The organism is Verrucomicrobiia bacterium, assembly GCA_019634625.1.
Lineage (GTDB): Bacteria > Verrucomicrobiota > Verrucomicrobiia > Limisphaerales > CAIMTB01 > CAIMTB01.
In genome coordinates, this window is the sequence record JAHCBA010000018.1 from 57672 (window position 1) to 115342 (window position 57671).

Consider the following 57671-nt stretch of genomic DNA (forward strand, 5'->3'; position numbering starts at 1 on the left):
GGAGAGTCCGGCGGCGGTCTTTTCGCGCGCCCAATCCCGCTGCCATTCGGAGGCCACCGCCAGCCATGTGATCGGCACCGCACCGGCCTGCACCATGCGACGCACCGCCATGTCGTGGGCCTCCTCGGTGACGCCACCCGACGCATCGGTGACGACGAAGACATCATACCCTTCACCGAGCGCCTGGATCGCCGGCATCGCGAGGCAGATCTCCGTCCAGAGCGCGGCGAGGATGAGCTGCCTGCGTCCGCTTCTCTTCACGACATCGGTGACCGCCGGATCCTCCCATGTGTTTATGAAGGTGCGGTCAATCGGCTTCTGGGCGGGGAAGACATCCTGGAGTCCCTTGATGAGGTGGCCGCCACGCTCTTCGATCACGGTGGTGAGAATCGTCGGGACATCGAAGACCTTCGCGGACTTGGCAAGGCCGATGACGTTGTTGAGGATGATTGTCGGCTCGTGACTGTTCAGGTTGGCGAACTGGAAGGGTTGATGGTCGATCAGCACGAGGATGCTGTCTTCGGGACGAAGCAGGGCTTTAAGCCCGGTCTTGTTGTCATTCATGATACGGTTTCTTGGCGGGGTTGTGTGTTCCGGAGGTGACCGGAGGCGGGGACTCCCGGACTCGCTGGAGGTTCGGGACCACGCAACGACGCTATGGCAGGCGCAGGAAGCGGCCCAATGCCTTGTTTCTTGGCTCGCTCAGCCTTTTGGGTTGGCCCGTGCCGTGAACTGTCAAGACGGGAGGGACGCCTGCCTGATCCTTGTGCGTGGAGCTTTGCCGTTCGGGCGGGGGGCGCATCCCCGCGGCTTTGGCTCAGCGGAGGGGCTTCATCCGCCGCGGAACCGGAAGGGCCGGCGAGGGGGGTGAACTGCCGGGATCACGCAGGAGGCGAAACCTCTCGATTCGCTGGCCACCCATCCGCGAAGTATGGGCGAGCCAGCCAACGAGGTATTGGACGTCCTGGCTCGACGGAAGCAGTCTGCAGGCATCACATTCTGTAGATAGAGACAACACCGGAACATCACGAATCCATACCATGAACTCCACACCGCGGAAGACAGCAGGGCTGCCATGAAAGCGATGATGATCAGATCATTCGGCGGCCCGGAATCATTCGAGCTTTGTGACGTTCCAAAGCCCGTTCCGAACGCGGGCCAGGTTCTGGTCCGGGTCCATGCAACCTCGATCAATCCTCTGGATTACCAGGTCCGGCGTGGCGATTATCCCGACCTTGTGCGCCTGCCGGCCATTACCGGACACGATGTATCGGGCGTGGTCGAAGACGTCGGGCCGGGTGTGACGACCTTCTCTCCAGGAGACGAAGTCTGGTACACCCCGCAGATATTTGGCGGACCGGGAAGTTATGCGGAGTATCACGTTGCTGCCGAGGGCATCATCGGAAGGAAGCCTGCCTCGTTGAGCCATCTTGAGGCGGCAAGCCTGACCCTGGTAGGCGGGACGGTGTGGGAGGCCCTGATTGTGCGTGGGGCACTACGGGTGGGGGAAAGCATTCTGGTGCATGGTGGAGCGGGAGGAGTGGGTCATGTGGCGATCCAGCTCGCACGAGCCATGGGAGCGAGGGTGTTTACGACCGTGCGCGAGGCAAACTTTGAGTTCGCAAAGAGGCGGGGTGCCGATGTGGTCATCGACTACACACGGGAGGACTATGTGGACGTCATCCTGCGGGAAACGGGCGGCCTCGGGGTCGATGTCGTGTTCGACACCATCGGCGGCAACACCTTGTCGCGCAGCCCCGACACGCTTGCCCAGCTGGGCCGCGTGGTCACGATCGTGGACATTGCAGCGCCGCAGAACCTCATTCAGGCGTGGGGCAGGAACGCCAGTTATCACTTCGTTTTCACAAGGCAGAACCGCGGCAAGCTGGATGAGTTGGGCGCCTTGGTTGAGCGCGGTCAGTTGCGGCCACACGTTGGTGCCGTTTATTCGCTTGCCGATATTCCGCGCGCCCATGCCCTGCTGGAGACTCCCAATAACGGTGTTCAGGGAAAGATCGCGATTGCGGTGCGCGGGAGTTCTTGACTCGATGACCCATCCGATCCAGGAGGACCCGATTTTTGCCTCGCCCATACTCCTGGTATGGACGATTGTCATTGGGTGGAACTTCGCCATCTGCGTTATTTCGCCGCCGTCGCCGCGCACGGATCGTTCAATCGTGCAGCCGAAGTCCTGCACCTCACCCAGCCGGCACTGAGCCGTCAGGTGAAGGATCTTGAGGGTGAACTGGGAGTGACCCTCCTCGTGCGGGGATCCAACTCGGTGACGCTTACGGGAAGCGGTGAGCTGTTTTATCAGGAAGCATGCGAAGTGCTTGCACGTGCGGACGACGCGGTGCGCCGGGTGCGTGGGGAAGCGGGGAAGGATGTCTTGCGGATGGGCTATACCTCGTCGATGACCAGCAGCATCATTTCCACGGTGCTGGCCAAATTCCAGGCAACCGCGCCCGGCGTGCGTATCGAGTTGGCGGATCTGGCACCCCGGGAGATCGGTGAAATGGCTGGCGAAGGGCGGCTGGACCTCCTGGTCGGTCCCGGACTTGCGGTTCCGAAGGGGATTCCGGGGTTTCAGTTGAGCGAACTGTGTCGCATGGAGTCTGTGCTGGTTCTACCGGCGAGGCACCCGTTGGCGAAGTTGAAGCGCATCCCCGTCCCGCGACTGGATGGTTTGCCACTGGTTGGTCTGGCGAAGGACAACTATCCCGAATATGTGCCCAGGGCGAGGGAGCTGCTCAAACCCTTTGGCATCTCGCCGAGTTTCATTTCGTTGGTAAACGATACCTTTGCGACCCTTTTTGTGGAACTGGAAGCTCAGAATGCCGCAGTCATGCTTGTCGAGGGGATCGTCGAGATGCTGCCGCAGACTCTGGTGGCCAGGCGGTTTGCGCCGAGGCTGGCCAGTGTGCCGGTAATGATGGGTCTCCCCGCCGTGCGCGCCAAGCCATGCGCGGCGGCCTTTGCGCGATTGCTGATCGATGCCGCGAGGCTCCGGTAGGACCCGCCGATGGAAGTCCCGGCATCAGCGGGTCACGGCGTTGTCCCTGGAGGGTCCGTTACCGCGGGACGGGCCACGTGCCCGCGAACCGGTCCGGAAGACTCCGTTCCGGCAGGCAGAGCGACCAGGCGGTCAGGATCATTGCCAATACGGTACCCACAAGCGCAGGCCACCCCGAGTTCAAGCCGAGCGCCAGGGCGGACAGGAGCACGGCGGAGAATGCCGGGCTCCATGCCAGGAGCGCGCGCCACAGCAATCGCGGCCGGGACGCCTGCGTACCATCGCGCCGCACATACGTGACGCCGGCGGCCAGCAACACCAGGCCGCCACGGAATGCGAGCGCGGCAATCACCGCGGGAATGCCCACGTAGATGGCCAGCGCCGACCAGATCATGAGCGGAATGAACAGCGGGCCGGGTGGCAGACTGGCCGTCCTGGACGTTTTCGTCAGGGGCGTGAGGACCTTCTCGGCCTCCGCCAGTTCCTCCGCCTGGGGCGACGCGTAGTCTTGCAGGCTGCGCCGGGCAAACTCGCGGGCATCGGGTGGGATGAAGATGCGCGCCATGGCGCCCGACCAGATGGGTTCATTGGTGATGATCGCGCCGTAGTGGGCGGCAACGTAGGTGCCGATCAGGCGGTCATCGGGAAGGGTGCCCCTTGGAATGAAGGGCGACTGTTTGGCACGCCAGAGGTTCAGAACCTGGCTCAACTCCACCAATCCGGGATTCTCCCGCTGCCACCGTTCCATCATGGCGACACCGGTGAATGCACCCAGTCCGGCCATCAAAGGGAACACGATGCAGGCCGAGACGACTGCCAGCCTGCGCAGTCGGGTCACCTCGGTGGCCCGCCGCAGCAGGGGTCGAAGGGCCAGCGCAATCGCCTGCGCCCCCTTCAGGCCCGGCAGACTTTCCAGGAGCCGTCGTGCGTGCAGCGGCATCCTTCCTGTCACTGCCGGCGGGCCGGGATTGCCCCGTCCCTGCAACGCCATCTTCGCGACGTTGCCAAGGAACGGCACTGCGGCGGGGGCGTTATCGGGGCTTGGCGGCGGTCCGGCATCGTCGCTTCCCGGCCCGGACAACCTTCCTGGCGTCGGAAGGTCGAGCAGTTTCGCCCGTCCTTCGCGGGTAATCCAAACCCGATCCAATCCGAGCACCGCCGGCGTGCTGCCATCCCGTTCCGCCGCGCTCAACTCCGCGGCGAGGTCATACAGCCAGAATCGGACCTGCCCCCACGGTTGTGGTTGCTCGAGCAGGCACGGCAAAGGCTGGCCTCCGACCCCTTCGAACGCATCCCAATTCCCGTCGGCGTCGCGGCGCCCGCTCAACCACCGCAACCGGCCCACCCGCGACACGCATTGGAGCGGCGTCGGGAGCGGAGGCGTGCCCGGGGGCACAATTCGGAGGAGCACCCGTCGCAGCAGTCTCAGATCATACCCCTCCATCCACTCGGCTTCCCCGGCCTTCCCGAGCGATTCGAGCACATGATACGGCCCGACGATGGGTCGCGTTTCCACGCCCGCAGGCGAAGGTTCGGTGAAGGGGAGCACGGGACGCCGTTCGAGCACCGCGCGCGACACCACCCGCGTTCCCGTCAACCAATCCTGCACCGCGGCGAATCCGTTCCGCCGTCGCGCGGTGGCGAACAGCAGACCCAGCACAGCGTAGTAGGACAGACTCAGGACATAGGTGCCGGGGGTGGGTCCGGCGTAGGACAGCGGATCGCGCGTCACCAGCATGACCGTCCAATAGGGGATTACCGGCACGGTCGTGTAGATCGCCGCGCGTGCGAGGGCCTGGGGCAGGCGTGGAAAGCTCCGGTCCAGCCGCAACACCCGAAGGCCGCACAGGGCCTTGCCCGGCGTCGCGCCCCGCTGCCACTCGCTGATACCGTACCAGGAAACCGCCATCGAGAACCAGAACACGATGAACCCCATCATCCACGTCGGGGACTCGATCATGCGTTCCAGCATTGAGAAGGGATCCCCGAAGATCCCCAACCCAAGGATCAATCCCAGCAGGGACAACGCTGCGAGATCCAGGATTCCAGCCAGGATCCGCAAGCCCAGCGTTGCCGGCGTCGGTGCCGTGGATGCGTAGGGTTCCAGTGCGCGACGCAGATCCGCATAGCTCCTGAACCGTTCCAGCGGTTGCTTGTTGAGGCAGCGCAGGATTTCCCGCGCCAGACCCGTGGGGATTTCCTTCCGATACACCTGCGGGGAGGGTGCGCGTTTCTCGATCGCCTGGGAGATGAGAAGCGGCAGGGTCTGGCCCTCGAACGGCAGCCGCCCGGTCAGCAAGTGAAACAGGGTCGCCCCCACCGCATACATGTCCGACCGGGCACTCAGTTCTTCGCCCCGAAGCTGTTCCGGCGAGCAGAACGCCGGCGTCCCCACCATCAGGCCGGCCTCCGTGACGTGGCCTGGGTCACGGGGCAGCGTGGAAATGGACAGCCCGAAGTCCCCGATCTTCACCAGGCCTTCGTCATTCTCGAAGCAGTTCGAAGGTTTGATGTCGCGATGCAGGATGCCCGCCTCCTGAGCCGCCTCGAGTCCTTCGATGATCTGCAACACCACGTCCACCGCGCGCGGCACCGTCAGCGGACCGTGCTTTGCGAGGCGATCCTGGAGCGTGCCGCCTGCCACGAACTCCATGCTGATCACCGGGGTTCCGTCGATTTCCTCGGTGCCGTACACATACACGCAGTTCGGATGATTCACGGAGGCCGCCAGGCGTCCTTCGCGAAGGAACCGGGCCCGGTCCGCGGGCGCTCCCAGCTTCTGATGGATCACCTTGAGTGCCACCCTCCGCCCGGAGTCGGTCTCTTCCGCCTCATAGACCACGCCCATGCCGCCCTGCCCCAACCGGCGCAGGATACGGTAGCGCCCGAACGCACGGCCTTCCTCGGGTCCGCCCTGCGGCGGTCCCTGCGGTGCCCCCAACACCACGGTTCCGCCGGGACCGACACACGTTTCCGGAGCAGAATCCGCCGCGAGGCCAACCTTCAGCATGCATTCCGGGCAAAGCCCCTTCAGCGTTCCCTCCGCCAGGGGCTTGCCGCATTCGGGACAGGTTTGATGGGTGCTCATAACGCTTCTTCCAACCCGTACAGAGGAAACGCCGCCGGAAGGTTACACGTACGGGTCCCGCCATCGCCCATTCGTAATGGTCACGGCCCGGCGAGCGCCCGCAGCAGATGGCGCAGCTCGTCTTCGACCTCGTCCGGGGTGGCCACCGTCTCGGCGACGAGTTCGCGCAGCACGGCGCGGTAACGTCGGCGCAGGCGATGCACGGCCACCTTCACAGCGCCCTCGGTCATGTCGAGTTCCCGGGCCAGTTCGGCATAGGGCAGGGCGCTGCGCTCTCCCGCCAGGGCGAATCTCAGGCGATCGAACTGTCCGACCTTCCCCTCGCGTTCCTGTTCCCGGCGCAACCGTTGGTGGGCCTCCTCGAGCACCGTGATGGCCCATCGCCGGTCATACAACGTTTCGGGCGTGACCGCATCCACGGGAGTCTGCGCGTAGGCCGCTTCGGCGGCGGCGCTGTCGAGGGAAATGACCTTGCCGCCGCCCCGCTTCCGGGCGCGCGCCTTGTCCCATTCGTCAGCCAGGAAGTGGTTGGTCGCCCCAAGAAGGTAGGAGCGGAACCGGCCCCGCTCCGGGCTCACGGCGGCAACATCATGGCGCCCGAGCAGCCGGGCAAAGAACGCCTGTGTGAGATCCTCGGCGTCGTGGGGCGAATAACCCCGCCGCCGGATGTAGGCATAGAGCGGACGCCAGTAGGTCTGGCAAAGATTGGCCAGCGCTTCGCGGGCCCGGGTCGAATCGCTTCGCCCGGCGGCCAGCACCACGGACCAGTGGGTGGTGACGAAGGCCGCGGCCGCCGCCGGAGGGGGAGCAGCGCGCCGGGGATCCGTCGCGGACGAAGCGGTGGGTGTGTCGAAGTTCATGGGCGCTACGGGTTCTTCGGCAGCCTGGTCATCTTGTGGCGGTCCTGGACGAGGCAGGAGATTGCCTTCGACGGACCGGTCCCGGAGTCGGTCGCCTCGCCGCCGCAGCAGGCCTCCACAGAGGAAATCCAACGGCCCATCGACGCATGAACCCGGAACCTTCGCTCTCTCAGTCCGCAATCGGGTTGATCCATTTGAGCCCGCGAAATCGGGCGAAGTCGGTGTCCGTGGAGGCCAGGGTGCAGTTGTGCTCGACGGCCAGCGCCGCGATGTGAGCGTCGGATACCAGATTCGCGGTCGCGTTGCCGGCCCTAAGCATCCGTTGGAGGACGACCCAATGCTGTGCCGAGGGAACGAGGATCCGCACGCAAGGTTGGTCCAGCCAGCTCTGCACCCGTTCGGTCGCCTCGCGCAGGGTGAGCGGACGCCGGTGCAACCGTGGATTGGTGCCTATTCGCACGAACGCCGTCAGCACCGGCCAGCAAAGGCAGACCGGGGCAATCCCGCTCAATTGCGCGTCCCACCAGGACCTGGCCGCCTCGTGATGGATGGAAAGACTGTCCTCCGCATAGAGGAGGAGATTCGCGTCCACGAGGATCAAGCGTGTTCCTCCCCTTCGCCACGATCCAGAAGGTCCTCGATGCTGTCGTAGGCGAAGCCTTCGCGCAGGCCAAGCGGGCGGGCCTGCGTCCGATAGGGCTTGGCGGCGGGAGGAGTGAGAACGGCATCCAACCCCACCCGTAGGGCCATGTTCACGACCTCCTTGAAAGGCTTGCCCAACCGGGACGCTCCCTCCCGCGCCCTGGCCGCCACATCGGGGTCCAACGTCAACGTGGTTCGCATCGGAGCATCGTGATGCCAGGCATTGCGGAGTCAAGGTGAACGAGGCCGATGGTCCCCCCAGGGGTCAGATCTCTGATTTTGACATTTGCGGCATGACCTGACAGCGACAGGGCAAAGATGGTCCCCCGGGGTCAGATCTCTGATTTTGACATTTGCGGCATGACCTGACAGCGACAGGGCAAATGTCAAAATCAGAGATCTGACCCCGGCCCTGCTACCAATGAGGTTGATTGTCCCGGTTCCAGCGGCGCAGGGATGCGTCATCGCGATCGAGGAAGAGGCGCCTGAACGAGATCGATTCAACGTGGCCGTCGCAGAAGGCGGCGTTGGCTCTGCCCTGGTGGCGCGCTCTGGCGCGCCTTACGGATTCGGCAGTGGTCTGACCACGGGACCGGAAGGTTTCCTGGCGTTGAATGCCCAGGAAGCTTTCCATGACGGAATCGACGTCGAAGTCTCCTCCGGATGCGGGCAGAAGCGCAAAATTATCGCCCAATGCCAGCATGTCACTTGGGCTCAAGACAGTATTCTCCGGTACACCCGAATCGGCCGCCGGCGTTCCGGGCACGGCGGCGTGGTTTGCGGGCCATGTCATGACAAGTCCGTACCGTTCGCCTTCGGGCCCCCGATCATTGATGTAGCCAAGGTGGTTGTAACCATAGGAAGTGAAGCCGCTGAAGGACAGCAAGCCGATGGCAGGACGGCTTGCGGCATAGGTCATGGAGGGACAGCGTCGCACTCCAATTTCGGGGTTCCCTGAAGGTCGCACGACACCGTTCAAATCAAACCCGTAGGCGCCCTGTCCCACGATGTTGCTGGCGACGTACGAGGAGCCTGGATAACGCCCGTGGTCTCCAACGTAGATCGCCAGGTGCAGGGCGGACTGACGGAGGTTGCTGCGGCACTTGATGGAGTGAGCCTGAGCCCTGGCGTTTGAAAGGGCTGGCAGAAGGAGCGAAGCCAGGACAGCGACAATCGCCATCACCACCAGGAGTTCCACCAGGGTGAATGCGGCCCTTGGAGCGCGGCGCGGAAGATCTGGCACTTCCCAGGTGATTGGCTGGGCCATGGCAGGAATTGACGGTCAATGACGCATGCCTGGCGCGGCATGTCACGCGATTTCATTGGCGCTTCATTCCTCGCGGTGCATCCCGGAGTTGTGGGTCGAGGCGCGAACGTCGCGAAGCATCGCCTCGGAGGGCCGAGTTCCACGAGGCCGCAACGGTGTGGTGCGTTGGGATGAGGACTCGCGGAGCTCGTCCCTCCGATCTGCTGCCTCCTCACCGACAACTCCGGGATGCACGGCCTCGCATCGTCCGGCCCTCTTGCTCCTTGAGTTTTCCAATCGGCCCCACCCACCATCCCCGAATCATGAAATCCGCGGACTTGTCCCCCCGGCGCCGCCGAGCGTTCAGCCATGGCATCGTGGGAGTCGTCGCCCTGATCTCCGCCTCGCCCCTCGCGGTAGCGCAGTTCGTCGAAGTGACCGCCGAGATCGAAGGGTTCCACTGGCCGGCCTCGTCAGCCGCCAGCCTCAGCACCTCCTGGACCGTCCGATGTGTCGTCGGGAGTGGTTCATGGCGGATGGACACCGCGGTCGGTTCCAGTTCGACGAACTCCGTTTGGTTTCTTGGCGACCATGTCATCCAGGTCAGCCAAGATCCCGGTATCCCCGGTGGCTTCGTCGCCCGCCGATGGAACTCCGCCGACGGCAGTCCCGGACGTCCCCAGGGACCGTGCTACCGCCTGTCCCCCCAGACCCACATCGCCTGGCTCGCCTTCGGGTCCGTCCCCTTCCTCAACAACCCGGATCGCGCATGGTCTCCCCTGGAAAGCTCCGGGCTCATGATGGCATACGCCCCCTCCGGCTTCCGGGATCGCATCGAGGTGTTCGAAGACGCGCTCGGCCTCCCGAAGGCCGTGACGCTCTACGCGGACAGCCCACAGCCGATCCTCCAGTATCGGGTGACCCGCTCCACCCGATTCTCAGCATGGGACCTGCCGCCTCGCCTCGCCCCCCGGGATTTTCAGGACGCCTTCCCGGTGGCCCGCAGCCTGAAGTCCGACTCGGATCCTCTTGCCGTCCATCTCCGCGACCGGGTGACCGGGACCACTCGAGCCATGCTGCACCACTGGGACGCCACCACCGCGCCGTCCGGGGAATTGCGATCCTGCCTGCTCACCGATCTCAACGGCATCATCGAGGGCCCCTCCATCTGGGATGACCTGCGGTTCTCCGACATCCCCCTCCGCGACGAGACCTTGGAACTCCTGGACGCCGATCCCATCCCAGCTTCCCGGGCGCGGCTCAACCGCCTTCTGCTCGAGGATGCCTACCCCGAGGCATTCTTCGACCGACGCTGGGTGATCCCCCTTGAGTTTCAACTTGTGCAATACCGGCCCGCCTGGTCACCGGCCCAGGGGCGGTACACTGCGGATGCCTGGGAAGTCGAAATCGTCGCCAAAGGCCGCGTCACCTCGATCGCCCGGGGAACGGAGCCGACCGTTCCCGAGGAATACCGTCACCTGCTGGAGAACACCCTGTCCGCTCGCGCGAACATCCGGGTCACACCCTGACCCTTGGACCGCATCGGCATGGCCCGCCGTCGGCACCTTGCCATGGGTGGGACCGGGAGAGATCCGGGGCAATCTCACCGGGCGCCATGCGGTCGAACCGAAGATGGCTCGGGATCCATCGAACATCCGCTCCCTGTTGAAAGGCGCGATTGTTTGCGGACTCGTGCAGCTCTCCATGAGGGGCGCATCTCAATTTTTTTGCAGCGGGCCTCACAATCGGAATCGTAATCATAATCGTGATCGTGATCGTGATCGTGATCGTGATCGTGATCGCGCTTCCCAGTTCCCACGTGGAACGGGAGGTCCGGGCAGGATCGAACCCATCGGGCCGGCCCAAAGGCGGCGATCAAAGCGGTGTGCCTGCGGGTTCGAGGACGAGTACCGCCCTTCGGGCTGAGCACGAGTCTCCACGAGGGATGGCTTGGGCGGGTTCCAAGAACCTGGGAACTTTCGCCGGGGCTCAGATCTCTGATTGCGACATTTGCGGCAGGCTCTGACGGTGACGGGGCAAATGTCAAAATCAGAGATCTGACCCCAGCCCTGGTTCTGAAGCGGATGCGAGCTTGAGACCCACGACGCCGGCGACGATGAGCACGATGCAAAGGATCCGTAACACTTCCCGCGACTCGCCCAGGAAGGCCATTCCGATGATCGCCGTGCCTGCGGCACCGATGCCCGTCCACACGGCGTAGCCTGTGCCCACGGGGATGGTTTTGAGTGCCGCCGCCAGGAAGCCGAAGCTGACGATCATGGTGCCAAGGGTGGCAACGCTCGGCCAGAATCTGGAGAAGCCTGCCGTGTACTTGAGGCCGACGGCCCAGCCGATCTCGAGAAGGCCGGCAACGATCAGGTAGATCCAAGCCATGATTTCAAGACTTCGAGGGTTGAGGCATACCCTTGAGGTGGGATCCATGAACTGGACAATGGTCCCTCACTCCGTGGGGTCACTCAGCAGGGGGCTGAATCAGGGATCTGAAGGGAGTGCGGACACTTCGACCAGGACGGGGAAGTGGTCCGAGGGGAGGCGGGCCTGGAATTCGCCGAAGCGGATCTCCCTCGGGAAGTTGCCGGAGGGGGCGTCGGGGCCGGGCTGGGGGACGCGGATGCGGTAGGAGTCGGTGAGGACGCCGTAGCGAAGGGCCTGGAAATGGCGGGTCAGGAAGATGTGGTCGATCCGGCTGTCCGTGCGGGTGTTGGGATCGAACCGGTTGGCGGTGCCGTTGAGGGCGTAACGGATGGCGGCGGTGTCATGGGCGTCGGTGAAGACGCCGGAGCCGGTGAGGATTCGATAGCCCTCGCTGTTCTGATCCACATTGAAGTCGCCCACCAGCACGACCGGTTGATCGCCTGCGATCTCGTGGATTCTCCGGAGGACGAGGCGGGCGCTTTCGAGGCGTGCCTGCACGCCGACATGGTCGAAGTGGAGGTTGAAGAGGTGGAAGGGGCGGGTGCCGGAGACGGGCTGGAGTTTGACCCAGGTGCAGATGCGGGGCAGGGCGGCATCCCAGCCCCTGCCCGGGACGTCGGGCGTTTCGGAGAACCAGAAGTCACCGCCGTCGAGGAGGCGGAACTTGCCCTTCTTGTAGAAGATGGCGGCGTGTTCACCGCGATGCCGGCCGTCGTCGCGACCGCGTCCGGTGTAGGCGTATTCCGGCATCCGTTCGGCCATGGTCAGGAGCTGGTGGTGGAGGGCCTCCTGGATGCCGATCACATCGAAGTTGTGGAACCGGATGAGGTCGGTGACCACGGGGGCCCGCTGTTCCCAGCCGTTGCCGCGTTCGACATCGCCCGGATTGGCATAGCGGATGTTGAAGGTGCCTAGGATCAGGGCCTGGGCCGACGAGGCGGCCAGAAGGACGGCGAGGAGGAGGATGCAGGCGGGGGGCTTCATGGAAGGGGCAGGAGGGTAATGGCGGGGCGGGATCTTGCGAAGCCTGGAAGAGCGTCTGGAAGGGTGGGCGGTGCATCCCGGAGGTGTGGGTGAGGAGGGATTCCATCGGAGGGACGAGCTCCGCGAGTCCACAACCCGGCGCTCCACACCCTTGCGGCCTCGTGGAACTCGGCCCTCCGAGGCGACGCTTCGCGAAGTTCGCACTCTCCCGACGGATCCGGGATGCATGGATGCGTGAGGCGGGGGTGCGGGCCACGCAAAAACGGGTCAGCGAAGGACAAGAAGGGGAGAGCGCAGGGATTGCCGGGTGCGGCACGGTGCGCGCAACCCACCAATCCCCATGAACGCGGTACACGGCAGTTCCCAGGCCGGTCCGCCGTTCCCGCTCCCGGGGGTGCCGGGAGTGGCTTCGACGAGGGGGATGCTGTTGTCCGGGGCTGGCATCAGGGCCGGCCATTTCCCGCGAGGTACCCGATGAAGCTCGACCGCACGATCCGGCTGGAAGGCGACCGGGATCCGAATTTCGCCCGGCAGGTGATGGCGATTCCCGGGTGCGAACGCCTGAAGGACTGCATCCAGTGCGGGACGTGTTCGGGGGTGTGTCCGTTGAGCCTGTACATGGATCATGGTCCGCGGCAGGTGATGGCGCTGGCGCGGGCGGGGTTCCGGGAGGAGGCGTTGCGGAGCCGGACGCTGTGGTTGTGCGCGTCGTGTTATGCCTGCACGACCGAGTGTCCGCGGCAGATCCGGATCACGGACATTCTGTACGAGCTGAAGCAGCGGGCGATCCGGGAGGGATTGGCGCCGCGGACCTTGCCGACCCCGACGCTGGCCCGGGAGTTTGCGGCGATGGTGTCGCGGCGGGGGCGGGTGACGGAGAGCGAGCTGGTGATGCGGCTGTATTGGAAGACCGACTGGCTGGCGGCCCTGGGGAACTGGCGGCTGGGTCTGGGTCTGATGAAGCGGGGCCGGTTCCCGCTGCGGCCGGAACGGGCGGCGGGTGCGGCGGAGTTGAGGCGGATGCTGGAGGACCGGGGTGAGGCGGAGGAGGGGACGAAAGAGGTGGCCCGATCCTGAGACCGAACGTTCGAAATCCAACCCATTGGAGGCCCCATGCCCTACGGATACTTTCCTGGCTGCTCGCTGCGCGGAACGGGCCGTGCGTATGAGGAGTCGCTGCTGCCGGTGTTCCGGCATCTGGGACTCGAACTGACCGAACTGACCGACTGGAACTGCTGCGGGGCGACGGCGTACATGTCGGTGGACGAGACGCAGGCATGCGTGCTGGCGGCGCGGAACCTGGCGCTGGCGGAGCGGGAAGGGCACGGCGAGGTGGTGGCGCCGTGCAGCGCCTGTTACCTGGTGTTGAACAAGGCGAGGCACTATCTCGAGGAGTATCCGGCGATGGCGGAGAGGGTGCAGGGGGCGCTGGGGCGGGGCGGGATGGGGGTGCGGGGCCGGGTGGCGGTGCGGCATCCCCTGGATGTGCTGGCCAACGATGTGGGCTGGGAGGCGATCCGGGCGAAGGTGACGCATCCGTTGCGGGGGTTGCGGGTGGCGCCGTACTACGGGTGCCAGATTGTGCGGCCGTACGCGACCTTCGACGACCCGCACGATCCGGTGTCGATGGACCGCCTGTTCGAGGCGCTGGGGGCGACGGTGGTGCGGTGGCCGCTCAAGACCAAGTGCTGCGGGGGCAGTCTGACGGGAACGATCCCGGAGGCGGGGGTGCGGCTGGTGTATCACCTGTGCCGGGAGGCGTTGAAGCGCGGGGCGCAGGTGATCGCGACGGTGTGTCCGCTGTGCCAGTTCAATCTGGATGCGTACCACGACGACATTGCCCGGCGCTGGGAGGATGTGCGGATTCCGACGGTGTATTTCACGCAGTTGATGGGGCTGGCCTTTGGGCTGGCGGAGTCGGAACTGGGGTTGCACCGGGGATTTGTGCGGATGCGATGGAGGAGGGGGGAGGGGGAGATTGCGAGCAAGAGCAAGATTACGAGCAAGAGCAAGATTACGAGTAAGGGTGGGAGTGAGAGGGGGGAGGGAACATGAGGAAGGGGGAGGCCATGGAACCAGGACGCGAAGAGATCCGGATCGGGTTCTACGTCTGTCACTGCGGACACAACATCGCAGCGATGGTGGATTGCGAGGCGGTGGCGCGGTATGTGGGGAAGCTGCCGGGGGTGGTGGCGTCGCGGGATTACCGGTACATGTGTTCCGATCCCGGTCAGGATTTGATCCGGCGGGATGTTGGGGAGCACGGGTTGAACCGGATCGTGGTGGCGGCGTGCTCGCCGCTGCTGCACGAGCAGACCTTCCGGACGGCGACGGAGCGGGCGGGATTGAATCCGTTCTTCTGTCATCTGGTGAACATCCGGGAGCACAACTCGTGGGTGGCGTTGCGGAAGCAGGATGCGACGCGGAAGGCGAAGGCTCTGGCGCAGGCGGCGATTCACCGGGTGCGTTTCCATCGGGCGCTGGAGGTGAAGCGGGTGCCGATCCGGCCGGAGGTGCTGGTGGTGGGGGGCGGGATTGCGGGGATTCATGTGGCGCTGACGCTGGCGAACGCCGGGAAGAAGGTGTTTCTGGTCGAGCGGGAGGCGACGCTTGGGGGGCACATGGCGAAGTTCGACAAGACCTTTCCCACGCTGGACTGCTCGGCGTGCATCTTGACGCCTAAGATGTCGGCGGTGCGGGCGCACCCGAACATCACCCTGTGGTCGCTGTCGGAGGTCGAGCGGGTGGAGGGGTTTGTGGGCAACTACAAGGTTCGGGTGCGGCGACGTCCGAGGTACATCCTGGAGGAGGCGTGCGTGGGCTGTCTTGAGTGTGTGGATGCGTGTGTGTACCGCACGCCGAAGTTCGAGGATGCGTTCAACGAGGGGTTGGGGAAGCGCAAGCCGATCTACATACCGTTTCCGCAGGCGACGCCCAAGGTGGTGCTGATCGATCCGGCGACCTGTCTCAATCTGCGGACGGGGAAGTGCAAGAAGACCTGTGTTGAGGCGTGCGGGGACCGGCAGGCGATCGACTTCACGCAGACGGACACGTACGAGGACATCGAGGTGGGGAACATCGTGGTGGCCACGGGATTCCGGACCTTCGATGCGCGGCGCCAGCCGCAGTACGGGTACGGCACCCATCCGAACGTGTACACGGCGCTGGAGATCGAGCGGTTGGTGAACGCCTCGGGACCGACGGGCGGGGAGATTGTGGGACGGGACGGGAAGAAGCCGCGGGCGGTGGGGATCATTCACTGCGTTGGGTCGCGGGACCGGAAGACGCATGTGTGGTGTTCGCGGGTGTGCTGCATGTACTCGATGAAGCTGGCGCACCTGGTCCGGGAGCATGCCGGGGCGGAGGTGTACAACTTCTACATCGACATCCGGACTCCGGGGAAGGGGTACGAGGAGTTCTACAACAAGCTGCTGGATGACGGCGTGCACTTCATCCGGGGACGGGTGGGGGAGGTGACGGACTGGGCGATTGCGCCGGAGGAGGAGGGACGGCTGGTGATCCGGGTTGAGGACACGCTGGCCGGGTGCACGCGCCGGATTCCGGTGGACATGGTGGTGCTGGCGACGGGGTTGGAACCGCAGGCGGATGCGCAGGCGGTGCGGCGGTTGTTCAACATGAGCTGCGGCGGGGACGGGTGGTTTCTGGAGCGGCATCCGAAGCTGGCGCCGGTGAACACGTTTGCCGACGGGGTGTTTCTGGCGGGCTGCTGCCAGGGGCCGAAGGACATTCCGGATTCGGTGGCCCAGGCGGGGGCGGCGGCGGCGGAGGTGTTGAGCCTGATCGACCGGGGGTACGTCGAGCAGGAACCCAACACCGCGTACGTGCGGGACGAGGACTGTTCGGGCTGCAAGTCGTGCGTGCCGTTGTGTCCGTATCAGGCCATCGGATTCGACACCGGCCGGAACCGGGCGGTGATCCAGGAGGCGCTGTGCAAGGGATGCGGGACGTGTGTGGCGGCCTGTCCGTCGGGGTCGATTGTGCAGCGGCTGTTCGAGGACGACGAAGTGTTCGCGGAAATCGAAGGAGTGCTGGCCTATGACGCCTGACCACTGGACGCCGCGGATCGTGGCGTTTTTCTGCAACTGGTGCACGTACACCGCGGCGGATCTGGCCGGGGTGTCGCGGCTGCGATACGCGCCCAACGTGCGGATCATCCGGCTGATGTGTTCGGGGCGGGTGGACCCGCAGTTCGTGCTGGACGCCCTGGCGCGGGGGGCGGACGGGGTGCTGATCGGGGGGTGTCATCCGGGCGACTGCCATTACGTCGAGGGGAACACCAAGATGCTGCGCCGGTTCCGGATGCTGCGGCGTCTGCTGGCCGGCTTTGGGATCGAGGAGGAGCGGGTGCGGCTGGAATGGATCTCGGCGGCCGAGGGGGAGAAGGTGCGAACCGTCATCAACGACATGACGGAACGGATCCGGGCGCTGGGGATGCTGGGGTTGCCGATGCGGTTCGAGGAATGGGACCGGGAGATGGGTCATCTGGAAGGGGAGATCCGGGAGCGGGCGACGGACCTGGATCCGGACGACGATGAGGCGGGGGAGGAGGGGGAACCTGAAGTGCCGGCGGCGGCGCAGCGACCGGAGGCGAGCCATGTCTAAACCGAAGGTGGGCTTCTACTGGTGCGCCTCGTGTGGCGGGTGCGAGGAGGCGGTGGTGGACCTGGCGGAGGATCTGGTGGAAGTGACCGCGGCGGTGGAGATCGTGTTCTGGCCGTGCGCGATGGACTTCAAGCGGGCGGACGTCGAGCGCCTTGGGGACGGGGAGATTGCGGCGACCTTTCTGAACGGGGCGATCCGGACGGAGGAACAGGAGGAGATGGCGCGGCTGTTGCGGCGGAAGAGCGCGCTGCTGGTGGCGTACGGGGCCTGCGCGCAACTGGGCGGGATTCCCGGTCTGGCCAACGGGTTTTCGCGGGAGACGATGATGCGGTTCTACTTTGAGGACGGGCCGTCCACGGTGAACCCCGAAAGGGTGCGACCGGCGCCGGAGACCCCGGCGCATGGGGCGGCCTTGGAACTGCCGCGGTTGCGGCGGGTGGTGCGTTCGCTCGACCAGGTGGTGCCGGTGGACTACGCGCTGCCGGGATGTCCCCCGACACCGAAGCTGACGCGGCAGGCGATCGACGCGCTGCTGTCGGGGACGCTGCCGGCGCGGGGAAGCGTGCTGGCGCCGGACACGGCGCTTTGCGACGAGTGTCCGCGGCGGGACAGCAAGCCCACGGACGTTGCCTTCCGGGAATTCCGGCGTCCGGACCGGACCCGGCTGGAGCCGGGCGTTTGTTTTCTGGCGCAGGGCGTGGTGTGTCTGGGTCCGGGCACGCGGGCGGGGTGCGAGGCGCCGTGCGTGCGGGGGAACATGCCGTGCTCGGGGTGTTTCGGGCCCACATCGCGGGTGCGCGACCAGGGGGCGAAGGTGCTGTCGTCGCTGAGTTCGAATGTGGAACCGCGGGACGAGGCAGGAATCGACGCGGTGCTGGCGGGGATACCGGACCCGGTGGGGACGTTTTACCGGTACGGGCTGGCGAAGAGCCTGTTGCGTCGCCGGGTGGATCTGCCGAACGAACCGGAGTGAGACCATGGATGCCGCTGCGAGAGACCTTTGGAACCGGGCCCATTCGCGGGTGAACGCCGAGTACCGGGAGGAACGGCGGCGGGTGACCATCGATCCGATCACGCGGCTCGAGGGGCACGGGAAGATCGATGTGTTTCTGGACGAACACGGGGAGGTTGAGAGGGCGTATCTGCAGATTCCGGAGATGCGGGGGTTCGAGACATTCAGCTTGGGGCGACCGGCGGAGGAGATGCCGCAGATCACCAGCCGGATATGCGGGGTCTGTCCGACGGCGCATCACATGGCGGCGGCGAAGGCGCTGGATGCGCTGTACCAGGTCGAGCCGCCGCCGGCGGGGCGGAAGATCCGGGAACTGGTGTACCACGCCTTCATGATGGAGGACCATGCGCTGCACGTGTACCTGCTGGGGGGGCCGGATTTCATTGTCGGTCCGGACGCGCCGCCCGGGGAGCGGAACGTGCTGGGGGTGATCCGGAAGGTGGGGATTGAGACGGGGCGACGGGTGATTGCGATGCGGCGGCGGCTGCGGGAGCTCATCGCGTATTTCGGGGGCAAGGTGATTCATCCCGTGCTGGGGCTGCCGGGCGGGGTGTCGAAGGGGCTGGAACCGGAGAAGCTGGGGGAATTCAAGCAACTGGCCCGGGACAACCTGGATTTCGCGATGTTCACGAACCAGGTGTTCAAGGACCTGGTGTGGAAAAACCCGGACTACGTGCGCCTGATCACCTCCGAGGCCTACACCCACCGGACGCATTACATGGGGATGGTTGATGAGCAGAACCGGGTGAACTTCTACGACGGGCAGTTGCGGGTGGTGCGGCCGGACGGGACGGAGTACGCGAAGTTTCCGGCCGACCGGTATCTCGATTTCATTGCCGAGCATGTCGAGCCGTGGAGTTATGTGAAGTTCTGCTATCTCAAGCCGCTGGGGTGGCATGGGTTCACGGAAGGGCCGGAGAGTTCGGTGTACGCGGTGGCGCCGCTGGCGCGGCTGAACGCGTCGGACGGGATGTCCACCACCCTGGCGCAGACCGCGTACGACGTCTTCTTCAACACCGTCGGGGCGAAGCCCGTGCATCACACCCTGGCCAACCACTGGGCGCGGGTGATCGAGATGATCCACGCGGCCGAGCGGATCGTGGAACTGGTGAACGATCCGGAGCTGCTGTCGCCGGACATCCGGACGCTTCCCACGGCGACGCCGCGGCGGGGGATCGGGGTGGTGGAGGCGCCGCGCGGGACCCTGATCCACCATTTCGAGACCGACGAGCGGGGATTGATCGAGAAGGCGAACCTGATTGTGGCCACGCAGAACAACGCGGCCCGGATTGCGATGAGCGTGGACCGGGCGGCGAAGAACCTGATCCACAAGGGGGAGGTTTCGGAGGGATTGATGAACCGCATCGAGATGGCCTTCCGCGCCTACGACCCGTGTTTCGGGTGCGCGAGCCATGCGCTTCCGGGGCACCTGCCGCTGCGGGTGCGCCTTTACGACCCTCAACGCCGGCTGGTCCGGGAACTGGTCCAGGAATGAACCTGACACGTCTGCATCTGCTGCTGGGATTGGGAAACGAACTGCTCCGGGACGACAGCGTGGGCCTGCACGCGGTGCGGGCGCTGCGGCCGCGGCTGGACGGGCGGTTCGACTGGGATGTGGCGGAGAACATGGAGGGGGGGCTGGCCATGCTCGATGCGTGGGCCGGACACGAGGATGTGGTGCTGGTGGACGCGGTACGGACCGGGCGGCGTCCGGTGGGATGGGTGCATTTATGGAGCGGGGACGATCTGCCTCGCCTGGTGAGGGGGTCGCTGCATGCGATGGGGGTGGGCGAGGTGCTGGCGCTGGGGCGCCTGCTGGGGATGCGGATGCCGCGATGGCTGACGGTGCTGGGCGTCGAGGTGCTCGACGCGGAGACACTGGATACGGAACTGACGGAGGAGCTGCGCCGGGCGTTCCCCCTGGTGGTGGAACGGGTGTGGACGGTGATTGGCGAGCGGTCGATTCCTCCGCGGGCGACGCTGCGCCGGGAGCTGCCCTGGCAGCCGGCCGCGAGGGGTGCCTGGGCGGACGGGGGCGCTTCATGTGTCATACGCTGACGACGTGCACCTTCTGCGGGGTGGGCTGCGGTCTTTACCTCGAGACCGAGGGGGATCGCGTGGTGGGGGTGGTGCCGTGCCGGGAGCATCCGTCCAGTGCGGGCCGGTTGTGTGTGCGGGGCTGGCATGTCCACGAGGTGGCGGGATCGCCCGAGCGGCTGCGGGCGCCACGGATCCGGGAGGGGACGACGTGGAGGGAGGCCGGGTGGGACGAGGCGCTGGATTGCGTGGCGGGACGGTTCCGGTCCATCCGGGACCGGTACGGGCCGGAGGCGATCGCCTTTCTGAACTCGCCGCGCAGTTCGAATGAGGAGGCCTATCTCCTGCAGAAGCTCGCCCGGGCGGTGATCGGGACGCCGCATGTGGACCATGGGGCCGGGGTGTACGGGCACCATTCGGTGGAAGTGTTGCTCGACCAGCTTGGAGTGGCGGCGGCGACGGGGGTGCTGGCGGATTTGAACCGAAGCGACGTGCTGCTGGTGGACGGGGTGGATCTGGCCCGGCAACTGCCGACGCTGGCGGGAACCGTGTTGAGGGCGCGGCTGGCGGGGGCGACGCTGCTGGTGGTGGACGCGCGGCGGCACCGGGTGGCCGAGAGTGCGGATGTCTTCCTGCAGGTGCGTCCGGGGACCTCGGCGATTCTGTACGGGGCCATGGCGCGGGTCATTGTCGATCGGGGTCTGCAGAACCGGGACTTCCTGGCGGGGCGGGTGCGGGATGTGCCGTCCTTTCTCGATGCGGTGCGGACGTACGATCTGCTGGAAGCAGCGGAGCGGTGCGGGTTGCCGGCACGGACGATCGAGGCGGCGGCGATCGCCTGGGCGCGGGCGCGGGCGGGAGCGGCGATGTATTCGACGGCGGACGCCGCGCGCACCGGGGAGAGCGTGGCGGCGCTGGTGAACCTGGTGCTGCTGTGCGGTCAGGTGGGGCGTCCGGGGGCGGGGCTGTATCCGTTGGCGGAGCACAACAACCTTCAGGGGGTATGCGATGTCGGCATGCTTCCCGACCGGTTGCCGGGGTATCGGGCGGTCGCGGACGCGGGGGCGCGGGCGGAGGTCGAGGCGGTGTGGGGGGCGCCGGTGCCGGACCGGGCCGGGGCCTCGGCGCGGGACATTCTGGCGGGCGGGCATCCGGAGATCCGGGCGTTGTGGCTGGGGCGGTACGATCCGGTGAGCACGGCGTTTGCGGGGGGGGCGGAGCGGACGTTGAAGGGCATGGAATTTGTGGCGATGCAGCACCTGTTCTGGAGCGGGGCGGCGGAGCTGGCGCATGTGGTCCTGCCGACCACGGCGTTCGGGGAGGAGACGGTCACCTTCACCAGCACGGATCGCAGGATCCAACGGGTGCGACAGGCGGTGCCGGCGTTGCCGGGACTGGAGCCGGCGTGGCGGCAGATCGTGTCCCTGGCCGGGCGCCTTGGGGCGTCGTGGGCGTACGGGGACGAGGAGGAAGTCTGGCGGGAGATTGGCCGGGTGGTGCCGGCGTATCGAGGGGCGTGTCAGGAGCGGCTGGATGCGGGGTACGGGTGTCCGTGGCCGTGCACGGACGAGCATCCGCGGGGGACGGACGTGCTGTATGAGGAGGCGCGGGGTTGCGGCGGCGGATCCGATGGGGAGACGGGGAGGGAAGGATTGGAGGGAGGCGGCGGGGACCATGGACGGCCGTTTCGGATGCGGGCGATGGCGTGCCCGGAGGACGAGCCGGCGGACGGGGCGTATCCGTTCACCCTGATCTTCGGGGATTCGCTGTACTACTGGCATCGGAACGTGCTGGTGCGGCACAGCGAGACGCTGCAACGGGAGTACCGGATGCTGCTGCTCGATTACCCGGACGGGTTTGTGGAGATGCACGGCGACGATGCGGCATCGATCGGGGTGCGGGATGGGGGGCGGATCCGGTTGTGTTCCGAGCATGGGTGCGCGGTGACGACGGCGCGGGTGACGGAGGAGGTGCGGCGGGGTTCGGTGCATGTGCCGTATTTCCTGCGGGAAGTGGAGGAGGCGATTCTGGGTCCGCGGGCCGGGACGGCGCGGTTGCTGCCGGTCCGCATCAGCAAGGAGGGCGCATGAAGGCGCGGTTGACGGACACGGCGGGGCTGGGGCGGCTGCTGGACGCGTTCCGGGAGGAGGGGTGGGAGGTGGTGGCGCCGATGGAGGGGCGGGGACGGGACACGTTTTTCGAAAGGGTGACCGAGGCCAACCGTGGGGCGGTGCGATGGCATCTGCCGAACCCGGCGACGCCGGCGAAGCGATATGTCTTCCCGCCGATCGAGTCGTTGTTCCGGATGGCGCGGGCCGATGGAAGCTGGGAGATCCGGCCGGTGACCGGGGCGCGGCGGCGGGCGTTGTTCGGGGTGCGGTCGTGCGACCTGGCGGGATTGCGGCACCTGGACCGGTTCTTCCTGGGGGGGGCGTACCGGGACGGGTACTACGCTGCGCGGCGCGAGGCGTTGTTCCTGGTGAATGTCGTCTGCACGGATCGCGAGCGGGACATCGGGGACGATTGTTTCTGTGTGTGCACGGACACCGGACCGGCGGCGCGGGAGGGGTTCGATCTGCAGTTGATGGATCTGGGCGGGGACCGCTGGATGGTGGTGGCGGGGACGCCGGCGGGGGAGGCGCGGTTGGAAGGGGCGGGGTTCGAGGCGTGCACGGCCGAGGCGGTGGCCCGTCGGAGGGACGTGCTGGAGGCGGTACGCGGCCAGTTCCGGACCACCACGAGCTGGTTTCCCGCGACGGTGCGGTATGTGTCGCGGGGGGAGGTGCTGGAATCGACGTGGGAGGAGATCGGGCGACGGTGTGTGGAGTGCGGGGGCTGCACGTATGTGTGTCCGGCCTGCACCTGCTTCACGATGACCGACCGGCGGACGGGTCCGGAGAGCTGGGAACGGGTCCGGCTGTGGGATGCGTGCGCGCTGGGCGGGTTCACGCGGATGGCGGGCGGGCACAATCCGAGGCGGGCGGTGCATGACCGGCGCAACCGGCGGTTTTTCCGGAAGCTGGCGCAGTACTTCATCGAGCGGGAACTGAGCATGGCCTGCGTGGGGTGCGGCCGGTGCGCGTCGGTGTGCCACGGGGATGTCGGGATGCCCTCGGTGGTGGAGATGATCCGGAGGGCGACGGCACGGAACGGCGGGGGCGGAAAGGAGGCGGAAACGCCATGAACCCGGGGTTGTCCGACAACCTGTATCTGCCGCGCCCGGCGATTCTGGAGCGGGTGACGGACGAGATCGACGAGGTGCGGACGTTTCACTGGCGGTTCGAGGATCCGGCGGATGGGGAGGCGTTCCGGAAGTTCCGTCCGGGACAGTTTGCGCAGGTCTCGATGTACGGTGTGGGGGAGTTTCCGGCGTCGCTGCCGCCGAGTCCGACGGAGGGGGAGACCTTTTTCACGGTGCGCCGGGTGGGGGCCTGCACGGCGGCGCTGCACGGCATGCGGGCGGGCGACCGGTTCGGGGTGCGGGGTCCGTACGGGAACGGATTTCCGATGGAATCGTATGAAGGACGGAACCTGCTGTTTGTGGCGGGCGGGATCGGACTGATCCCGTTGCGGTCGTGCATCCGGTATGCGATGGCGCGGCGGGAGCGGTATGGCCGGATCCTGATCCTGCTGGGGGCGCGTTCGCCGCGCGAACTGATGTACCGGAGCGACCTCGAGGCGTGGGGGCGGGATGCCGGGGTGGAGTGCCACCTGACGGTGGACCGGGCGACGGAGGGATGGGGCGGGCATGTGGGCGTGGTGGGCGGGCTGTTCCGGAGGGAGGAGGTCCGGTTGCCGGTGGCGGACACGGTGGCGTTCGTGTGTGGGCCGCCGGTGATGTTCCGGTTTGTGATCCGGGACCTGCTGGCGCTGGGATTCTCCGGGGAGGCGATCGTGTCCACGCTGGAGCGGTACATGAAGTGCGGGGTGGGCAAGTGCGGGCACTGCTGCATCGGGGTGGCGTATGTGTGCGTGGACGGCCCGGTGTTCAGCTACGCGCAGATTCAACGGCTGGGGGAGGACATATGAGCACCGGACTGGACGCGGTCATGGACGGGGCGTTGCGGGGCCGGGTGGCGGTGGTGGGGCTGGGGGAGGTGGCGTCGGGGGACGACGGTGCCGGGGTGCGTCTGGTGCGGGCGCTGAGGAGGCGCCGCCGGGGTTGCCGGTGTGTGGAAGCCGGCACGGCACCGGAGCGGCACCTGTGCGGACTGGGACGGGAGGAACTGGACGCGGTGCTGCTGGTGGACGCGGTGGATTTCGGAGGGGCGGCGGGGGCGGTGGGGTGGTGGGGGACGGAAGAGATCCGGGCGCGGTATCCGCAGGTGGGCACGCACCGGCTCTCGCTGGGTTTGATGGCGCGGGCGTTGTCCGGGGAGGGCAGGACACGGGTCTGGCTGCTGGGGGTGCAGCCGGGGTCGATGCGGCGGGGGGCCGGGCTGTCGGGTCCGGTGGCACGGACCTGCGGCGGGCTGCTGAGGCTGTTGTGCGGCGTGTTGCGGGATTGACGGATGGACGAGGCGCGTATGCCCACGGCGGAACAACTGGTGATGACGGCGATGCTCCTGTGCGGGGCGGGGGCGGTGGCGACGTCGTGGGGTGGGAGGCGGGCGCGTTGGGCGGGGCGGGTGAATGTGGCGGTCACGGTGGCGAGCGGCCTGGCGGCGGGCTGGGGGGCGATGGCGGTGCTGGCCATGGGGCCGGGGGAGTCGGTGCAATTCCTGCGCATGCCTCGGGTGGGGTTTGCGTTGCGGCTGCATGTGGACGGGTTGAGCGCGGAGTTCCTGCTGCTGGCGGCGGGGATATCGATTCCGGCCTCGGTGTATTCGCTGCGGTACCTGGAGCACTACCGTGGGGACACCGGGCGGTATCACCCGCCGTTTCTGGTTTTTCTGGCGGCGATGTACGGGCTGGTGAGCACCACCGACATGATGTGGTTCTTCTTCATCTTCTGGCAGCTCATGACCCTGCCCGGGTATGCGCTGATCCGGTATGAACGGAACCGGCCGGAACATCGGAGGGCGGCATGGCGGTATCTGGTGATGATGCAGATCGCCTGCGTCATCACGATGGCGGGAGCGGAATTGGTGGCGGGGCCGGGCGGGGGGGCGGCGGCCGGGAACGGGTTGCGGTACGACTTCGGCACGGTCACGGCGCAACTGCCGGAACTGCTGCGGGACCGGCCGGGAACGACGACCCTGGCCTTTGCGCTCTTCCTGGCCGGGTTTGGCATCAAGATGGGGATGTGGCCGTTCGGGCAGGTCTGGCTGCCGGACGCGCATCCGGCGGCGCCGTCGCCGGTGAGCGCGATGTTGTCGGGGGTGATGATCAAGACCGGGGTGTACGGGTTGGTGCGGTACTTCTTCTGGCTGGTGCCGGAGGAGGGGCGGGAGGCGTTCCCGCTGGCGGCGTGGGGGGGATGGGTGACGGTGTTGGGGACGGTGACGCTGCTGACGGGGACGGTGCAGGCATTGCGGCAGGACGCGACGAAGCGGCTGCTGGCGTTCAGCAGCATCGGGCAGGTGGGGTACATCCTGCTGGGGGTGGGGATGGCGATGGTGCTGCTGCCGAGGGGAGGAAAGTGGGCGGCGCTGGGGACGTTCGCGCTGGCGGGGGCGCTGTTGCATGTGTGGAACCACGGGGTGTTCAAGGCGCTGCACTTCCTGCATGCCGGATCCATTCTGAGGGCGACCGGGACGCAGGATTTGAACCGGCTGGGCGGGCTGATGCGGGCGATGCCATGGACCGGGGCGACGGCGTTGGTGGCGACGCTGGCGATCGCCGGGGTGCCGCCGCTGAACGGGTTTGTGAGCAAGTGGGCGCTGTACAGCGCGGCGTTTGGGGCGGGGCGCGAGGTCTGGTTTCTGGCGTTGTGCGGGATGGTGGCGCTGTTCACCGGGGCGCTGACGCTGGCGTTGTTCGTGAAGTTCTTCGGGGTGAGTTTTCTGGGGCGATCCGGACCGTGGTCGGGGCCCTGGGTGACGACGGCGGCAGACGACGGCCCTTCGAACGGTGCGGGGAACGGGATGAGCCGGCGTCGGCCGGGACTGGAGGCGAGCCGGGAAGTGCCGGGAACGATGCTGGGGGCCCAGGGAGCCCTGGCGGCGTTGTGCGTGGTGCTGGGCCTGGTGCCGGGGATCGGGTTGGGGGCGATGGCGCAGGCGATGCGGACGAGTCCGGGCGGGTACGGTCCGGTGCTGGTATCGGGGATGACCGGGGAAGGGGGTTGGTGGAGATGGGAAGGTCCGGGCGGGGTGTCGCTGCTGATGCCGCTGGCGGTGGTGGCGATGCTGGGGATCGGTTACGGGCTGGCGTCGTGGGTGGTGCGGTGGGGAGGGGCGAAGCGGCGTCAGGATGCGCCGTGGTTGTGCGGGTACGCGGTGGAGGCGGATGAGCACCGGTATGGGGCGCGCCAGTTCTATGGCGAGTTGAAGCGGTGGACACGGTGGGCGGGAGGCGAGGCGCCCCGGGCGCGCGATGCGGGAAGGGAGGAGGCACCATGACGGTTCATGAGCGGCTCGAGCAGATTCGGGCGCACGGGGGCCCGGCGATCCGAAGGGCGTCGCTGCCGGGCGACCGGCGGCTGCTGGTCTGGGTCGAGGCGGCCTCGGTTCGGGAGGTGTGCCGATACCTGTTCCGGGATCTGGAGGCGCGATACGTGATCAGCGTGGGGGCCGACGACCGGCCCTATTCCGGGGGGTTCGTGGTGGCCCACATCTTCGCGTGGGACGGGGACGGATTGCTGGCCTGCGTGCTGGTGGAACTGCCGTCCGAGCGTCCGCGGCTGGACAGCATCAGTCCGCTGGTGCCGGCGGCGGGTTGGGCGGAGCGGGAGTTCCGGGATCTGGTGGGGATCGAACCGGTGGGGCACCCGTATCCGAAGCGGCTGATCCTGCCGGACGGCTGGCCGGAGGGGGTGCATCCGTTGAGGAAGGATGTGGCGCACGACCATGTGCCGGACGGGTACGACGCGGAGAAGGAGTTTGGGTTCGACGAGGTGCCGGAGGGGTGCGTGGCGATCCCCTTCGGGCCGTTTCATCCGACCCTGGACGAGCCGGCGCATTTCCGGTTGTACGTCGAGGGGGAACGGGTGCGGGGGTGCGAGTACCGGGGGTTCATGGTGCACCGGGGGATCGAGAAGCTGGCCGAGTCGGTGATGGGGTACAACGACATCCCGGTGATGGCCGAGCGCATCTGCGGCATCTGCGGGTGCGTGCATTCGGTGGCCTATGTGCAGGCGGTGGAGGAGGCGGCGGGCGTGCCGGTGCCGCCGCGGGCCGAGTACATCCGGACCGTGCTGCTCGAGATCGAGCGGCTGCACAGTCATCTCCTGTGGGTGGGTCTGGCGGGGCACCTGGTCGGCTTCGACACGCTGTTCATGCACGCCTTCCGGGTTCGGGAACCGGTGATGGAACTGGCGGAGCGGCTGACGGGGAACCGGAAGACCTATGGATTGTGCGTGGTGGGGGGTGTGCGTTGGGATTTGAACGACACGGCGCGGGACGATTGCCGGCGGGTGATGGACCGGTTGGAGTCGGAATGGCGGGCATTGACGGGGCCGCTGCTGCGGGACGGGAATGTGCAGGCGCGGACGCGGGACATCGGGGTGGCGACGGCGGAGGCGGTGAAGGAACTGGGTCTGGTGGGGCCGGTGGCGCGGGCGGCCGGGGTGGACCTCGATGTCCGGCGCGACCATCCGTACGCGGCGTACGGACGGGTGGCATTCGAGGTGATCACCGCGGACGGGGGCGACGTGTGGGCGCGGGTGGTGGTGCGGGCCCTGGAGGTGTTCCAGTCGATCCGCATCGTGCGGCAGTGTCTGGACAAGATGGAACCGGGTCCGCTGGTGACGGTGCTGGACGGGGAACTGCCGGCGGGGCGCCTGGGGTTGTCGTCGGTCGAGGCGCCGCGGGGCGAGTCGCATCATTTCCTGGTGACCGGGGAAGGGAACCGGCCGCGGCGCTGGCGGGTGCGGGCGCCGACGTACCAGAATCTTCAGGGTGTGCCGGGAATGATCCGGGACCGGACGCTGGCGGACATGACGATTGCGCTGGGGAGCATCGATCCGTGTTTCTCCTGCACCGACCGGCTGGAGACAGTGGAGATTGGGACGGGGACGATGCGGGTCTGGACGGCGGAAGAGGTGGCGGAGCTGGGACGACGGCGGGAAGGGAGGCGGTCATGACCTGGGGGATCGTCTGGGGCCTGGCGACGGGATTGGGGTATGCGTTGGGGGTGCTGGCGCTGGCGCCGCTGGTGGACGGCGCGATGCGGCGGGTGACGGCGCGGTTGCAGGCGCGGCAGGGACCGCCCCTGGCGCAGGGGTACTGGGATTTGCTGAAGCTGCTTGGGAAGGAGGACATCGAGGTGGGTGTGAGCCCGGTCATGCAGCGGGTGGCGGTGGGGATGGGCTGGGCGAGTGTGGTGGCGGTGGCGACCCTGGTGCCGCCCGGGGTGAGACCGGGCTGGGGAGTGGCGGGGGACGGCATCCTGCTGATGTACCTGCTGGTGCTGGCGGGGGTGGGAACGTTGCTGGCGGGGCTGGCGGCGGGATCGACCTATTCGCTGGTCGGGATCAGCCGGGAGATGATGAGCCTGCTGTTGCTCGAGCCGCTGCTGGCGATGGCGCTGGCGATGCGGGCGGTGCAGGAGGGGTCGTTGCGGTTGGAAGTGTTGTTTGGTCCGCCCGGTCTGCTGGGGGCGGGTCCGGTGTCGGGACTGCTGCTGCTGGGGGTATTGCTGGCGGCGTTGCCGGCGCTGGTGCAACGGGCGCCGTTCGACACGACGGAAGCGGAGACGGAGTTGATGGACGGGCCGATGGGGGAGTATTCGGGGCCGAAGCTGGCGCTGCTGCGGTGGGTGCGGATGGTGAAGCTGGTGGTGTACAGCGGGCTGCTGGTGATGGTGTTTGCGCCGCCTCCGGCGGGGTGGAGCACGGCCGGGGCGCTGCTGTGGTATTGGGGCTGGGTGGCGGTGTTGATCCTGGGGGTGACGCTGGTGGCGGCGACGCATGCGCGATATCGAATCGACCAGGCGTTGCGCCGGTTTGGAATCTGGCTGGGGCTGGCGACCATCGCCCTGCTGCTGGCCACGCAAGGTTACTGAAGGAGAGAACGCCATGTCGTGGTGGAGCAAGATCGCGGAAGCCCGGCTGGGCTGGGCGGCGGGACGGGTGACCTACGGTTATCCCGCGGTGGCGCGTCCGGTGCCGGCGGGATTTCGCGGGCGGCCGCGGTTTGATGGCGACCGGTGCATCGGGTGCGGCGGGTGCGCGAGCAACTGTCCGGCGCGGGAGATCCTGGTTTTCGATCCCTGCCAGGAGATCCGGATCCTGCAGTACCTGGGGCGCCGCTGCACCTTTTGCGGGCGTTGTGCGGAGGTGTGTCCGGAGGAGGCCATCACGATGTCGGCCGAGTTCGAGAACGCGACGGCGGCGGTGGGGGATCTGCGGCAGAGGCTCGAACTCTTCATGAGCACCTGCCAGCGGTGCGGGCGTTGTTTCCCGCCGCCCAGCCCGTTGGAAGCGCTGAAGTTGCGGGGGTATCGCTGCGACGACCTGGTTTCCGAACGGTGGGTGTTCCGGTCCGAGGCGACCCTGCGCGGTCAGGCGGTGGTGGACGATGTGGAGATCGACCTGGATGACGGCGCGACGCCAGGGGGCGGCGGGGGCGGGTCCGGCGACGAAGGGAGGACACCATGATCGAGGCCCTGTGCCGGAAGATGTTTGGGAGATCGCTGTGGGTGTATCACGCCAACAGCGGGGGCTGCAACGGGTGCGACATCGAAGTGCTGAACGTGCTGGCGCCACACCACGATGCGGAGCGGTTCGGGATCCGGCTGGTGGCATCGCCGCGGCATGCGGACGTGATGTTGTGCCAGGGGCCGGCGATGCGGGCGACGGCCCGGGCGCTGCGACGGGCGTATGACGCGATGCCGGCTCCGAAGCTGGTGTTTGCGATCGGGTCGTGTGCGGGCGGTGGGGGGATCTGGTTCGACAGCTACCCGGTGCTGGGGCCGGTCGAGAAGGTGGTGCCGGTGAACTACTACATTCCCGGGTGTCCGCCGCGGCCGGAGGCGATCCTGTACGGCGTGGCGCTGGCCTTGGGGTTGGTGGAGGCGAAGGCGGTGCCGGTGGCGTTCCGGCAGCTGGTGTTGCCGGTGCCGAGGTATCATCCGGAGGACGTCGAGGGGAGCGGTCCGACCTCGGTGTACCGCAAGGCGGAGAACGGTGCATCGTGGAGCGGTGGGTGAAGACGCTGGCTCCCTCCCGACAACTTGGGGATGGACCGGGCCCAGAGGCGAGGCTCAAGAAGGCGCGCCTGCGGGATCGAGGACGAGGACGAGGACCGCCCTTCGGGCTGAGTACGAGTCGGCTCGGACCCGACGGATGGGGGCTGCGACCCCTGGCGGGGTCGTCTGCGCGGCGGGGCTTCTGCCCGGGGGTCGAACCCGCGGAGCCGGGTCCGACCCCCGGCTAATCTCTGGAAACCCTCCGGGTTTCCGGGACCCGATCGCATTTCCGACACCATGGAGATGCGCCTGCGGAGACGGTGGGATCGAGATTTTCCTTGGCGGGGTTCCGGCGGGGGCCTTATGGAACGGGTGGCAGGTGTCCGGTGGTGTAACGGTAGCACAACTCCCTTTGGAGGAGTTTGTCCTGGTTCGAATCCAGGCCGGACAGCCAGTTCACATGGTCTTCATTCCGGGGGGGGCGGGGAGGTTCGAGGGGGTACGGATGGGTTTCGCATGGTTCCCGAGCTGCCGGCGAGGTGCCGTTTCTGGCGTCTGGCGGGATGACGGCCGGCGGCGTTGGGGCGAACCGGCGGGGAGGGTTCGGAGGAGGCTGACGATTCTTCGGGGGCCAACCATGGGGGGAGGTCGCGCCGGCCGAGGCGGTTCCAGTCGTGGATCATGGCCTGGCGGACCGCGTCCGGCGGAAGGAGGCGCTGCTGGATGAGCCATCGGTGCAAGAGGCGGGCGAGTCGATCGAGGGCGATCGCGTGAGTCTGGCCCGTCTCGGCATGGAGCCAGTCGCTCCAGGCGAGGAACTGGTGGAAGGGCGACGCGGCATCCGCCCAGACGAGGGGGAGGGTGTTGGGAAAGCGGCCGCTGTTGGAGACCAGATCCCAGTAGCGGGCGAAGCGGCGCAGGCGCTGGAGTGTCGGGAAGTCGAGATCGCGATTCTCGAGAATGTCGTAGGGAGGGAGGGGATTGTAGCGCATGGCCCAGTCGTGGTCGTGGCGGGCGATGGGCGTTCCGCGAAGGCGCTTCAGGATGCCGAACTGGATCTCCTGCGGGCCGAGGGCGACCAGGCGATCGAACCCGGCGGCGAAGCTGTCGAGGGTTTCGCCCGGCAGTCCGGCGATCAGGTCGGCATGGACGTGGACGCCGGTTTCCGCCCGGAGGAAGCGGAGGTTGTTTTCCAGCCGGGCGACATCCTGGCGGCGTTGAATGCGGGCACAGACGTCGGGGTTGAAGGACTGGATTCCGACCTCGAATTGGAGGGCGCCCGGCGGGAAGGCGGCGATCTCCTGGCGGAGCGGTTCCGGGAGCCGGTCCGGGATCATCTCGAAATGAAGGAAGAGCCCGTCGCGCCACCGTTCGCGGAAGAAGCGGAGGATCGCCCGGCTGGTGGCGAGGTTGAGGTTGAAGGTGCGGTCCACAAACTTGAACTGGCGCGCACCGCGGTCGAGGAGACGTCCCATCGCCCCGAGGAACCGGTCGAGGGGGAACTGGCGCACCGGGATGTCCAGGGAGGAGAGGCAGAACTCGCAGGAGAACGGGCAGCCCCGTGAGGCTTCGACGTAGATGACGCGGTGGGCGAGGTCGGCGTCGGTGTAGAGGTCGTAAGGGAGTTCGAGTCGGTTGAGGTCCGGAAGGGGTGCGGCGACGATGCGGGGAGGCCGGTCGGCCTGGGCGGGGGCGGGGGTGCCGTCGGGAAGGGGGAGACCCAGCAGGGTGCGGCAGAGCGGGGCGAAGGCGAGATCGGCTTCGCCGGCAATCGTGTGGTCGGCGAGCGCGACGATTTCCTGCTGCTCACCCTCGTGGGAAACTTCGGGGCCGCCGAGAACGACCCGGATTTCGGGGCGGAGGCGTTTGAGGAGGGCGACCACTTCGAGGGTGGGGCGGACATTCCAGATATAGACACCGAGGCCGACGAGGCGGGGATGGCGTGCGAGGATGGACTCGACGATTTCGAGGGGAGATTGGTGGATGTCGAATTCGAGGAGGGCGGTCCGGGAGTGCAGTTCGCCGAGGTTGGCCAGCAGGTAACGCAATCCGAAGGACGCGTGGATATAGCGGGCGTTCAGCGTGGCGAGCAGGATGTCCGGCATGGGGAGGACACGGGGTCCGGCTGGGAGCATGGGAGACCGGGGACGGGGGACGGAAGGATGAAGGCTGAGGGCTGAAGGCTGAGGGCGGAGGGCTGAGGGCGGAGGGCTGAGGGCGGAGGGCTGAGGGCGGAGGGGTGAGGGTGCATCTCTCTGTTGTTGGAGATGCGATCGGCCGAGGGGTACGACGAGGGGACCGTCGGGGTCGGGGTCGGTATCGGCATCGGAATCGAACCGGAACGAACTCCGGGGATGCGCGACGCTTCCTGGCTTCTGGCGATACCGATTCCGAGTGCGACCCCGATCCCGATTCCGTTGCACCTTCCGACAATTCGGAGATGCGCCCTACGGACGGCAAACGGCAACGCATCGATGGACAGGGCGGCGGCGACCGGATAATGATCGACGGCAATCGAAATCCAGTATGGCTACCACCCCACGAACCTTCTCGTTGACGATCCTGAGCTGGCTTGTCGTTCTGGGCATGACGTTGTCCGGGGCGGCCCAGCAACCGCCCGGAGGTGACGGGGCGTCCGGGTCCTCCGGGCCGGCGGGACGGCCGGCGCAGGCGGAGCGGCAGCCGGATTTCCCGCCGCACACGGAAGTGCTCAAGGACTACGAGCTGGTGGTGTCGTCGATCGACCGGACGCCGAGCCTGATGCAGCTCTGGGTGCGTCGGAAGGACCATCAGGTGCTTGCGGTGCTGCCGGACAAGTACGAGCAGCGGCGGTTTTTCATGGCCTTGACGGTGGCGTCGGGCGGGCCGTTTGCGGGGCTGCAGGCGGGGAGCCGGTACGTGTACTGGAAGCGGGTGGACAAGCGGTTGATGCTGGTGATGCCGCAGTTGTCGGTTCGTTCGACGGGGGAGGCGGAATCGAAGGCGAGCGTGCAGCGATTGTTCACGGACCGGGTGATCGCGGACGTGCCGATTCTGGCGATGGTGCCGGGGCAGGGGCCGGTGATCGATCTGGATGCGTTGCTGGTGGGGGAGGCCGGGAAGTTTTTCGGGTCCACGGCGGCGGGGATCCGGGCGAACCTGGCGGTGATCAAGACGGCGAAGGCGTTTCCGGGCAATGTCGAGGTGGCCTTCGAGGCGCCGATGGGGGACGGCACGCTGCGGACGCTGCACTATTCGATCAGCGAGATCGTGCCGAATCCGGCGTACAAGCCGCGGGTGGCGGACACGCGGGTGGGATACTTCACGACCAGTTTTTCGGATCTTGGGAAGTACCAGGCGGAGGAGATGCAGGTGCGGTACATCAACCGGTGGCATCTGGAGAAGGCCGATCCGTCGCTGAAGGTGAGTCCGCCGAAGAACCCGATCGTGTTTTACATCGAGCACACCACGCCGATCCGGTACCGGCGCTGGGTGCGGGAAGGCGTGTTGATGTGGAACAAGGCCTTTGAACGGGTGGGCTTCGCGAACGCCATCGAGGTCTATTACCAGGACGCCACGACGGGCGCGCACATGGAGAAGGACCCCGAGGATGTGCGGTACAACTTCGTGCGGTGGCTCAACAACGACATCGGGACGGCGATCGGGCCGAGCCGGGTGAACCCGTTGACGGGCCAGATCCTCGATGCCGACATCATCCTGACGGACGGCTGGATCCGGCACTACTGGCGGCAGTTCAACGAGGTGGTGCCGCGTCTGGCGATGGAGGGGATGAGCCCCGAGACCCTGGCGTGGCTGCAGACGCGGCCCCAGTGGGATCCGCGGGTACGGCTGGCGTCGCCGGCAAACCGGGCGGCGACCATGGCCTTCCTGATGGCGCGTGGGGTGCAGGCCTACGGGGGGCATCCGCTGGCACTGGCGGGGGGGGAGGAGTTGTCGGGTCCGAACGAGTACGACGGGTTGCTGGGACACACCAGCCAGTTCAACGGGCATTGCCAGGCGGCGGACTGCAAGGCGCTGGACATGGCGGTGATGCGGTTCGCCTTCGAACTCCTGCCTGAAGAGTTCGTGGCCGTGCCGCCTTCCGCGCGCGGAGGCGGGGAGGTGACGGGGAAGAAGGAGGAGACGCTGCTGGACGGCGTGCCGGAGTGGTTTGTGGGTCCGCTGCTGGCGGAACTGGTGGCGCACGAGGTGGGGCACACGCTCGGGTTGCGCCACAACTTCAAGGCCTCGAGCATCTACACGCTGGAACAGATCAACAGCCCGGAGGTCGCCGGCAAGAAGCCGTTTGCGGGGTCGGTGATGGACTACCTGCCGGTGAACATTTACTCGTGGGAGGATCGCGAGAAGCAGGGGGACTACGGGATGATCGACATCGGGCCGTACGATCACTGGGCCATCGAGTACGGATACTCCTTGTCCGACAAGCCCGAGGATCTCGCGGCGATCCTGAAGCGGGCCTCCGAACCGGAACTGCAGTATGCGACGGACGAGGACACGTCCGGCCCCGATCCGCTGGCACGGCGGTACGATTTCGCGGCCGATCCGTTGAACTATGCGCAAAGGCAGATGGAACTGGCCCGATTCCACCGGGGCCGGTTGATCGAGCAATTCGTCAAGGATGGCCAGAGCTGGTCGCGGGCGCGTCATGGGTACGAAATGACCCTGGCGTTGCAGACCCGGTCGCTCGGCTTCATGTCGGGCTGGCTGGGCGGCGCCTTTGTCAATCGGGACAAGAAGGGGGATCCGGGCGATCGGGCCCCGATCGAGGTGGTGCCGGTGGAGGATCAGCGGGAGGCGCTGCGGTTCCTGCTGGAGACGACCTTTCGCGATTCGGAGTACGGGTTGACGCCGGATCTGCTGCGGCGGATGACGGTGGACAAGTGGCTGGAGGATTACTCGCGGGCGATGCAGGCGCCGACGTGGCCGGTGCATGACCGGATCATGGGGATTCAGTCGATGGTGCTGACCCGGCTGATGAATCCGGGAACGATGGGGCGGGTGTATGACAACGAATTCCTGACACCGTCGGCCGAGGACATGATCACGCTGCCGGAACTGCTGAGGACCATCGAGAGCGAGATCTGGTCGGAACTGAACCCGATGGAGGGGCGGTTCAGCGAGCGCGAGCCGATGATCTCGAGCCTGCGCCGGAATCTGCAGCGGGAGTACGTGGACCGGTTGATCGATCTGAGCATGCCGAGTTCGTGGGGGCAGGCGGCGCATCGGCCGATCGCCAACCTGGCGCTCATGCACCTGCGCGATCTCAGTGCGCGGATCGGGTCGGTGCTGCAGGGGAGGCAGGACCGCATGGATGCCTATTCGAAGGCGCACCTGGGCGAGGCCCGGTTGCGCATCGACAAGGCGGTCGATGCTGGCTACCTGCTCAACGCGGGCTCGATGGGGGGCATGGGTCAGGTGATCCTGATCCTGGGCCAGACCAACGCCCCGGTGGCGGTACCGTCGCTGCCTTAGAGCCTGTCTGAAAACTGGAAGGGGCCCTGCGCCCGTCTGGGATCGGACGATCAGGGATCGGGCAATCGCCTCAGCACCTCGTCGCCTTCCAGGGCGGCGAGGAGGTTGCGGGTGGACGCGGTCCAGCCGGGCAGCACGAGGTCGGGGGCGATTTCGCTGAGGGGTTGGAGGACGAACCGGCGCCGATGGGCTCGCGGGTGGGGCAGGGTGAGGCGCGGGGTGGCGCGGCGTTCCAGGCCGAAGGCGATCAGGTCGAGGTCGAGGGGGCGTGGCGCATGGGGCACCGGACCACGGCGGCGGCCGGCCTCGGATTCCCAGTTCAGGAGGAGGTCCAGGAGAGACTCCGGGGAGAGGTCCTGGGGAGGGTCGAATCGGACGACGGCATTGACGAAGGGTGGCGAGCCGGGCGGGCAATCGACCGGGGATGATTCCCAGAGCGACGAGGCGAGGAACGTCCCGGGGGAGAGCGCCGCGAGGCGGCCGAGGGCGCGGCGGACCTGGGCGACGGGGTCGTCGCTGTTCGAACCGATGGCAACGACGACCGGGGCGGTCACGGCGGATTCACGGGTAGGGGTAGGGGAGCGGAATCGGGAGCGGCGCGGGGTTGGTGGGAGGGGCTTCGAGGACTTCGAGGAGTTCCGGGGGAAGCGCGGATTCGCCGAAGTTCACCGGGGCCGTGAGATCGGCCAGCCAATCGCCCCCCTGCCGCTGGTAGGCTTCGAGGAGGGGCTGGCCGAGGACATCGACAATGGCGGCCTGTGTTTCGAGGCGGATGGCTTCGAGTGCCAGCTGCTTCTGTTCCACGGTGAGCAGGGGATTGGCACGGATTTGGTCGGCGTGATCCTGCACCGTGTGGCGCATCTCCCAGACCTCGGTGGCGACGTTGGGAGGGACCTGGTGGAGGAGGGCGAGCGAGTAGAGGACCTGGTAGTCGCCGTCCTGCACGCGCTGGTAATCCGGGAAGCGGTCCTCTCCGAGGATGTCGCGCGTCTGTTCCTCGAGTTCGATGCGGGCGGCGAGGATGCGGTCCTCGGCCTGGGGATCGCCGGAGGCGAGCAGGGCGGCGATGTCGCGTTCGGTTTCCCTTTCGAGGCGGAACAGGGCTTCGAACTCCTCCCGGCTGGCGCCAAATCCGCGGAGACGTTCGCGCAATTGCTCGGCAACCGGGCTGGCGCGCATCTCGTATTCGTCCCGTTCCTCCGGGGTGAGCAGGGCGGCAAGCTGGTCTTCGAGGAGGCGATGGGCCGACGCGATCGACTCACGGGCGGCGGCGTCATCGTCCGGCAGCGGGCCCCCGCTGACGCTGTGCTGCCATCGGGCCAGGGCCTCGGCCACCGCCTCGCGCTTGTCGGGCGGGAGGAACTGGAGCGAGCGATTCTGGAGGAGGCGTTCCTTGCGATCGGCCACTTCGGCCCGGGCCGCGGAGGGACCGAGGAGTTCGGCGATCATCCGGCGGCGCTCTCGTTCGAGGGCGGCCAGTTCCCGTTGGCGGGCTTCCTGCTCCTCGATGACGGCCGGATCGCGTTCGGCGTCGTCCGGGTGTTTCCAGAACGCCCAGTCGGAGGGAGGCGGGTTGAGGGCACGGCGTCGTGCGGCGAACAACTGGTCGATGTCGGCGAGCAGGATGTCGCGGATGGTGGGTTCCGGGCAGCCGATGCGGCGCAGGTTGGCGACGTAGGTGGCGTAATCTTCGGATTCGATGCTGCGCCAGTCCAACTCCTGCACGTGGGTGCGAACGCCGACATCGGGGAGGGGCTGGAGCCGGAGCCGGACCGGGCGCTGATTGGTGTGGTCGGCGAGTTCGGGCGCGGGTTGGGCGGCGGCTTCCAGTTGACGATGCGCCTCGCGGAGCTGACGCGACTGGAAGAGCGTGACGCCCACCAAACCGATCAGGACACCGGCCTGGGCCGCGATGATCAACCGTGGACTCATCGGAGGGCCACCCTATGCGGGGGTGGGCCTTCGTCGCGAGTCCGAACTCGGGCCGGGGCTGGGGCCGGTTGCATTCCGGAGTGGAGCGGAGGGGTGAAATCGGAGGGCCCTCCTCATTGACATCTAAACTTTGCTGTGCAAAGTGACATACGTCTTGATTCAAATATGATCGATTCCATGGGATTCATCAGGCTTTGCACTGAAAAGCGGACGGTCGGCTCACGGGATTCCGCGTCTGCGGGGACGCCGGGCGGTTCCGGGATGGGGTGGGGAACTGGGGGGGAGACCTGGTGGCGGGTCGTTCGCCGTGGAACTGGATGGTGATGGGCCATGGAGCGTCCGGGGATCCTCCTTTCCATGAACCTGACCATGGCCTTCCGGGAATTCCTCGCTGTTCCCGGCGATCCGTTCCATCAGCCACGCGCACCCCGATGGCATCCGGCGGGAATGCGGGACGCTCCGCCGTTGCCGGCGCGGGCGGGAAGCGTCCGGCCCGGGTTGGCGTTGTTGATCAATCCATTCTACCCGAAGGATCCCCATGCCAGTTTCGGCAAGCATGTCCTGACGCCGACGCTGGCCCTCAGCAGTGTGGCGGCGGCGACTCCCGAAGGATGGGAGGTGCGGGTATGGGATGAGAACCTGTTGCAGGGGGCCGCGCCGGCGGATCCCCTGCCCGAGGTGGTGGGCATCACGGTGCATCTGACGTTTGCGGAGCGGGCGTACACCCTGGCCCGCTGGTATCGGGAGCGGGGCAGCCGGGTGATCCTGGGCGGGCTCCACGTGTTGTCCTGTCCGGATGAGGCGGCGCCGCATGCGGATGCGCTGGCGCTGGGCGAGGGTGCGGCCCTGTGGGGTGTCATGCTTCGAGACCTGGCGGCCGGCCGGCTGAAGGCCCGCTATGCGGCGGACTTCGATGGGCCGTACGATGGCGATCCCGCTCCACGGCGGGACCTGTTGCCGCGCGGCAGTTTCCTGACGACGGCGAGCCTGATCGCGACGCGCGGATGCCACAATCGCTGTGGATTCTGCTATCTGGCGACAGGCGGGCTGAGAATGCCCTACCGGATGCGGGAGCCGGCTGACATCCGCCGTCAATGGGAGGCCACGGGCGGAACCCTACGCGGTGTTCGTGGACAACAACCTCGGTTCACGACCGGACTATCTGGTGGCCTTGTGCCGGGAGCTCCGGCCGCTGAGGCGCATCTGGAGCGCGGCGGTCACACTGGATGTCACCGATGACCCGTCGGTGGTCCGGGAGATGGCCCTGGCGGGATGCACCGGCGTGTTCATCGGGTTTGAGTCCCTGTCGGACACCAATCTTGCCGAGGCGCGCAAGCGGACACCGCGCACGGAGGACTATGCGCGGCGGGTGCGCCTCCTTCACGATCACGGCATTCAGGTCAATGGAAGCTTCGTGCTGGGCTTTGACCAGGATCGACGGGAGGTCTTCAGGACCCTGGCGGAATGGATCGAGGCGACCCGGCTGGAGTGCGCCACCTTCCACATTCTCACGCCCTATCCCGGGACGCCCCTGTACCGGCAGCTCGAAGGCGAGGGCCGGATCCTGCACCGGGAGTGGGCGCTCTATGACACCGGCCATGTGGTGTTCCGGCCGCGGCATCTCAGTCCGGAGGAACTCGCGTCGGGTTATGACTGGCTCTACCGGCGGACGTTTTCGCTGACGTCCATCTGGCGGCGGCGTCCGTCGGGCATGGCGGCAATGGCGCCCTACCTGGCGATGAGCCTGCTGTACAAACGTTCCAACCGGCTCTGGCACTGGCTGATCCGGAACCGCCTGGTCCATGCGGCCTGGGCTCCCCTGGTGCAATGGACTCGATGGCGGCATGTCCGGTTCCGGGAGCGCCTGGCCGCCGGGATGGAAGCAGGGGAATTGCGGCTTCCGCGGGCCCGCGGATCCGTGGTGTCGGCCGGGGTGTGACCGCCCTTCGGGCTGAGTACGAGTTCCGAGGAGGGGGAAGCTGTTTGGAGCGTTGGGTTGAGGACTCGCGGAGCTCGTCCCTCCGATTCGCTGGCTCCTCATCGACAACTTGGGGATGCGCCGAGCCCAAAGGCGGCGCCTGAAGCGTTGTGTCTGCGGGATCGAGGGATGGGTTCTGCGACCCCTGTCGGGGTCGTGAGCGGGGGTGTGACTTCTGACCGGGGGTCGAACCCGCGGAGCCGGGCTCGACCCCCGGCTAATCTCTGGAAACCCTGCGGGTTTCTCGGACCCGATCGAAGGTGAAGCTCCCGGAATCTCTGTAGTCACTGGGAGCTCCGCGGGGACCCGCCTTGGTGCGCTCCGTCAGAGCCCCTTCGAGAGGGTGCACCTCAGGTTCTGGCAGCAGGTCTCGGCCTCGGCCTCGGCCTCGTAATCGTAATCGTAATCGTAATCGTAATCGTAATCGTAATCGTAATCACCCAGCCCAGTTCCCACGCGGAATGGGGGTCCGGGCAGGATCGAACCCATCGGGCCAACGAGAAGGCGATGCTCGAAGCGGTGTGTCTGCGGGATCGAGATCGAGGACGAGGACCGCCCTTCGGGCTGAGTACGAGTTCCCTGGAGGGGGAAGCGGTCTGGAGCAATGGCTTGAGGACTCGCGGAGCTCGTCCCTCCGATTTGCTGGCTCCTCATCGACAACGTGGGGATGCGCCGCATCATGCCTGCCCGGGAAGTTCCCGGGAAGTTCCTGGTTGAAGGAGGGCAGGTGTCCCGGCTGGATTGGGGAATGACTTTCAGGATCGTTGGATGGGTCGCCGTGATGATGCTGGTTCTGGGGGCGGATGGGGCCAGGGGCGCTGGCGGCGGGCCGGTGCGGGTCTTTGTCCTGGCGGGCCAGTCCAACATGGAAGGCCAGGCGGTGGTGGATCTGGGCGGGCGGGATTACAACGACGGGAAGGGAACGCTGGCGGCCCTGCTGGCGAACCCGGCCACGGCGTCCCGGTACCCGCATCTCCGCGACGCTTCGGGGCAATGGACGCAACGGGACGATGTCTGGGTGCATTACCAGCGCGAAGGGAGGCCGCTCCTGGCGGGACCGCTGGGGGTCGGGTATTCCATCTACGGGGGGCGCCATCATTTCGGGCCGGAGCTGCAATTGGGCCATGTGCTGGGGGATGCGATGGACGAGCAGGTGTTGCTGATCAAGACGGCCTGGGGGGGCAGGAGTCTGAACCGGGATTTCCGGCCCCCATCGTCCGGGGGCGAGACCGGCGCGTACTACCGGCGGATGATCGCGCAGGTCGAGGCGGGGTCGCCGGTGCGCTTCGATCCGGTGATCCGGGCGATGGAAGGCTGGACGGTCCGGGTCGATCCCGCCCTGCTGGAGGGGGAACACGCGGAGGAAGGGGCGGAGGCGCTCGCCATGCTGGCGAACCATCTGCAACGGATCCGGATACTGGTCCAGGAACCGCAGCGGACCGAGTTGCAGCGGATCGGCATCTGGATCGAGCACGACCATCCCCGGCTGAATTCGATGCAGTACCATCCGAGCCGCCGCTGGCTGGTCGTCAATCGCCACGATCCGCGGCTTGCGAAGCACGTACACATCACGCAGGCCCGCGCGTTGTTGTCGAGGGCCGAGATGCTGAAGCATCCGGCGGTGATCCTGCACGAACTGGCGCACGGGTATCACGATCAGGTCCTCGGCTTCGAGCATCCGGAAATCCTCGCGGCCTACGAACGGGCGCGGGCGGCGGGCAACTACGAGCGGGTGTTGCTCTATACGGGCGAACGCGTGAGGCACTACGGGCTGACCAATCACAAGGAGTATTTCGCCGAAGGGACCGAGGCCTATTTCTACCGGAACGATTTCCATCCCTTTGTCCGCGCCGAACTGAAGGAGTTCGATCCGGAGCTGCACGACCTGTTGGAACGGATTTGGGGTTCGGCCCGATGACGGCGGCGGCCTTCCCGGCACGTCGGGGCAGGAACCGGGGAGGAAGGGCAAATGTCAAAATCAGAGATGTGACCCCGGGAGGCGGTGCTGCCAGTCGCGGAGGTAGGCTTCGCGCCAGCGGTTCACGGTTCTGGCCCCGGGGTAGTTCCCCTCCCGCAGGGCCGGGTCGGGATTGTCGGTCCAGTAGGGGCGGGTGGGGTTGGGTTGCACAAACGCGCCGCCCCAGCTTTCGCCGGTCGGATCGTCCGGGTTGCCGCGCAGCAGGTAGAGGACCGACGGCGTGTCGCCCATCTTGATGTCCGCCTTCCTGGCGAAGAAGAGGTCGCCGAGGGCGCCCTGATGGCGAACGTGGCGGGTGACGAACTCGCGGTTGCCGAGATCGCCCCTGTGGTCCCCTCCCACATACATCCCGCGAAAGGTCGTGTCCGCCTCGATGAGCCAGAGGTCCGGGTGCTGTTGGACCACGTAGTCGCGCGCGGCTTGATCCATGCGGCGGTTCCACGAGCTGATGAAGTACACGCGCAGTTTGGGTTTGATGCCGGGATCGTCGTGCAGGGCCTGGGCCACGTCGGTGATCGAGCCCCACACCAGCACCCAGAGCGGACGCGGGTCGTCGGCGCGGGCGCGCTCGATGATCCAACGGGATCCGTCGGTCGGGTTGGAGTAACCGGCGGCCGGGGCCGCGTCCACCGCACCCTGCCGGGTGACGGCCCGCAACGCGTCTGGGGCTGGGAAACGCTCCGAACGCTGTTTTAGGCGCGGGTAGTCGGCCTCGTAGGCATCGAGCACTTCGAGAAGGTGCGCTTTCCGACCGCCATGGGGGGGCGAGGCGATCAAGCCCTCCGTGTCGAACAGATCGGCATAGACCAGGTAGTGGACCATGGACTGGAAATCGTCCGGGTCGGAGCCCCCGATGTCGGTGGAGACGATGACGCGGTAGCGTTCGCCGGCGAGGGCGCCGCCGGGCGGGTTGGGGGTCTGGCCGAACGACGTCGGACCGGCGGTGAGCAGGAGGAACAGGGCAAAAGGCAGCATCCGGTCGGGGGTCATGGCGGGAGGAAAAAGGCGTCGTCCTGGAATCCGTGGAATCAAGGGAGGGAAGGGTGGGCGGTGATTTCCGCGAGGAGGCGGAAGAAGGCGCGTTTGCGGTCGGAGCGAATCTGCCAGTCCACGGGGATGCTTTGGAAGCCCTCGTTGAAGGACTCGCCGGGCTGGCGGAAGTCGAAGTAGCCCCAGGAGGCGTAGTGGCTGACGCAGGCGATGAGATTGTTGCCGGAATGGCCCCAGCCCTGATGTTCGTCGCGCCAGGGGCGGTCGTCCTCGTTGTTGACGACGGGCTGGCCGCGGTACCCGGGCATGGCGCGGACGGTGCGGATCATGTCGGCCATGCGCGCCGGATCGCGGACGCCGTTGCCGTGAAGCAGGATGTAGTCGGCGAGTCGCACGACATTCGGGCGGGGGATGGAACCGCCGTTGTAACTGACGCTGACGGGCAGGCGGTGGCCGAGGCGGGTGGAGCGTTCCTGGGCGAGCTGGATGAGTTCGTGGACCCGGGGGGCCTTGATGAGGTCGCGTTCGTAGGCGGCGTTGTCGCACTCGTTGGCGATCTCGATGAGGACATTGCGGTAGCCCCGGGCCACGACCCAGTCGATGGTGTTTTCGACGGCGCGCCGGACGGCCTCGTCGTCGTCGAGGCGCTGGTCCTGGCCGAAATAGAAGATGCCGAGCATGACGGCCATGCCGAGGTCGTCGGCCCGATCGAGGATCTTCTCCAGGCGGGCGAGGTAGTCGGGGCGGAGCGAGCCATCGGAGCGGATGGCGGAGTTGTGCCAGGGTTGGGCGCGCGAATAGCCTTCGGGGCTGCCGCCCTGGAGGTTGACGACGGCGCACAGGAGGCCGTGACGCCGCCATTCGGGCATGGCGGCGACGAACTCGCGAGTGTTGCGGTCGGGATCCCAGCGGCCGGTGTCCGGGTAGGCCCATCGCGAGACGGTGTCGGGATTGAGATCGTCGAAGATGCCCTGCACGAGGCGGGCGTTCATGAGGAGACCCTCGATCCGGTGACCGTGCCAGGTGCGGCCCTGGTAGGTTGGGCGGCCGTTGATGTGGAAGGCATCACCGACGAGGGTCACGACCGTCTGGCGTTCCGGAGGCGTGGCCGCCTGGGCCGGATTCGGGGACAGGAGGAAGGCCACGAGGGCCGCGGCGAACAACCCGGGTGTTGGGCGGTTCCGGCGGGTGGTTGAAGGCTGCGGATGGGGCTGCGGCGGGTGCGGCGAACGGGTTCGGTTCATGGGGGCGGCTTGAGGGAGGTTGGCGGGGGGTCAGTCGGCAAGAAAGACCAGGACGCGCGGTTCATTGGGCGAGCCGCTGTGGACCTGGGCGGTCGTCGTGTCGGGCAGGCGGTCGTGCCGGAGGACGAGGCCGGTGCGGGGATCGAACACGCGATAGGGGCGGGGCACGTCGAGGGAGAGGATGGCCGTGGAGCCGCCCTCGGGCAGGTAGAGCACGAAGAGCTTGCCGGGCACGGCCAGACCACGGCGGCCGTAGGTGTAGATCCAGTTCGGTTCCATGCCGGCCAGGGGCAGTCCCTCGAAGATCCTTGCCATGATGCCAGGGTAGAGGGAGCCCTCGAAGTCGAGCGCCTCGCGCCAGCCGGCGTCCGGGGCGGTGCACCAGTCGGCATGGTCGGGTTCCCTGGCGTGGAGGCGCCATTGCCAGAGGCTGGCCGCGCCATAGACCACGCCCATGGTGCCGCCGGCGGTGAGGTTGAGCCAGGCTTCGTGGCCCTGCCACCAGCCGGCGCCTCGGCCGGTGCGGCCGATGTTCTCATAGGTTGGTTCTCCGTTGGCGACGGCCTTGACCGGCAGGTTGCGCCACATGTCGGCGACGCGCTCGGGCACATGTTCGCCGTTGTGGCCGGTCTGGCACCATTGGAAGTCGAGCCAGTCCCGGTCCTGGTGAGTGCGGTTGAGGGCGTGAGGCGAGTAGTGGATGCCGACAGGCTGGCGGTAGGCATCCCAGTCCCGGGTGGTTCGACCGGCCAGATCGAGCTGTTCCAGAACATGCGGATGGGTGGCGGGTCCGTCGCCCCCCACGAGCCAGAGGGCAGGTCGGGCGCCGTAGCGGGCGACCAGGTATCGGCAATAGCGGGCGTAGTCCCCGGCGCTGACCACGTTGCCGGCGACCTGGCGGCCGTTCCATCCGTAGCCGTGGAAGACCGGTTGGTACACCGGAGCGATGCCGTGGGCCACAAGGATGGCGGCGAGTTCGTCGAACCTCCGGAAGTATTCCGGTCGCGGGCGTCTGAGGGTGCCTTCGGGGAGATCCTCGAACCCGACATCGAAGCCCAGGTCTTCGGTGCGCGATCGTGGGCCGGTGGCTTTCATGTCGGGTTGAACGGTCATCAGGAGGGCGGCGTTGAAACCCTTGGCGTGGCGGTCGCGGGCGTAGGTTTGTGCCTGGTCGGGCGTGGCCCTCCAGGGCAGGGCCCAGGGCGTATCCGCACACAGGAGTCGTGGGGTGCCGTCCGCGTGGAGGAGGTTCCGGCCGCCGGGCGGGATGCTCCAGAGGCCATGGCGCTCGAAGACGGTGGCATCGGATCCGGTGCGCCCGGCTGCGGCGAGCAACGTTCCGGTATGGCCGTGGAGACCGGGATCCTCAGGGGCGGACGCCGACCGCCAGTGCCAGGTGCCTTCGGAGTGGGTCGAGGCAAAGCGGACTCGGAAGGTGCGGGCGCCATCCCAGAACATCGGCCGCCGGATGCGGGCGCCGTCGTCGTGGGTGAAGTCCACCCAGGCCAGCACTTCGGTGTAGGGATTGGGGGTGTCGCGCGAGGCGGTGAAGGTGAGTTCGACCTCCTGCCATTGCGGGGCGGAGGTGGGGGCTTGTGCCAAGGTGGCGGGGCGGACCAGGAAGAGTACGCCGAGGAAAACCAGGAAGGAGGATGGGAATCGCGCGTTCATCCGTGACGTGGGACGGGTTGCGTTGGGTTCGATCCGATGTTGTTCCGGCGGGTTCACTTTGCCAATTCCGAGTGGCGGGCAAGTGGGTTGAGTTGGCGGAGCCCGACGAGCGGAAACGGCGTGCATAGGCACGGAAGTTGCGTCGATTGGCGTTCAGTGGCGGCGGAAGGAGAGGCGGTGATCGACGCGGCGCTTCTGGGCGTAGGTGAGGGGTGGGAGGTCGGTGAGGGTGGGGGACTCGGTTTCGCGGAGGATGCCCCGGGCCATGGCCTGGAAGGCGGTCCAGCGCGGCCAGTCGAGGGCGGGGGCGTGGGCGATCTGGCGGAGGAGACTGCGCCATTCGATGATGAGGCGGTCGATGTCGCCTTCGCCGCGGAGTTCGTCGGTGGCGGCGAGGCGTTTGCCGGGATGACGATGGGCTTGAAGGACGATGTCGTTGGCGCCGGAGCCGTAGCGGGGGGGGAGGCCGCTTTCGAGGTAGCCGGGGACATTGAGGAGTCCGTAGGCGCGCTGGGAGGCGGCGGGGAGGCGTCCGCCCCAGCGGGAGTCTTCGCCGGCGAAGCGGAAGCCGGCATCGAGATTGGCGAGGTCGTACACGAGTTCGTCGAGGGGATAGGAGTCGTCCTCGAGGGCGGCGGCGAGGGCGAGCCCGACGGTCTGGGGGAGGGCGGCGACGAGGCGGCCGCGGCGGGTGGGGACGCCGCGGGGATCGATGAGGGCGAGGCGGCGCCAGAGGGCGGCGGTGCCGGTGCCGGGGGCGAGCTGGCGGCAGGTGGGGGCGAGGGCGCAGACGGCGCAGTCGGCGTGGGGAACGTCGCGTTCGGGGGGGTGCCAGAGGGCGATGCCGTGGGAATCGACGGGGACGCGGAGGGGGAGGGCGGCGAGGCTGAGGTGGGCGACGAGGCGTTGCGGTTCGCGGACGAAGCGGACGGCGGGGGTGCGCTGGTCGGCGAGGCGCTGTTCGAGGAGGGGGCGGAGCCGGGATTCCCATTCCGCGAGGGTGGCGAGGCGACCGCGCCAGTCGGTGAGGCGGCGGATTCCCTTGACGAGCACCAGGCGTTCGCCGGTGAGGATGTCGGCGATTTTGATGGCGCGGCCGTAGAGGCGTCCGCGTTCGGTGTCCTGGAGCGTGACGATCCAGCCCTGCCCGAGTTTCTCGACGACGGCCTGGACCGAGAGGGCGGGGACGAGGCTGGGCGCGGCCGGGTCAGTGGTCCGGGCGGCGGATGGGGCAGGGGGCGGAGGCGAGGCAGGGGAGGGTGACGGGGGGCGAGGGTGGGCGGCACGGGTGGCGGGGGGCGAGGCGGGGGTTGGGGTGAAGACTTCTCCGGCGGCGACGGGGCGGAGGGCGGGGAGGGGTTCCCATGTGCCGCGGGAGCTGAGGAACTGGCGGGCGCGACTGCGGACGCGGCGGGCGCGTTCGGCGTCGGTGGCGAGGCCGCAGGGGGCATTGGGGAACTGGAGGCAGGTTTCGACGCCGAGATGGATGGGTTTGGAGGTGAAGAGGCGCTGCTGGACGCGGACGGCGGTTTCGAAGGGGTTTTCGCCGCGGTCGGCGGCGCCGGCCATGACACTGAGGAGGGCGCCCCAGTCCACGAGGCCGCAGCGGGACAACTGGCTGGGATGGGCGTCGCGGAGGCGGAGTTCGTTGCTGGAGACGAGGACGTAGCCGATGTCGTCGATCCCGCGTCGGCCGGCGCGACCGAACATCTGGAGGATTTCGTCGGGGCGGAGGGGTTGTTCGACGAAGTCGCGACGGTAGGAATCGCCGGCGAGGGCGACGCTGCGGAGGGAGAAGTTGATGCCGGCGGCGAGGCCCATGGTGGCGGCGACGACGCGGAGCTGACCGGCCTTGGCGAGGGGTTCGATGACGCCGGCGCGGGCGGCGTAGCTGAGTCCGCTGTGGTGATAGGCGACGCGCTGGGCGAGGAGTTTGGAGAGGGCTTCGCCGGCGAGGAGTTTTTGTTCGCGGGTGAGGGTGAGGGGATCGGGATTGGGGAGCTGGCGGGCGATGTCGCGGGCGAAGGTTTCGGCGGCCTGACGGCGGGGGGCGAAGACCAGGATGGGGCCGAGGCCCTCGGCGAGGGCCTTGGCGAGGAGCCGTGGCCAGTAGCCGCGGATGTCGGAGGGGAGGTGATACTGGAGGTTGGCGGCCCAGACTTCTTCGAGGGGGACGGGGCGTTCGTCGTGGCGGACGACGACGGCATCGCGGCCGAGGCGACGGAGCCAGGCGGCGACCTGCTGGGGGTTGTGGACGGAACCGCTGAGGAGGAGGAGCTGGGTGCGGGGCGGGGCGAGGGCGATGGCGATCTCGTAATTGAGGCCGCGATCGGGGTCGCCGATCATCTGGTATTCGTCGATGACGAGGAGGCGTGGGCCGTCGCCGCGGATGAGGCGGTTCTTCTGGGTTTCGAGGGTGGCGACGAGGATGGGGGCATCGAGGTTGTCGGCGAGGTCACCGGTGGCGATGCCGACGTTCCAGTTGCGGGCGCGCCACTCGGCGAGTTTGTCATTGGCGAGGGCTCGGGTGGGGACGGTGTAGATGGCCTGGGGCGGGCAGCGGCCTTCGTTGGACCAGAGTTCGAAGATGAGGGTTTTGCCGGCGCCGGTGGGGGCATGGACGACGACGTCCTTGCCGGCGCGGAGGGCGGCGACGGCCTCCTGCTGCCAGAGGTCCGGGAGGCGGATCCGGGCAAGTGCGAGAGCCGGAGCGGAGGGGTCGATGGACGCCGCGCGGTCGGACACGCGGGCAGGGTAGCGGGGTTGGGGCGGTTTGTCAGTTGGGGGAGCGAGTTCCGTGTCGATGCAGGATCCTCGCCTTGTTTTCAGCGACGGGAAGATCTCGTGACGCCGGCGTCTTCGGGAGGCCCGCGAGGCGTGGGGGCCTGGCTACGGGCGGACGATGGAGAGGACGAGGGCCTCGGGGTCGAGGTAGTGGCGGGCGACGCGGCGGACGTCGTCGAGGGTGACGGCCTCGTAGAGGGCGTCCTCGGAATCGCTGTGGGCGTGGCCGAGGCCGTAGAGTTCGTCGAGGGCGGCGGCCATGGCGCAGGTGCCGAGGTCCTGGCGGGCGATCTTTTTCTGACCGACGACCTTGGCCTTGGAGCGCTGGAGTTCGGTGTCGGTGAGGCCGTGGTCGCGGAGTTTGGCGATTTCGTTGCGGAACTCGGCGGTGACGAGGTCGGTTTTGGCGGGTTCGGTGCCGGCGTAGAAGGAGAAGAAGCCGGGGACGAGGCCGACGAAGTTCTGGGCGCCGACGTAGTAGGCGAGACCGAGTTCGTCGCGGATGCGGAGGAAGAGGCGGGAGCCGAGGTCGCTGCAGGCTTCCTGGACGAGTTCGAGGGCGTGGCGATCGGGATGGCGGAGGGTGGTGCCGCGGAAGCCCATGACGACGACGGCCTGTTTCTTATCGCGGACCTCCTCGACGCGTCTGGGCTGGCTGGGCGGGGGCGGATTGGGGAGGGGATCGAGTCCGGTGGGGGCGGCGGTCCAGTCGCGGAAGGTCCGTTCGACGGCGGCGCGGACCTCGGATGGATTGAGATCGCCGTAGAGGGCGAGGACGCAGTTGTTGGGGACGGCGAGGCGCCGATGGAAGGCGCGGATGGATTCGACGGAGAGACGTTCGACGGAGTTTTCGGTGCCGGTGGCGTCGAGGCCGTAGCCGGCGGGGCCGAAGAGGGCGCTGCGCATGGCGCGGCCGGCGAGCTGGAGGAGCTGGTCCTTCTGGGCCCGGATGCCGGCGAGCTGGAATTCGCGTTCGCGTTCGAGTTCGTCGGGTGGGAACGAGGGATGGAGGATGACGTCGGCGAGGAGGTCGAGGCCGAGGGAGAAATCGGACTGGAGGAGTTCGAGGGTGACACCGAAGCTGTTGTTGCCGGCGTAGCCATCGAGGCTGCCGCCGACGGATTCGATTTCGGTGGCGATTTCCTCGGCGGAGCGGGATTCGGTTCCTTTGAGGAGGAGTCGGGTCATGACGCCGGTGATCCCGTTGTTGTCGGGGGTTTCGGCGAGGACACCGCCCTGGAAGACGGCACGGAACTCGACGAACGGGAGGCGGTCGTCCTGTTTGAGGAGGAGGCGAAGTCCGTTGGGAAGTGTGACGCACTCGACGGCGGAGCGGCGGGTGGAGACGGTCCGGGTGGCGGCAGCGGGTCGGGAACCGGCGGGGAGGAGGGCGCAGACGGTGCGGTTGTCGGGGGCCAGGTAGGACTGGGCGACACGGCGGAGGTCTTCGCGGGTGGTACGGCGGACGGCGTCGAGGTAGCGGGCGGAGAAGCCGAGATCGCCGACGGTCAGCCAGCTCGAGCCGAGGTCCTGGGCCTGGCCCTGCATGGTTTTGCGGACGGCGAGGGTGGCGGCGGTGATCTGCTTGACCGCCTTGGCCCATTCGGCTTCGGAGACCGCGGCATCGCGGAGGCGCTCGATTTCGTCGCCGATGGCGAGGCAGGCATCGGGGAAGCGTTCGCCTTCGACGACGGCGCTGAATCCGAAGAGGCCGGGGCTGCCGGGGCTGTAGGTCCAGGCGTCCACGGCGTGGACCAGGCCGGATTTTTCGCGGACCTGGCGGTAGAGGCGGGAACTGCGACCGCCGCCGAGGATCACGCTGAGGACATCGAGGGCGGGGACATCGGCATGGCGGAGTTCCGGGATATGCCAGGAACCATGGAGGTAGCCGAGTTCGATGGGGGCTTCCTCGATGCGTTCGCGGGGGGCGGTCTGGCGGGGTTCGAGGGCGTGGGGGGTGGCGGGCAGGGGGCGGGCGCGGGCCCCGGCGAAGGCCTCGCCGAGGCGGGCCACGACGTCCTCGGCGCAGACATCTCCGACCACGACGAAGAAGAGGTTGTTGGGGGCGTACTTTTCGCGGTAGTAGGCGAAGACGTCGTCGCGGGAGAGGGTGTTGAAGATGTCGGGGAGGCCGATGATGGGATAGCGGTAGGGGCTCCGGGTGTAGGCGGTTTCGAAGAGCCGGCGGCTGGAGCGGCGGGACGGGTCATCGTGGCACATGTCCATTTCCCGGCGGATGACATCGAGTTCCTTGACCAGTTCCTCCTCGGGGAGGGTGGCGTGCTGCATGATGTCGCCGAGGATGTCGAGGGCGACGTGGGTGCCGGAGCTGGGGACATTGATCCAATAGACGGTGCGGTCGAACGAGGTGTAGGCGTTCATGCTGCCGCCGGCGTCATGGACCTCCTGGTCGATGCGGCCGGGGCCACGGGTCGAGGTGCCCTTGAAGAGCATGTGTTCGAGGACGTGGGAGAGGCCGGCACCGAGCCAGCGGCCTTCGTCGATGCTCCCGGCGCGGCACCAGGCCTGGGCGGAGACGACGGGGGCGCTGGCGTCTTCGAGGACGATGGCGACCAGGCCGTTGTCGAGGGTGGCGACCCGAGCGCCTGGGGCGCTGGAGGCGTGCGGGACGGCGGGCAACGACATGGCCTGGGGCGGCTTGGGAGCGGCGTGGGAGCGGCGTGGGAGCGGCCGTGGGGGGGATCAGGGAGCGGGGGCCGGCTGGGGCCGGGCCGGGACCTCGCTGATGAGGGCCTGGAGCTGGAGGTAGTCCAGGACCCGCGAGGTGAGGATCTGTTCGGAGAGACTGCTGAGGCGGCCGTCCTGCTGCATGGCGCGGAGGAGTTTTTCGGGGCGTTCGTTCTGGCGCTGGGCGATCATGGCGACGGCCTGGAGAACCTCCTCCTGTTTGATCCTGATGCCTTCGCGGTCGGCGATGCGATTCAGGATGAGGGCGGCCTTGACGCGGTCCTTGGCGCTGGTGTTGGCGGCGGCGAAGATTTCGTCCTTGTGCTCCTGAAGGTCCTGCTTGGTGAGGCCGCGACCCTGATTTCGGGAGACGATATCGCGGACGACGCTGCGGGTTTCATGTTCGACGATGCCGTCGGGGAGATCGCATTGGACCCGGCTGAGGAGGGTTTGGATGATCTGGTTGCGGATGGAGGTGACGCGTTTGTGTTTGAGTTCGTTTTCGAGGTCACCGCGGACGCCATCGAGGAGGGCGTCGAGGGTATCCACGCCGAACTGGGAGGCGAAGGCATCGGTGAGTTCGGGGAGGTGACGTTCCTTGACCTGGAGCAGTTCGACCTCGTACACGCCCTGTTTACCGGCCACGACGGGCACCACGAAATCGGCGGGGAAGGTGACGGTGACGGTGCGTTTCTCGCCGGCGGAAGCGCCGAGGAGCTGGTCGGTGAAGCCGGGGATGAAGTGGGCGGACTCCATTTTGAGCCAGAAATTCTTCTGTTCGGTGAGGCCGCGGGCGGTGGGGGAGTGGTCTGTGATCGGCTTGCCTTCGCAGGTGCCGGTGTAATGGACCACGACGTAGTCGCCGGAGGCGGCCGGGCGGGAGACATCCTGGAACTCGGCGCGTTGATCGCGGAGGGCAAGGAGGGCGCGTTCGATGTCCTGCGGGGTGACCTCACGGATTTCGACCTCGACGGGGATGCCCTTGTATTCGGGCAGGTCGAAGCGGGGTTCGGTTTCGAGGGTGACGGCGTAGGAGTAGGGCTGGCCGCGACCGAACTGGATTTCCTCGACCTCGGGCTGGCTGAGGGGCTGGATGTTATGTTCCTTGAGGGCGGCGTTGTAGCTGGCGGCGATGAGTTTGCGGCGGGCCTCGTGCTGGATGTCGCCGCCGAAGGCGCGGGCGATCATGTAGGCGGGAGCCTTGCCCGGGCGGAAGCCGGTGATGCGGGCTTTTTTCTGAATTTCGGCGGTGGCCTCATCGAAGGCCTTCTCCACGGAGGCGGCATCGACTTCGATCTTGATGAGCACCTTGCACGGCGCCAACTGCTCCACAGACACGTTCACGGAATAGATCCTTTCGTTCGGAACCCGCCGGAGGACCGGCAGAAGGTACCTTCCCGGAACGGGTCGGGCACCCTAGGAGGGAGGGGGGGACACGGTCAAGCACCCGGTCAGGGCCACCATTTGCGGGCCTGATCGAAGGCCTGGTAGAGGCCGACGACGGCCATGAGGGAGGCGGAGATCCAGAGGCAGGAGATCCAGGGACCGCGGGGACGGAGGGCGGGGTCGGTGCGGCGGTAGAGGAGATAGAGGGTGCTGCCGGCGAGGAGGGGAAGCATGAGGGCCTGGGCGAGGGCGCCGACCAGCACGAGACTGACGGGAGCGCCGACGGTGAGATAGAGGACAAAATAGACGATGGGCAGGGCGAGGCAGGTGAGCTGGACGACGCGGCGCTGCTGGGGTTCGGTACGGGCGCGGATGAGGCGGAGGAGGCGGAGCAGGTCGGCCATGAGGCGGCCGTTGGAGGCGGTGGCGATGAAGACCGTGGAGTAGAGCACGATGAGGGCGCCGGCGAGGTAGCCCCAGAAGCCGATCGCGCCGAACGTCTCGCGGTACATTTCGGAGAGGCTGGCCATCAGATCGCGGTCGGTGACCTGGGTGCCGCGGGCGTGGAGGACGGCGGCGCCGAGGAGGTAGAAGGCGACGGTGGCGAGGGTGTAGATGACCATCGAGACCCAGGCATCGAGGTTCATGACGCGGATCCATCCGCGGGCGCGTTCCTTCCAGGCGTCGGAGCCGTCGTCGGGGCCGACGAAGGCGGCGTAGCCTTTTTCGAGGCACCAGTAGGGGTAGTAGATGAGTTCGGAGGCGCCGACGCCGATGATGCCGAAGGCGGCGAAGGCGATGGTGAAGGAGGCGGGCAATTCGAAGCGGAGACCGCCGGCGAGCTGGTTCCACTGGAGGGCGTAGGGGGTCCAGGCGAGGGCCACCACGGCTGCGACGGTGAAGATGGTGAAGGCGGCGACCATGACGGCGGAGAAGCGTTCGATCATCCGGTAGTGGCCGACGGCGAGGAGGACGGCGGTGACGGCGCAGACGGCTCCGACCCAGGTGGCATCGGAGAGGCCGGCGCTCCAGCCGGCGAGGCGGAGGGCGCCGACGATACCGCCGACCATGCCGGCGACCTGGAAGAAGGTGGCGACGAACATGAGCATCCAGAACCAGACCAGCCAGGACACGATCCAGCGCGGACCGGGGATGGAATCGAGGGTTTGGAGGGTGGTGCGGCCGTGGCTGACGGCATAGCGGCCGAACTCGACCTGGAGGAAGACCTTGATGAGGCAGCCGAGGATGATGAACCAGAGGAGGGTGAAGCCGATTTCGGCGCCGAGCTTGGTGGTGACGATGAGTTCCCCGGAGCCGACGATGGCCGCCGAGACGATCAGTCCGGGACCCAGATGACGCAGGGCGCCACGAAGGTCCTGGGGCGGAGGGCGGACCAGGGACATGGGGGCGCACCGTAGGGAGGCCGGGGCGGGAGGGTCAAGGAGGCGTCAGGCGATGGCGAGGGCGGAGCGGCCGGGGAAGAGGCGGGCCTTGGCGCGGTCGAGGGCTTCCTCGAGGTGTTCGAGGCGGGTGGGTTTGGCGACGTAGTCGTCCATGCCGGCGGCGAGGCACTGTTCGCGGTCGCCCTGCATGGCGTTGGCGGTCATGGCGATGATGCAGAGGCGGGCGGAATCGTGGCCGAGGCGGCGGAGGCGTCGGGTGGTCTCGTAGCCGTCGAGTTCGGGCATGAGACAGTCCATGAGGATGACGTTGTAGGCGACGGACTGGATGGCCTCGAGGGCTTCGGAGCCATTGGCGACGGTGTCGGCGGAGTAACCGAGGCAGGCGAGTTGCCGGACGGTGACCTTCTGGTTCACGAGATTGTCTTCGGCGACGAGGATGCGGAGGGCGGCGCGGTTGGGAGGCTGCGGGTCGCAGCTTGGGGGGGCGGGGAGTCCGTGGACGGGGGAGGCGGGGTGGGCGGACCGGGGGATGGACTGGGGGGCGAGGGCATTGGCGACGGCGCAGTGGAGTTGCGAGGCGCGGACGGGTTTGCCGACGCGGGCATGGACACCGGCCTGGCGGAGGGTGTCGGGCGCAATGCGGTGGGAACGTGGGGCGAGGAGAAGGATGGGGAGCCCGTTGAAGCGCGGATCGGCGTGGAGGGAGCGGGCGAGTTCGAGGCCGTCGGGGCCGGGGAGATGGAGGTCGATGAGGGCGATGTCGAAGGGGTCCCGGGCCTGGAGGGCTTCTTCGAGGTGGCGGCGGGCTTCGTCGGCACTGGCGGCCCAACCGCCGGTGCGCAGGCCCCAGGAGGTGGCGAGGTAATCGAGGATGGCGCCGCTGGCGGCATTGTCGTCCACGATGAGGGCACGGCGGCCGGCGACCGGTCGAAGGGTGGGAGCGACCTGGGGGGCGGGGGACTGGGCGGCGCGGAGGAGGACGGTGAAGGTGAAGGTGGAGCCGCGCCCGGGGGCGCTTTCGACCTCGATGGTACCGTCCATCATTTCGACGAGGCGTCGGGAGATGGCGAGGCCGAGGCCGGTGCCGCCGACGTGGCGGGAGGTGGCGGCGTCGGCCTGGACGAACGGCTGGAAGAGGCGTGTCTGGGCTTCGGGAGGGATGCCAATGCCGGTGTCACGGACGCTGATGCGGAGGCGGGCGGCGAGATCGTTGAGTTCGACACAGCCGACGGTGAGGATGACCTCGCCGGAGGGGGTGAACTTGACGGCGTTGGCGACGAGGTTGAGGAGGATTTGCCGGAGGCGGCCGGGGTCACCGCGGAGTCGGGCGGGGACATCGGATTCGACGAGTCCGGCGAGTTCGAGGCCCTTGGACTGGGCGGTTTCGGCGAGGACATCGAGGACGCCCTCGACCACTTCGGGGAGGTCGAAGTCACGCTCTTCGAAGTCCAGTTTGCCGGCCTCGATCTTGGAGAAGTCGAGGATGTCGTTGATGATGGTAAGGAGGGCTTCGCCGCTGACGCGGACGGTTTGGGCGAACTCCTTTTGTTCGGTGTTGAGGGGGGTTTCGAGGAGGAGATTGGACATGCCGATGATGGCGTTCATCGGGGTCCGGATCTCGTGACTCATGGCGGCGAGGAACTGGCTTTTGGCGTGGTCGGCGGACTCGGCCTCGGTGCGGGCGCGGCGGGCCTCCTCCTCGGCGCGGCGCCGGTGGAGGACCTCGGCCTTGAGGGCGGCGGTACGTTCCTCGACGCGGGCTTCGAGTTCGTCGTGGGCGCACTGGAGGGCGAGCTGGGCTTCGAGGCGTTCGGTGATATCGACGGCGAAGACGATGACGCCGATGACGCGGCCGGAGGGGTCGCGGTAGGGGATTTTGTCGGTACGAACCCAGCGTTCCCCGCCGCCGGCGACGGGGAAGGACTCGATGATGCCGAGTTTGGGGCGGCCGGAGCGGATGACCTCGATATCGTCGCGGTGGAACTGCTGGGCGCGGATCGGGTCGATTTCGGAGGCGTGATGGCCTTCGATGGCCTCGCGGGCGCGGCCGAGGAGTTCGGCTCCGGCGCGATTGATGCGGAGGTGGCGGTTCTGGTCGTCCTTGAAGAGGACGAGGGCGGGGACGGCATCGAAGAGGGTGGCGTACTCCTCGCTCTGTTTGGTCAGGGACGCGATCTGGCGGGTGTGCTGGGTCAGGCGACGCCGCAGGGCGGCGTTGCCGCGGATCATGAGAAGGGCGATCCCGAGGGCGAGGAGGACGGCGGTAAAGGCGAGGGGGTCCACGCCGAAATCGAGGGCCTGGGACAGGGAGGGGAGGGCGGGGGGCGGTTCGGCGGCAGCCGTCTCCGGGGCGGCGGTGGCAGCGGCAGCGCGTCCGGACGTGGCGTGAAGCCACATTGGAAGGGCGAGCAAGGCGCGCGGCAAGATGGCATTCATCGATCGGGAAGGGTGGTTCCCGGGTCCAGGGGCGGCGGATTCCGTCGGGACAACCCGCGGGCCGGGACCCTGGATGGGGGCCGCACGGCGACCGGAGGTCCGTCGTTCCCGTTCCATTATCGACTCTGAAACGGGCCTTCTTGAGCACCGAAATGGGGTGGGAGGGGAACTTTTCCGGCATTGAGTATGGAGCGACGGGGTGACGTGGCTAAAATGGCGGGGTCCGGAGCGGTGAAATCGACCTTCGTGAGTGTGAGAGGGCGGGCCGGGCGCCGCAGGGTCTGCGGGAGGAAGAAAGGCGGAAAGAACCAGGAATGGGATACGAGAAGGCATGAACCACGCGGATTGGAGCGAGCGATTGAACGAACTGGGGATGCGACTCGAGCCGCATGTGGGCGGATGGGTGCATTGGGAGACGATATTGGGGATCACCTGGCTGCAACTGGCCCTGAGCGGTGCGGTGCTGGGGATCGTGGCGGTGGCGTGGCATCTGGTCTGTCCGTGGCTGAAGCGGCGGGTGGGGCGTCCGCCCGAGGAGGCGGCCGGTGAGGCTGCGTTGGATCCCGGTGCGGCGCGGCGTCAGGTGGCGAAGTGGCGGGTGTGGCGGGAGGTTCTCGAGGCGGCGTTGCCGCCCTTGACCTTGTGGGTGTGGATCTGGGGCGGGACGGCGGCGGGATCGATCCTGTTTCTGCATTGGGACAGCGAGGAAAGTCCATCGCTGGTGCTTGGGGCACTGGCGTGGGTGCGCGAGGTGGGGACGTTTGGGACGGTGCTGTGGCTGCTGATCCGGATGGTGGACGTGGTGGGGCGGCAGTTGAAGCGGTGGTCGGCGCGGACGGGGCGGCGTTGGGACGACGTGATTGGGACGCTGGTGACGCAGGGGTTGCGGCTGGTGCTGCCGCTGGTCGGGGTGATTCTGGTGCTGCCGACGCTGAGCATTCCGGAGGCGGCGCAGGAATTGTTTCAGAGGGGATCGAGCCTGCTGCTGATCGGGGCGATCGGGTATGTGGTGTACCGGCTGGTCCGGGCGGCGGAGACGGCGGTGCTGGCGCAGTACCGGATCGACGTGAAGGACAACCTGGCGGCGCGGAAGATCTTCACCCAGGTCCAGGTGCTGCGGAAGCTGGCGGTGGTGGTGATCGTGGTTTTGACGGCGGGGTCGATGCTGATGGTGTTCGAGCCGGTGCGGCAACTGGGGGCCAGCATCCTGGCGTCGGCCGGGGTGCTGGGGATCGTGGTGGGCTTTGCGGCGCAGCGGAGCATCGCCACGGTGGTGGCGGGATTTCAGATCGCGATGACCCAGCCGATCCGGGTGGACGACGTGGTGATTGTCGAGAACGAGTGGGGCCGGATCGAGGAGATCACACTGACGTACGTGGTGGTGCGGATCTGGGATCTGCGGCGGCTGGTGGTTCCGATCGGGTATTTCATCGAACGACCGTTTCAGAACTGGACCCGCGTTTCGGCCGACATCCTGGGATCGGTGTTCCTGCATGTGGACTACACGATGCCGGTGGACGAGCTGCGGCCGGAGGTGG

The 57671-nt window shown here is 67.4% G+C and carries 43 protein-coding genes and 1 tRNA gene (2 of these 44 cut by a window edge); 25 read left to right on the forward strand and 19 right to left on the reverse strand.

Annotated elements, in window-relative coordinates; translation table 11 throughout:
- Positions 1-564, reverse strand: partial view of a hydrolase gene (locus KF833_12360; GenBank protein ID MBX3746090.1) — the 5' portion only. The gene continues 93 nt to the left of window position 1, outside the view; the window shows 564 of its 657 coding nt (coding positions 1-564); its start codon is at positions 562-564; its stop codon lies off the left edge, out of view.
- A 511-nt stretch (positions 565-1075) separates the two neighbouring features.
- On the opposite strand from KF833_12360, the gene KF833_12365 reads away from it, so the two are divergent.
- Both KF833_12365 and KF833_12370 read left to right on the forward strand, forming a co-directional pair.
- Positions 1076-2044, forward strand: coding sequence for a zinc-dependent alcohol dehydrogenase family protein (locus KF833_12365; GenBank protein ID MBX3746091.1), 969 nt, complete (start codon positions 1076-1078; stop codon positions 2042-2044).
- Between the two features lie 57 nt (positions 2045-2101).
- Positions 2102-3013 (forward strand): LysR family transcriptional regulator, encoded by a 912-nt coding sequence (locus tag KF833_12370; GenBank protein MBX3746092.1) that lies wholly within the window; start codon positions 2102-2104, stop codon positions 3011-3013.
- A gap of 58 nt (positions 3014-3071) precedes the next feature.
- On the opposite strand, the gene KF833_12375 is transcribed toward KF833_12370, so the two are convergent.
- The 5 genes from KF833_12375 to KF833_12395 form a co-directional block, all read right to left on the reverse strand.
- Positions 3072-6101 (reverse strand): protein kinase, encoded by a 3030-nt coding sequence (locus tag KF833_12375; GenBank protein ID MBX3746093.1) that lies wholly within the window; start codon positions 6099-6101, stop codon positions 3072-3074.
- Between the two features lie 80 nt (positions 6102-6181).
- Positions 6182-6859: a sigma-70 family RNA polymerase sigma factor gene (locus KF833_12380; protein MBX3746094.1), complete on the reverse strand. Its 678-nt coding sequence runs from the start codon at positions 6857-6859 to the stop codon at positions 6182-6184.
- A gap of 271 nt (positions 6860-7130) precedes the next feature.
- Complete coding sequence (locus KF833_12385) at positions 7131-7562, reverse strand: type II toxin-antitoxin system VapC family toxin (protein ID MBX3746095.1); 432 nt, start codon at positions 7560-7562, stop codon at positions 7131-7133.
- On the reverse strand, positions 7559-7804 hold the full coding sequence (locus KF833_12390; protein MBX3746096.1) for a DUF2191 domain-containing protein: 246 nt from the start codon (positions 7802-7804) through the stop codon (positions 7559-7561). The genes KF833_12385 and KF833_12390 overlap by 4 nt, the downstream gene beginning before the upstream one ends.
- Positions 7805-8018: 214 nt before the next feature.
- Positions 8019-8870, reverse strand: coding sequence for a DUF1559 domain-containing protein (locus KF833_12395; protein MBX3746097.1), 852 nt, complete (start codon positions 8868-8870; stop codon positions 8019-8021).
- Between the two features lie 302 nt (positions 8871-9172).
- On the opposite strand from KF833_12395, the gene KF833_12400 reads away from it, so the two are divergent.
- Positions 9173-10378, forward strand: a complete 1206-nt coding sequence (locus tag KF833_12400; GenBank protein MBX3746098.1) for a hypothetical protein — start codon at positions 9173-9175, stop codon at positions 10376-10378.
- Between the two features lie 520 nt (positions 10379-10898).
- Here KF833_12400 and sugE read toward each other — a convergent pair.
- Both sugE and KF833_12410 read right to left on the reverse strand, forming a co-directional pair.
- Positions 10899-11243, reverse strand: a complete 345-nt coding sequence (sugE, locus tag KF833_12405; GenBank protein MBX3746099.1) for a quaternary ammonium compound efflux SMR transporter SugE — start codon at positions 11241-11243, stop codon at positions 10899-10901.
- Between the two features lie 99 nt (positions 11244-11342).
- Positions 11343-12269, reverse strand: coding sequence for an endonuclease/exonuclease/phosphatase family protein (locus KF833_12410; GenBank protein ID MBX3746100.1), 927 nt, complete (start codon positions 12267-12269; stop codon positions 11343-11345).
- A gap of 474 nt (positions 12270-12743) precedes the next feature.
- Between KF833_12410 and KF833_12415 the strand changes: the two genes are divergently transcribed.
- From KF833_12415 to KF833_12495, 17 genes are all read left to right on the forward strand, one after another.
- Entirely contained in the window at positions 12744-13346 is a 603-nt protein-coding gene (locus KF833_12415) for a 4Fe-4S dicluster domain-containing protein (protein MBX3746101.1), read from the forward strand.
- Positions 13347-13382: 36 nt separating this feature from the next.
- Positions 13383-14324 (forward strand): CoB--CoM heterodisulfide reductase iron-sulfur subunit B family protein, encoded by a 942-nt coding sequence (locus tag KF833_12420; GenBank protein ID MBX3746102.1) that lies wholly within the window; start codon positions 13383-13385, stop codon positions 14322-14324.
- A 14-nt stretch (positions 14325-14338) separates the two neighbouring features.
- On the forward strand, positions 14339-16336 hold the full coding sequence (locus KF833_12425) for a CoB--CoM heterodisulfide reductase iron-sulfur subunit A family protein (protein MBX3746103.1): 1998 nt from the start codon (positions 14339-14341) through the stop codon (positions 16334-16336).
- Positions 16326-16892 carry a hydrogenase iron-sulfur subunit gene (locus KF833_12430; GenBank protein ID MBX3746104.1) on the forward strand — a complete coding sequence of 189 codons (567 nt, stop codon included), beginning with the start codon at positions 16326-16328 and terminating at the stop codon, positions 16890-16892. Before KF833_12425 ends, KF833_12430 begins: the two co-directional genes overlap by 11 nt.
- Positions 16885-17865: an oxidoreductase gene (locus KF833_12435; protein MBX3746105.1), complete on the forward strand. Its 981-nt coding sequence runs from the start codon at positions 16885-16887 to the stop codon at positions 17863-17865. Before KF833_12430 ends, KF833_12435 begins: the two co-directional genes overlap by 8 nt.
- Before the next feature lie 4 nt (positions 17866-17869).
- The gene (locus KF833_12440) at positions 17870-19399 is read left to right on the forward strand and encodes a Ni/Fe hydrogenase subunit alpha (protein ID MBX3746106.1); all 1530 of its coding nucleotides are present in this window, start codon (positions 17870-17872) and stop codon (positions 19397-19399) included.
- Positions 19396-19962 carry a hydrogenase maturation protease gene (locus tag KF833_12445; GenBank protein ID MBX3746107.1) on the forward strand — a complete coding sequence of 189 codons (567 nt, stop codon included), beginning with the start codon at positions 19396-19398 and terminating at the stop codon, positions 19960-19962. The genes KF833_12440 and KF833_12445 overlap by 4 nt, the downstream gene beginning before the upstream one ends.
- Positions 19947-22031 carry a molybdopterin-dependent oxidoreductase gene (locus KF833_12450; GenBank protein MBX3746108.1) on the forward strand — a complete coding sequence of 695 codons (2085 nt, stop codon included), beginning with the start codon at positions 19947-19949 and terminating at the stop codon, positions 22029-22031. The genes KF833_12445 and KF833_12450 overlap by 16 nt, the downstream gene beginning before the upstream one ends.
- Positions 22028-23125 carry a 4Fe-4S dicluster domain-containing protein gene (locus tag KF833_12455; GenBank protein ID MBX3746109.1) on the forward strand — a complete coding sequence of 366 codons (1098 nt, stop codon included), beginning with the start codon at positions 22028-22030 and terminating at the stop codon, positions 23123-23125. Before KF833_12450 ends, KF833_12455 begins: the two co-directional genes overlap by 4 nt.
- A complete protein-coding gene (locus KF833_12460; protein MBX3746110.1) occupies positions 23122-23970 on the forward strand; it encodes an FAD/NAD(P)-binding protein in 849 nt (282 codons plus the stop codon). The genes KF833_12455 and KF833_12460 overlap by 4 nt, the downstream gene beginning before the upstream one ends.
- Positions 23967-24449 (forward strand): hydrogenase maturation protease, encoded by a 483-nt coding sequence (locus tag KF833_12465; protein ID MBX3746111.1) that lies wholly within the window; start codon positions 23967-23969, stop codon positions 24447-24449. The genes KF833_12460 and KF833_12465 overlap by 4 nt, the downstream gene beginning before the upstream one ends.
- Positions 24450-24467: 18 nt before the next feature.
- On the forward strand, positions 24468-26444 hold the full coding sequence (locus KF833_12470) for a peroxiredoxin family protein (GenBank protein MBX3746112.1): 1977 nt from the start codon (positions 24468-24470) through the stop codon (positions 26442-26444).
- Positions 26441-28126, forward strand: coding sequence for an NADH-quinone oxidoreductase subunit C (locus tag KF833_12475; GenBank protein ID MBX3746113.1), 1686 nt, complete (start codon positions 26441-26443; stop codon positions 28124-28126). Before KF833_12470 ends, KF833_12475 begins: the two co-directional genes overlap by 4 nt.
- Positions 28123-29046 (forward strand): NADH-quinone oxidoreductase subunit H, encoded by a 924-nt coding sequence (locus tag KF833_12480; protein ID MBX3746114.1) that lies wholly within the window; start codon positions 28123-28125, stop codon positions 29044-29046. The genes KF833_12475 and KF833_12480 overlap by 4 nt, the downstream gene beginning before the upstream one ends.
- Before the next feature lie 13 nt (positions 29047-29059).
- Complete coding sequence (locus tag KF833_12485; protein ID MBX3746115.1) at positions 29060-29641, forward strand: 4Fe-4S binding protein; 582 nt, start codon at positions 29060-29062, stop codon at positions 29639-29641.
- Positions 29638-30192 carry an NADH-quinone oxidoreductase subunit NuoB gene (nuoB, locus tag KF833_12490; protein MBX3746116.1) on the forward strand — a complete coding sequence of 185 codons (555 nt, stop codon included), beginning with the start codon at positions 29638-29640 and terminating at the stop codon, positions 30190-30192. Before KF833_12485 ends, nuoB begins: the two co-directional genes overlap by 4 nt.
- Positions 30193-30551: 359 nt before the next feature.
- Positions 30552-30625, forward strand: a tRNA-Gln gene (locus KF833_12495).
- A gap of 13 nt (positions 30626-30638) precedes the next feature.
- Here the strand turns inward: KF833_12495 and KF833_12500 are convergent.
- Complete coding sequence (locus tag KF833_12500; GenBank protein ID MBX3746117.1) at positions 30639-32276, reverse strand: DUF4080 domain-containing protein; 1638 nt, start codon at positions 32274-32276, stop codon at positions 30639-30641.
- A gap of 481 nt (positions 32277-32757) precedes the next feature.
- Here KF833_12500 and KF833_12505 point away from each other — a divergent pair, with 481 nt between their 5' ends.
- Positions 32758-35643 carry a zinc-dependent metalloprotease gene (locus KF833_12505; GenBank protein MBX3746118.1) on the forward strand — a complete coding sequence of 962 codons (2886 nt, stop codon included), beginning with the start codon at positions 32758-32760 and terminating at the stop codon, positions 35641-35643.
- Between the two features lie 50 nt (positions 35644-35693).
- Here KF833_12505 and folK read toward each other — a convergent pair whose 3' ends face one another.
- Positions 35694-36197: a 2-amino-4-hydroxy-6-hydroxymethyldihydropteridine diphosphokinase gene (gene folK / locus KF833_12510; GenBank protein ID MBX3746119.1), complete on the reverse strand. Its 504-nt coding sequence runs from the start codon at positions 36195-36197 to the stop codon at positions 35694-35696.
- A gap of 7 nt (positions 36198-36204) precedes the next feature.
- Positions 36205-37575, reverse strand: coding sequence for a hypothetical protein (locus tag KF833_12515; GenBank protein MBX3746120.1), 1371 nt, complete (start codon positions 37573-37575; stop codon positions 36205-36207).
- 357 nt (positions 37576-37932) lie between these two features.
- Between KF833_12515 and KF833_12520 the strand changes: the two genes are divergently transcribed.
- The 3 genes from KF833_12520 to KF833_12530 all read left to right on the forward strand — a co-directional run bounded on the left by KF833_12520 (position 37933) and on the right by KF833_12530 (position 41471).
- Complete coding sequence (locus tag KF833_12520; protein ID MBX3746121.1) at positions 37933-38814, forward strand: hypothetical protein; 882 nt, start codon at positions 37933-37935, stop codon at positions 38812-38814.
- Positions 38747-39514: a radical SAM protein gene (locus KF833_12525; GenBank protein ID MBX3746122.1), complete on the forward strand. Its 768-nt coding sequence runs from the start codon at positions 38747-38749 to the stop codon at positions 39512-39514. Before KF833_12520 ends, KF833_12525 begins: the two co-directional genes overlap by 68 nt.
- 817 nt (positions 39515-40331) lie before the next feature.
- Complete coding sequence (locus KF833_12530) at positions 40332-41471, forward strand: hypothetical protein (GenBank protein MBX3746123.1); 1140 nt, start codon at positions 40332-40334, stop codon at positions 41469-41471.
- A gap of 60 nt (positions 41472-41531) precedes the next feature.
- Here the strand turns inward: KF833_12530 and KF833_12535 are convergent, their stop codons facing one another.
- The 8 genes from KF833_12535 to KF833_12570 form a co-directional block, all read right to left on the reverse strand.
- Positions 41532-42506 (reverse strand): DUF1593 domain-containing protein, encoded by a 975-nt coding sequence (locus tag KF833_12535; GenBank protein MBX3746124.1) that lies wholly within the window; start codon positions 42504-42506, stop codon positions 41532-41534.
- A gap of 53 nt (positions 42507-42559) precedes the next feature.
- On the reverse strand, positions 42560-43654 hold the full coding sequence (locus KF833_12540) for a hypothetical protein (GenBank protein MBX3746125.1): 1095 nt from the start codon (positions 43652-43654) through the stop codon (positions 42560-42562).
- Positions 43655-43795: 141 nt separating this feature from the next.
- Positions 43796-45436: a DUF4038 domain-containing protein gene (locus KF833_12545; GenBank protein MBX3746126.1), complete on the reverse strand. Its 1641-nt coding sequence runs from the start codon at positions 45434-45436 to the stop codon at positions 43796-43798.
- A gap of 153 nt (positions 45437-45589) precedes the next feature.
- Positions 45590-48160 carry a DEAD/DEAH box helicase gene (locus KF833_12550; protein MBX3746127.1) on the reverse strand — a complete coding sequence of 857 codons (2571 nt, stop codon included), beginning with the start codon at positions 48158-48160 and terminating at the stop codon, positions 45590-45592.
- A 165-nt stretch (positions 48161-48325) separates the two neighbouring features.
- Entirely contained in the window at positions 48326-50866 is a 2541-nt protein-coding gene (locus KF833_12555; GenBank protein ID MBX3746128.1) for an insulinase family protein, read from the reverse strand.
- Positions 50867-50923: 57 nt separating this feature from the next.
- Positions 50924-52252: a trigger factor gene (gene tig / locus KF833_12560; protein MBX3746129.1), complete on the reverse strand. Its 1329-nt coding sequence runs from the start codon at positions 52250-52252 to the stop codon at positions 50924-50926.
- A 107-nt stretch (positions 52253-52359) separates the two neighbouring features.
- Entirely contained in the window at positions 52360-53697 is a 1338-nt protein-coding gene (locus KF833_12565; GenBank protein MBX3746130.1) for an Nramp family divalent metal transporter, read from the reverse strand.
- 45 nt (positions 53698-53742) lie between these two features.
- Positions 53743-56133 (reverse strand): response regulator, encoded by a 2391-nt coding sequence (locus tag KF833_12570; GenBank protein MBX3746131.1) that lies wholly within the window; start codon positions 56131-56133, stop codon positions 53743-53745.
- Positions 56134-56464: 331 nt separating this feature from the next.
- Here KF833_12570 and KF833_12575 point away from each other — a divergent pair, with 331 nt between their 5' ends.
- Positions 56465-57671: the 5' portion of a mechanosensitive ion channel gene (locus KF833_12575; protein ID MBX3746132.1), read on the forward strand. It continues 320 nt past the right edge of the window; the window shows 1207 of its 1527 coding nt (coding positions 1-1207); it begins with the start codon at positions 56465-56467; the stop codon falls past the right edge of the window.

What these genes read in the sequence shown, in the direction of transcription:
- KF833_12365 (MBX3746091.1), top strand. Translation starts at nt 1,076, where the DNA reads ATGAAAGCGATGATGATCAGATCATTCGGCGGCCCGGAATCATTCGAG.
- KF833_12370 (MBX3746092.1), top strand. Translation starts at nt 2,102, where the DNA reads ATGGACGATTGTCATTGGGTGGAACTTCGCCATCTGCGTTATTTCGCC.
- KF833_12375 (MBX3746093.1), bottom strand. Translation starts at nt 6,101, where the DNA reads ATGAGCACCCATCAAACCTGTCCCGAATGCGGCAAGCCCCTGGCGGAG.
- KF833_12390 (MBX3746096.1), bottom strand. Translation starts at nt 7,804, where the DNA reads ATGCGAACCACGTTGACGTTGGACCCCGATGTGGCGGCCAGGGCGCGG.
- KF833_12395 (MBX3746097.1), bottom strand. Translation starts at nt 8,870, where the DNA reads ATGGCCCAGCCAATCACCTGGGAAGTGCCAGATCTTCCGCGCCGCGCT.
- KF833_12400 (MBX3746098.1), top strand. Translation starts at nt 9,173, where the DNA reads ATGAAATCCGCGGACTTGTCCCCCCGGCGCCGCCGAGCGTTCAGCCAT.
- sugE (MBX3746099.1), bottom strand. Translation starts at nt 11,243, where the DNA reads ATGGCTTGGATCTACCTGATCGTTGCCGGCCTTCTCGAGATCGGCTGG.
- KF833_12410 (MBX3746100.1), bottom strand. Translation starts at nt 12,269, where the DNA reads ATGAAGCCCCCCGCCTGCATCCTCCTCCTCGCCGTCCTTCTGGCCGCC.
- KF833_12415 (MBX3746101.1), top strand. Translation starts at nt 12,744, where the DNA reads ATGAAGCTCGACCGCACGATCCGGCTGGAAGGCGACCGGGATCCGAAT.
- KF833_12420 (MBX3746102.1), top strand. Translation starts at nt 13,383, where the DNA reads ATGCCCTACGGATACTTTCCTGGCTGCTCGCTGCGCGGAACGGGCCGT.
- KF833_12425 (MBX3746103.1), top strand. Translation starts at nt 14,339, where the DNA reads ATGGAACCAGGACGCGAAGAGATCCGGATCGGGTTCTACGTCTGTCAC.
- KF833_12430 (MBX3746104.1), top strand. Translation starts at nt 16,326, where the DNA reads ATGACGCCTGACCACTGGACGCCGCGGATCGTGGCGTTTTTCTGCAAC.
- KF833_12435 (MBX3746105.1), top strand. Translation starts at nt 16,885, where the DNA reads ATGTCTAAACCGAAGGTGGGCTTCTACTGGTGCGCCTCGTGTGGCGGG.
- KF833_12440 (MBX3746106.1), top strand. Translation starts at nt 17,870, where the DNA reads ATGGATGCCGCTGCGAGAGACCTTTGGAACCGGGCCCATTCGCGGGTG.
- KF833_12445 (MBX3746107.1), top strand. Translation starts at nt 19,396, where the DNA reads ATGAACCTGACACGTCTGCATCTGCTGCTGGGATTGGGAAACGAACTG.
- KF833_12450 (MBX3746108.1), top strand. Translation starts at nt 19,947, where the DNA reads ATGTGTCATACGCTGACGACGTGCACCTTCTGCGGGGTGGGCTGCGGT.
- KF833_12455 (MBX3746109.1), top strand. Translation starts at nt 22,028, where the DNA reads ATGAAGGCGCGGTTGACGGACACGGCGGGGCTGGGGCGGCTGCTGGAC.
- KF833_12460 (MBX3746110.1), top strand. Translation starts at nt 23,122, where the DNA reads ATGAACCCGGGGTTGTCCGACAACCTGTATCTGCCGCGCCCGGCGATT.
- KF833_12465 (MBX3746111.1), top strand. Translation starts at nt 23,967, where the DNA reads ATGAGCACCGGACTGGACGCGGTCATGGACGGGGCGTTGCGGGGCCGG.
- KF833_12470 (MBX3746112.1), top strand. Translation starts at nt 24,468, where the DNA reads ATGCCCACGGCGGAACAACTGGTGATGACGGCGATGCTCCTGTGCGGG.
- KF833_12475 (MBX3746113.1), top strand. Translation starts at nt 26,441, where the DNA reads ATGACGGTTCATGAGCGGCTCGAGCAGATTCGGGCGCACGGGGGCCCG.
- KF833_12480 (MBX3746114.1), top strand. Translation starts at nt 28,123, where the DNA reads ATGACCTGGGGGATCGTCTGGGGCCTGGCGACGGGATTGGGGTATGCG.
- KF833_12485 (MBX3746115.1), top strand. Translation starts at nt 29,060, where the DNA reads ATGTCGTGGTGGAGCAAGATCGCGGAAGCCCGGCTGGGCTGGGCGGCG.
- nuoB (MBX3746116.1), top strand. Translation starts at nt 29,638, where the DNA reads ATGATCGAGGCCCTGTGCCGGAAGATGTTTGGGAGATCGCTGTGGGTG.
- KF833_12500 (MBX3746117.1), bottom strand. Translation starts at nt 32,276, where the DNA reads ATGCCGGACATCCTGCTCGCCACGCTGAACGCCCGCTATATCCACGCG.
- KF833_12505 (MBX3746118.1), top strand. Translation starts at nt 32,758, where the DNA reads ATGACGTTGTCCGGGGCGGCCCAGCAACCGCCCGGAGGTGACGGGGCG.
- KF833_12515 (MBX3746120.1), bottom strand. Translation starts at nt 37,575, where the DNA reads ATGAGTCCACGGTTGATCATCGCGGCCCAGGCCGGTGTCCTGATCGGT.
- KF833_12520 (MBX3746121.1), top strand. Translation starts at nt 37,933, where the DNA reads ATGAACCTGACCATGGCCTTCCGGGAATTCCTCGCTGTTCCCGGCGAT.
- KF833_12535 (MBX3746124.1), bottom strand. Translation starts at nt 42,506, where the DNA reads ATGCTGCCTTTTGCCCTGTTCCTCCTGCTCACCGCCGGTCCGACGTCG.
- KF833_12545 (MBX3746126.1), bottom strand. Translation starts at nt 45,436, where the DNA reads ATGAACGCGCGATTCCCATCCTCCTTCCTGGTTTTCCTCGGCGTACTC.
- KF833_12555 (MBX3746128.1), bottom strand. Translation starts at nt 50,866, where the DNA reads ATGTCGTTGCCCGCCGTCCCGCACGCCTCCAGCGCCCCAGGCGCTCGG.
- KF833_12565 (MBX3746130.1), bottom strand. Translation starts at nt 53,697, where the DNA reads ATGTCCCTGGTCCGCCCTCCGCCCCAGGACCTTCGTGGCGCCCTGCGT.
- KF833_12570 (MBX3746131.1), bottom strand. Translation starts at nt 56,133, where the DNA reads ATGAATGCCATCTTGCCGCGCGCCTTGCTCGCCCTTCCAATGTGGCTT.